A 55405-nucleotide genomic window follows, 5' to 3' on the forward strand; every position below is an offset into this window, starting at 1 on the left:
GGTCGAGAGGCCCTTATCGTGCATCATGTTCGTCGTTGGAGCGCCGACGCGGGACTTCTGGTCTTTCTCCTTGGCGTCGAAGGCACGCCACTCCGGACCGGGATCGATCTCGTCTTCCTCGACGACCAGGCCACACTCGCTACAGACCGTCTCGCCGCGTTCCTCGTCCGTCGAAAGTTTGCCGCCACACTCCGGGCATTGCTCGTGCTCGTCGTGCTCGACTTCCTCGACGCCTTCGGCACGCTCACGTTCATCTTTCGATGTCTCGCTCGTTCCTTCTCGGGTGTACAGGGGTGTCGTCGTTTCACTCATGATGGGGGGACATGGGCACCCGACGGAGAAAATATTAATACCGTCGAGTTACCCTTGCTGACGTATTGTAAGTGTCTCAAGTACTTAAACCTTCGCCCAACCCTTATGCTTTCACGGCTGTTATTTCATGAGTTAAATTCTCTAGCGTGGTATCGTCAGCGTGGCGATGTCCTGATCAGACGGTAAAGAGGTGACCGTCCTCGGGGACGGCAAAGAGGCCGATCCGGGCGCCGGCGTCCAGCCAGGCGTGACCGTAGGAGAAAGCGGCCAGCGCGTTGACGGGGTCCTCCTCGGCACGGAAGTGACGACCATCTTCGAGATAGGAACGGGCCATCTCCCTGCACTCTTCGGCTGCTTCCCCAAGCGGGGTTCCGTCGGGCGGTTTGACGGTCGAGACTTCGAGAGCCTCCTCGAGCAGTCGCTCGTAACGGTCGGTCTTCTCTTCGAGTTCGGCAGCCATGGCTCGAAGTTCTCGGCGTCGACCCTCAGTCTGTCGACTGTCCGTTCGGGGACTTCCGAGTGTAGTCCTCGAGGGGCACGGGGCCACCGGGGAACTCCTCGGCGAAGACCTGCGCGGAGAAGCGCTTGACTGTCATCTCCTCGTCCCGCCAGGCGTCCGGTGGTAGCCCGGCTTTCCGGACTGCGCCCCGGAGGAACTCCGCGGCCGTCCAGCCCCGATCGACGGCTACCTGCGGGAGCAAGAGACCGCTCCGTCGGCCTTTCGAGACGATCAATCCGTCGCGACCGACCTCGATCGCGTCAGGGTTGACGTCGGGGAGGGGTTCTGGCGGCGTCAACACGCTCACAGCGACAGTCACGTTGCCGATCTCGTCGAGCGAGAGGGGTGGAAAGCGGGGATCCGACGTCGCCGCGCCGGTCGCCGCCGCCTCGAGTGCCTCCGCAAGCGTCCCGTCGGGCTGAGGGCGCCCGATGCAGCCCCGCAACTCCCCGTCCTGTTTCAGGGTGACGAACACGCCGCGGTCCTCCGCCAGTACCGGTAACTCCGGCGGATCGGGTGGCGAGTCGTCGCGGGCGGCGGCCCCGACAATCGCCCGAGCGTGTTCGACCAGCCGTTCCCCCGTTTGGCGGTCGAGCCGTACGGTTTCCTCGCCGGTGGACATCGAGTACGGCTAGGGGCTCGACACCCGTACCCACCGACCCCCAACATCCTGGGCCTTTAGGCGGCGATCGACTGCTCCGGCCACGCCTAGCCCGACCACTCGGCGTCCGAGAGCGTCCGCTGGACTGCCCGCTCGCCGACGGCCCCCGCGAGCGTCCTGAACCCGGCGCGTTCTTCCCGATCGTCGGCGTCGGCGACCAGTCGCGAGACGATGAATTCCGGCGTCGAACGCCCGACCGTCCCGAACCGTGGCTGGTAGTCGACCTCGAGTTCGAGGTCGGTCGTCAGTCCCTCGGCGAAGATGCCGTCGGTCCGGGCTGTGGGGGGCAACGGCTCTAAGTCATCGGCGAGGTGAGTGACGAACACGCCCAGGGCAGTCCGGTCGACGGTCAGCGTCACGAGACCGTGGAGCAGGTCGGCCGCGCTGCCGGGTTCGGTGATCGCCTCGAACTCGTCGACGAGCATCAGCGTCCGACCCTCGTCGGTCAGCGGCGGGACGACCGATCGTAGCGTCGACTCCAGGACACCGGCGTTGAAACTCGCGTGGCGCCGATGGAAGACGACGGTGTCGACGACGCCGACCTCCGCTGCGGTCGCCGGGACGGGAAGCCCCATCTGTGCGAGCAACTGGATCTGACAGAGCGTCTCCAGCAGTGTCGTCTTCCCACCGCTGTTCGCGCCGGTCAGGACGGCCACGCGATCGCCAGCCGGCGGGGCGGTCGCCTCCGGCACTGACAGTGTGTGTTCGCCCACAGCGTAGGTGATCGGCTGGACATCCTCACTGACGGCCGCGAGCGCCAGGTTCCTGGCCCCTGCGACTGCCAGGACGTCCCGATCCGTGACGTAGGTCGGGGCCTCCAGGTCGTACTCGATCGCGAACCGGGCCAGTGAGACGTACAGTGCGATCTCGTCGACCGTTTCGACCGCACGGTCGATCTCCTCGCGGGTCGCCGAAAGCGTCGACTCGAACTGGTCACGGACCTCGATCTCGCGCTCGCGTTCGGTCTCGCGTCGATCGTCGGCGAGTTCGCGCAACGCCGCCGCGACGAAGTCCGTCGCGTCGGCCGCGTCGGTCGGTGTCGTTTCCCGAACGGCCTCGACGTCGACGTCAGCTTCCTCGACGACGTAACGGACGAACGTCTCCCGGAACGCGTCGCCGCCCAGGACGCCCTCGTCCCGGACGGCTGCGATCACGGATTCGGGATCGGCAGCCATGTCTTCGACGGCCCCGCGCTGGGCGCGCAATGCGTCGAGCCGTTCGTCGGCCCCTTCGGCGACGCCCTCGCCAGCCAGTGCCTCTAGGGCCTCTGCACCGACTTCGAGACGATCACTGTCGAGGTCCGCGAGCGGAGCGAACACCCCGTCGGTCACGTCCGCGTCTTTCAGTGCCAGCGCCGCTCGAACGCCTGCCAGGTCTCCTCCCTCGACGCTGTCGTACGCTTCGAAGGCGTCGAGGACCGTCTCGCGGGTGTCTCTATCGAGTCCTTCCCAGGCGGTCGTCGCGTCCACGACGGTTTCGAGGTGGTCTTCCATCTCCGACCGCGTGGCCTTCGGCGTGAGCAGTCTGATGCTGTCGGCGGCGTGTTGGGTGACGGCGAACGCACTTGCCAGGTCTAGCACCGACTTGTAGACGTCGCGTGCGTCCCGTGTCGCCAGCACGTCCATCGCGCCGCCCTGTGCTCGCCTGAGGATGCGGGTTGCCCGACCCCGGGACAGACCAGCGGCAGTCAGCGTCCGCAGATCGCCCGATTCGATCGCCGTCACGGCCGCCTCGACGCCCAGCGAGTCGGCCAGCAGGTCGCGGGTCTTCGGTCCGACGCCCCAGTAGTCCGAGAGATCCATGCCTGGACGTGTCCCGGGGGCCGTTAAGAGCTTATCCCTGCCGGGAGCGAGTCGAGCGGTCCTGTACGCACGGTCGTCCATGGCACTGGGGGACGACGCGCCCGCGGGCAAGCGTCAAATACCTCCGCCGAGAAGCGGGTCCGATGGCCGACGCGAACGACGTGACCTGTCCCGAGTGCGGGGCGCGCTTGGCGGGCGCCCGTGTCTGTCCGGAGTGCGGGCTCCGGATCCGGACGGGGGACGACGAGTTGACAGACGACGCTATCAGTGCGGTCGTCGACGACGCCCTGGCCGACGCTGACGGCGTTCGACCGCCGACCGGTCACGCCGTCCCGTATTCCCTCCGGCTGGGGATCGCACTGGCGATCTCGATCCCGTTCGCCCCGCTGTCGGCGTTCGTGCTGGCGAGCGTCGTGGCCGCCCACCCGATCGCCGTCGTGCTCGTCGCCGTCCTCGGCTGGATGGCGCCCGCCACGATCCTGGCACGGGCGACAGTCCCCTCGTTGATCGTCGGTCGCGGACTCCTCGTCCTCGGGATCGTCGTGGCCGCGTCACCGCTGGTGGTCGCCGGGGGACGCTGGCTGGCTGGCGAAGCGGCGGTCACCGAGCCACTCATCCACGGGTCAGGGACGCTGATCGGCTCGTTCCTGCTGTTCGGAGTGGTCGTCTTCACCCTGGGGATCGTCGTCACCCGGGTCGCGGTGCGGAAACGCGAGAACTGGCGCGAGACTGACGCCACGAGCGGACCGATCGATCGCCGGTGACGGGGCGATGTGGGCCGGCCCGGCAGTGTTACTCCCAGAACGAACGTGTTCGGGCGTACTCCCGTTCTCGTTCGAGGATGTCCCGGTAGAAGTCGGCCTCGTTTTCCCGGAGTTTGTTGATGATCCGGGCGGCGTTGGTCGGGCCGACGCCGCGGGCCGCCAGCGCGATCACCGCCTGCTTGCCGTGGCTCTGGACCAGGTCGGCCGCCTGATGGGCGCGCTCGGTCCGGCGCCGTTGCTCGTCGTCTTTCTCGGTCGCCCGGACCGCTTTGACTGTCTCCTCGTCCCACGGGTTCAGCGCGGCGATCCGCGTCGAGTCACACTCGGGACAGTGAGGCTGCTCGCGCACCCGTTTGACGGGTTTCGTTCGCTCGTAGGATTCACAGTGGACACAGAAGAGGATCACGCGGTCCTCCTGGATTCGATCCTTCAGCGTCTGGATCACGCTCGCGTCGGCGTTCTCAGGGGCGAGCAACTCCTTGCTGCCCGAGCGACCGCCGCGACCGATCGCCGTTCGGCCGCCGACGGTCTCGATCGTGACTTCGCCCGACTGGATCTCCCCGAGCAGGTCGGCCGTCACCCCGATCGCGAGTTTTTCGTGGAGTAACTCTCGAAGAGCCTCGTCGTAGATCGGCGTGCCTTCCAGGGCCTCCAGCAAGCGGTCACGGCCGAATCGTCGGCTTCCACGGCCCCGCCAGCGCTTGAGCGCCCCGAACTTCGTCGCAACCTGTGCGAGTCGGAACTTCAGGGCGTCTGCGTTCTTCAGGCTCAATTCGATGAGTCCCTCGACGTGGGCCGGCTCGGTCGTCTCCAGCACTTCGACGGCGTCGCCCGCGGTCACTGTCCGGGGGACCTCCAGGGAGATCCGATAGGGATCGACTTCGAGACCGACTGACGATCCCGTTCGCTGCCCCAAAAGCGACGACAGCAGTCGGCCGAGCGTCTCGTTGATCTTGTGGCCGAACGCGGCGTTGACGACCACGTCTCGGCCCTCGAACTCGACGACGATCCGGTCGGGGCCGGGAACCGGTCCCTCGTGGTACTCGATCTGTTCGAGTGCCGACTCGAGAGTCTCGCAGTCGGCGTCGTAGCGCCCGCCGAGATGACGGGCGACGGATTCGCGATCGCCCCCGGCGCGCATCTGTTCGGCGGCGACCTGGCGGATTTCCGCGACCTCCTGTGCGACGTCGAATGGGACCGGGATCTCCTGGCCGGTCCAGGAAGGTACCTCGCCGGCGGGGTCCTCGATTGGCGTCACGTGGACTGTCTCGTCGTCTTCGTCGATCTCGGTGATCCGCCACATGTCCCCGCGCTGGATGAACACCTCCCCCGGCGCGGCGAAGTTGACGACGAAGCGCTCGTCGAGTGTCCCGACCTGCCGGCCGCTGGCGCCGTCTTTCACATCATAAGTCGCCTCGTCAGGGATCATCGAGAGGTTGTGATAGAAGTACTGCCAGGTCCCCCGACGCTTCTCGATGGCGTCCTCGTCCTCCTCGAGCCAGATCACTCGGTTGTCGGTGAGTTCGTGGACGATATCCCGGAAAGCACTCTCCGAAATGTCTCCGAAGGGGTAGGCACGCGTGACGATCTCGTAGGCTCGACGGGCGTCGATCTCGCCGAAATCCATGACGATCCCCGCGATCTGGTTGGCGACGGTGTCGCGGCTGCCGTGGTGGATCTCGGCAGGTTCGACCTCACCTGCTTGTGCCTGGCGGGCGATCGAAAGCGCCTCGAACGTCTCGTCGGGGCTCGTGGTGACGATGGTCCCCCGGGAGGTCAGATCGCGACGGTGGCCCGCACGCCCGACGCGCTGGAGCAGTCGGGCGACCTGCCTGGGGCTGTTGTACTGGATCACGTGATCGACCCGTCCGACGTCGATCCCGAGTTCCATCGAGGAAGTACAGAGTAGCGCGTCCAGTTCGCCGGCCTTGAACGCGTCCTCGACGTCGACCCGCGAGTCGGCCGCGAGCGAGCCGTGGTGGATGCCCACGTCGGTCCCGTACTCCTTCAGTCGGGAGCCAAGTGCCTCGGCAGTTTGGCGAGTGTTGACGAACACCAGCGTCGACTCGTACTCGTCGATCAGTTCGTCGATCTTTCGGACGTGGCTGGCGACCGCAGCGTCGGTAACGAGCTGTCCGGCGATCTCCTCGTCTCCGTCCCGGATTGACGGGCGGACAACGTCGACCTCGAGGGAACTCCCGGCGTCGATCTCGACGATCGAACACCCGCGGTCGCCGGTGAGGAACTTCCCGACCTCACCGGGATCGCCGACGGTCGCCGAGAGCCCGATCCGCTGGAACGGACCCGCGACTTCCCTGAGGCGTTCGAGGCCGACGGTCAACTGGGCGCCCCGCTTGGCTGCGGCGAGTTCGTGTACTTCGTCGACGACGACGTGTTCGACGCTCTCGAGTGCTTTCCGGAGCTTCTCGCCGGTGAGGATCGCCTGTAGTGTCTCGGGTGTCGTGACGAGTACGTCCGGTGGATTCTCGGCCTGCTGCTGGCGACGATAATCGGAAGTGTCGCCGTGGCGGACGTCGACATCGAGATCCAGCGTCTCGCCCCACCACTCCAGACGGTCGCGCATATCTCGATTCAGGGCGCGCAGGGGCGTGACGTACAGCGCTCCGAACCCTTCGGGAGGAGCCGCTGTGAGTGCGTCGAACACTGGCAGCATGGCGGTCTCGGTCTTGCCGCTGCCCGTGGGAGCGATCACGAGGGCGTCCTCGCCGTCGGCGAGCGGTGGGATCGCACGGCGCTGTGGCTCCGTCGGCGTGGAAAAACCACGTTCGGATAGGGCCGCACGGACGGCCTTCCCGAGGTGAGTGAAGACGGCGTCGCCGTCGCGTCTCGCCTCGCTCATCGAAGACGAATACGGGACTCGGCCGATTAAACGCGTCGGGGGTCGTGTCCACGGATACCATGCCCGTCGGCGATGGTCCTCCACGAATGCCACGGTGGTCGACGAGGAAGTGATTCGTCCAGCGATGACGCACCTGATCGTCGGCGTGGAACACGTTCATAGGTGCGGCTCTCCCAGACGGATCCATGTACCTGCCAAACGAAGCCTGGCCCGACCTGCAGTCGTACTTCGAGGAGGAGTCGCTCGCGCTGGTTCCGCTCGGTTCGACCGAGCAACACGGTCCACACCTGCCGGAGGGAACCGACCATCTGATCGCGGAGGGTTTTGCTCGCGAAGTGGCCGAGCGGACGGGATATCTCTGTACGCCGACGATCACAATCGGTGTCTCCGACCACCACCTGCAGTTTCCCGGAACAGCGTCGGCCGATCCGGCCGCGTTCCGGGACTACGTCGAGAGTATCACCCGGAGTCTGACGACCCACGGGATCGATCGCGTAATCTACGTCAACGCCCACGGCGGGAACGTAACTCATCTTCGGGAGGTCGGTCGACGTCTCCGCAACGACGAGACCGCCTTCGCTGTCGAGTGGATGTGGGACGAGTCCATTCCGGAGCGGATCGACGAGACCTTCGAGCACAACGGCCCTCACGGCGGGCCCAAGGAAACGGCGCTCATCCAGCACCTTCATCCGGACCTCGTCCACGAGGATCGGCTCGAAGAGGCACGCGACGACGGGCTCGTGGAGGTCGACGAGGGGATCGGTCGAACGCACGGCTCACGGACGTTCTACGACTCGATCGACAACAGCGAGAACGGTGTCTTCGGCGACCAGACCGACGCCAGCGCCGAGATCGGGGCAGAGCTGTTCGGGGCCGCAAGCGACGAACTCGAGGCGCTGGCGATGTGGCTGGCCGACCAGGAGTTCAGCGACCTCATGCCGAAAGAACACGTTTGAACTCGTCGTCGGTGTACGTTTGAACGCCTGGATCGTCGGTTCGTCTATCGGACGACCGTGACCGAAACGGGCGACCGCCGAACCACTTTCTCGGCGACGCTCCCGAGCAGGATCCGGGAGACTCCCTCGCGGCCGTGACTGCCGATGAGTATCCGCTCGATGTCGTCGTGGTTCCCGGCGTATGCGACGATCTCCCTGGCCGGATTGCCGACGACTGTCTCGACCTCGTAGTTGCCGTCCGTCGCTTCGAGGGTCGCAAGGACCTCATCGGCGATATCCTCGGCCAGTTCCTCGGGGTCGTCGTCGAAACTCTCCTGGATGAGGCCCAGGCCCGCCCCGAGCGAACCGCCAGCGACTTCGATCACCCGCAGCAGGACGATCGTCTCGTCGCCGTATTCGGTGACCGCTTCTTCGAGTGCTTTTCGGGCCGGCCGCGAACCGTCGTATGGGACCAGTACTGCCATACGACCGCTCGGAGCGCAGCGGCAATAAAACTCGACCTCCAGAGCGGGAGATCCGCGTGGGATATCTTAACAAGTGTTCCCCGAGACGTCTAGACGATGGTCGATCCGACGACTGCCCCGCTGTTCGAGGTGTTCGTTCACCTCGCGCTCGCGTTCGGCCTCGGCGCACTGGTCGGACTGGAACGCGAACAGAGCGAGTCCGGCGGGACCTTCGCCGGGAGTCGGACGTTCCCGTTGATCGCACTCTATGGGGCGCTCGTCGAGGCATTTTTCCCCAGTGTACTTTTCCTCGCTATCGGTGCGCTCGTCGTTCCACTCACCGTCGCCTACGTCGGGAAAGTCGTCTTCGAGGGCGACATCGGGTTGACGACGCTGCTGGCCGCGCTGGTGACCGTCCTGTTGGGCGCGATGACGACGCACTCCGATCGAGGTGCGATCGTCGCGATCGTCGTCGGCGGTGCCGTCACGGTACTACTCTCGATCAAGGACCCGGTCCACGAGTTCGTCGACCGGATCGAAGAGGGCGAACGACGCGCGTCCGCGAAGTTCATCCTCGTCGCTCTCGTCGTGTTGCCGGCACTTCCGGACCGCTCTCTGGACGCTCTCTACGGACTCAATCCCCGGTTCGTCTGGCTGATGGTCGTCTTCGTCACCGGCCTCGGGTTCGTCGCTTACGTGCTCGGCCGGATCGTCGGGCTGGAGCGGGGAATCGCCCTCACGGGGATCGTCGGCGGGTTCGTCTCCTCGACGGCGACGACCGTCTCGATGGCGGAGAAGACGATCGCAAACGAAGAACTCTCTCACGTCTGTGGGTTCGCGGTCGTCACGGCCTCGATCGTCATGTTCCCGCGGGCACTCGTCGAGGTCGCTGTCGTCAACCCCGCCCTGGTCGGAAGCGTCGCGCTCCCGCTCGGCGGGATGACGGTCGTCGGGGCGGTCGCCGCCGCCGTTCTCTACTGGCGGACGACGGCCGAGGAGGCCGTCGAGCCCGACCGCCTCAGGAACCCCTTCCGTCTCAGACCCGCGTTGCTGTTCGGGGCCGTCTTCGCCGTCGTGTTGCTGGTCTCGGAGCACGCCACCGAGTGGTTCGGCTCCTCGGGCCTGTACGCGACGGCGTTCTTCTCGGGACTCGCCGACGTCGACGCGATGACGATCACGGTGAGTCAACTCGCCTCCCAGGGGGCGGTCTCGACGCCCGTCGCGACGACGGCGATCGTCATCGCGGCGATCGCGAACACATTGGTCAAGGTCGCCCTGGTGTGGATCCTCGGCACGCGTCACCTCGGCACCCTCGTCTCGACCGTTCTGGGCGTCGTTATCGCGAGCGGAATCGTCTTTCTCGCACTTTGAGTCAGTCTTTTCCCGTGGCCATTATCGTCCTTTGAGTCAGTCTTTTCCCGTCGCCCCCTTCAAACTCGGTCGTAGGGACCGAGGCGCGTCCCATCGAGGAGATAGGCACTCCCTTCTTCGAGGGTGTCAGGCAGAAACGGCGAGAGGAAGGTCTGTCCCTCGACGTTGACCCACGTCCCGCCGGAGAGGTCGTTGAACGCCGGACAGACGACCAGTTCGCCGTCGATCTCCGGACAGTCTTCGTAGTACTCCTCGAACGGCGCCGGATCGATCGATCCCCGCAGCCACACCCGCTCCTTGCGGCCGCCGCCTACTTCGTCCTCCAGTCGAACGACGGGATGCTCGTGGCCGACGCACACGGTTTTCGCGCCGAGGACGTCCCGAGAGGGCCAGGTGTGGCCGTGTGCCAGGCCGAGTTCGCCGAGTCGAGTCCCCTCGCCGCCGGTGATCGTCACCCGCTCGCGATCAGCCAGTAACGATTCGATCTCACCGTCGTGATTACCTTTCACTATCGTCAGCGGAACACGCTCGGTGACCGTCGCGACCAGCGTCTCCACCTCCTCACGCTCTTTGCGTCCTGGGCTCCCGATCGCGTGTCCGAGGTCGCCCAGGACGACCAGGCGATCGGCACCGCTTCTCGCGAGCAGGTTCAGGATCGCTTCGCGGCGCCGCTCGGCACCCGAAGCGAGTTCGACCCCCTCACGGCGGAGGCCGGCCTCGATGCCGGCGTGGACGTCAGCGAGCAACAGTCCGCGTCCGTCCGGGAGATCGACCAGTGCCGCAGGGGAATCGGGGACCGGTTCGACAGTCATCAGATCGGCTTTAGCGTCCCTTCACCCGGTTCGTAACACCGACCGTTCATCAGTGCTTCCTGAATGGCTTCCTCGACCTCGTCGGCCGTCACGCCGTGTTCGTCGCTCACGCGATCGAGCACTGCCGATCGATCGGCGCCGTCGCCCTCATCGAGGGCCGTCATGGCGTCCATCACTACGTCTTCGAGGTCGACAGTTGTTTCTTCGTCGTCTTTTCCCGTTTCATCCTGTTCGACGGAAGTCTCGGACCGCACGTCGGATTCGCCTGCCGTTTCCGCGTCGTCTTCGGCCCCGGACGTCTCCTCGTCGGCAGCCTCGGACTCCGGTTCGGGCGTGTCGATGCCGGCCTCTCCGGGCTCTTCGACCTCCGTCCCGGACGTGAACTCGGTACCGAACTCCGATTTGATCTCCTCGCGCTCCTCGTCGTCGAGTTCGAACTCGCCGTCGAACTCGCCGAGTTCGGCCGATCCGTCGTCAGCCTGTGTCCCTTCCGGCGCCCCTTCGTCCGCCGTCTCGACGGGGGCCGATTCGTCGGCTTCGCGGCCTGCTCTTGTCGACGCTTTGTCGGCACTGTCGTCGGATTCGGCAACGTCTCCATCACCGCTTCCGGCCGCTGTCGTGGGGCTGGCCTCCGTGGCAGTATCCGTTTCGGCTACCCCGGATTCACGCGTGCCTTCGGTTTTCGTTCCCGTCTCGGTCGTTCCGCTCTCCGCCTCCGACGCCGTCTCGGTCGTTCCGCTCTCCGCTTGCTGCGTCGACTCGGCGGTCCCACTTTCCGCTGCCGACGGAGCGTCCCCGTCTTCGCTTCCGACTTTCGCCCCGGTTTCGGTTCCCGTCGCAGACTCGACTTCCGTCGTTGCGTCCGACTCCACGGCGGTTCCGTCGGGTGTCGTCCCCGCCGCGTCGTCCGGCGCTGAGGCGGCCGCGGTAGGTTCCGGGGTCGCTTCGGTCGGCTTCCCGAGCGTGGCCGTCGCCGCCAGCGCGTTCAGATCGGCGTCACCACCCTGGTCGGGGGAAAGCGCCGGGGGCTCGACCGCCTCGCGCTCACCGGCGACGAGTTCGGCCGTCGACACCGCTAGTTCCCGCACTGCGGCGAGGTACCCGGGCGTCGTCCCGTAATGGTCCAGCGCGAGCGGGATTCCCGCCGCAAGCCCCTCGGGAACGCCACGATCACGCAGCGCCGCGGTCAACTCCTCGCCCGTCGCCCCGCCCTCCATCGCCGTCGCCATCGTCCCGACCCGTTCGAGCGTCTGTCGAGCGGCCCCGACCGCCCAGCGATCCCGGGTGCCTTCATCGACCTCGTTGAGGCTCTCCGGCCGGATCGAGGTGTAGACGACGTCACTGTCTTCCGGCTGGAAGGTCCGCGCTTTGCCGGTGACGGCGACGTAGGCCGGCGGCTCGGCGCGTTCGAGGAACGTCTGGGCGTCGGGCTGATACTGGCCCGCGTAGACGACGAACGTGCCCGTCGGATCGGCGATCCGTGCCCGGAGGACCTCCTCGCCAGCGGGCTGGACTTCGGTGAGGACACCCACCGCGAAGACGCGATTGACGCGGGCACCCGTCGGTGTGATGACGTAGTTCGGCGCCCGCTCCTCGTCGCTCTCGGAATAGGCGTAGTCGGCGTCGTCGAATTCGGCGGCGAACAGCCGATAGGCAACTTCGCGGCGGCCCGGAGTGCTCCCTTCGTCGTCTTCGGTCGCGCTCATCGGCCCACCTCCGCGAGCAACTCGTGGGCCCGATCCGCCGGATCGTCCTCGCATGCGTCGAAGGCGGTGGCATTCAGCGTCGCGCCGAAGTCGTCGACGCTCAGCGATCCCCGGACCCGGAACTCCCGGCCGACGATCGCCTCGCGGATCGCGTCGGTCACGACGTCACGGTCCATCGCGTCGCGGGCGTGTTCTCGGGCGTCTTCGAGACCGCCGCCGTAGACGTCGGCAGTCAGTGCTTCGTCGAGGACGGCCGTCACCGTGGCCGTGCCGTCGTCGACGATCACCTTCGTCCGGAGGTCGTCTTCGCCTTCGACGGCTCCGTGGCTGCGACACTGGCCGTTCTGGACGACCCGGCCACACTCCGGACAACGCTCGATGAGTCCCGACCTGTCACGGACGGCGATCGCCGACCCGACCACTTCGACGTCGAAGAGCCCGCCGCTCTCGACGGCATCGCGGATCGACATTCGCGGCGCCTCCTCGGTCACGTCGACTGCCCGATCCAGCGTCCGCACCGTCGAGAACTCCGAGACGTTTATCGATGGGGCGCCACGGAACTCCCGGACGAAGGCGTCCTCGATCCGGATTGAGGCACCTTCTTCGATCTCGTCGTGTGGTTCCCAGTCGGTGAACGGCAGCCGGGTGGACTCGTCGCCGAACACGCCACTGAGGATCTCGGTCTCGCCGTCACGGCCATCGATGATCTTGTGTTCCCGTTCGAGGACCCGGACTTCGACGTTGACCCCCCGGTCGCCCGGTGCGAGTTCGGTCAGCGGCCGGTCACCGCCGATCTCGTAGGGCACGTCGACGTCTTCGTCGACCGCGATCGTCGTCCGTTCGCCCAGATTGAGTTCCGGGTTACCTTCCCACTCGCGGACGCCGGCGTTTTCGATCCGGACGGCGTCGCCCGGTTCGATCCCGAAATCCTCCCAGGCAGTGTAGGAAATCTTGCCAGTCTCGTCGGCGAATTCGCCCTCGAAGATCACCTGTTCGGTACCCTGGTACTGGATCGACCGTTTGCCGACAGTCAGGACGACGCCGCTGACGGTGACGCCATCGTCCTCGGTCGTGATCTCGGTGACGTCCCGCTCGGGCGGTGCTGTCCCTCCGCCGTCGTCGCTATCGCCGTACTTGCGTCGCAGGCTCCCGACTGCCTCCTCCAGCGGAACGCTGTAGGAGACGAGATTCTCCAGATCGTCTTTGACCTCCTCTTTGTCGACGCCGAGGTCGGAGGCGAGTTCCTCGGCTCTGTCTTCGACGTTCATGCTCCTCGGTTCGTCCGGAGCGAATAAAAAGGCGGTCCCCGGTCGCCTCGTAGACAGGCGAAGACACTCGACTGGCGCCGAAAGTGGTTTTCGCCTTCCGTCCCGACATGCGGACGATGCACGTCGTCGTCAACGCCGCGATCAGCGCCGACGGGAAGCTCTCGACCCACGAGCGCGAGCAGATCGCCATCAGCGGACCGGGCGACTTCGACCGTGTCGACCAACTTCGAGCCGAGAACGACGCTGTGATGGTCGGCGTCGGGACGGTGCTGGCCGACGATCCGTCCCTGACGGTCGACGACGAGGAACGCGTCTCCGCCCGGCGGGACCGTGGCGACGCTCCACAGCCGGCCCGCGTCGTGGCCGACTCGCGGGGGCGTACCCCTGCTGGTGCCCGGGTGTTGAACGACGACGCCGAATCGTACGTCCTCGTGAGTGAGTCGGCCACCGAAGACGAACGCGAGCGACTGGCCAGCGACGCGACTGTGATCGTGGCCGGCGAGGAGCGGGTCGACCTAGAGCGGGCCCTGGACGCGCTCGAATCGAGCGGCGTCGATCGACTCATGGTCGAAGGCGGGGGCGAACTGATCTTCTCGCTGTTCGCGGCCGACCTCGTCGACGAACTGTCTGTCTTCGTCGGTCCGCTGGTCATCGGCGGCCGGGACGCTCCCACGCTGGCCAACGGCGAGGGGTTCCTCGATGACTTTCCTGAACTCGATCTGCAGGACGTCGAGCGCCTCGACGACGGCGTCCTGATGCGGTGGAGGGTTCGATGAGACGCCTGCCGGTGGGTAATTTCCGACCCCGGGCGGACGTTCGACGATGCTCCCTGGGTCTGGTTGTCTTGACTGTGTTCGGGATTCTCACCGTCGGTGCTTTGCCGATGGTGGGGGCTGGGCAGGTGGACAACGCCACTGCCCTGGCGGAACCCGACAGCGACGTACTCGGGTGGGAGAACGGCTACTGGCACAACGAATCTATCGACGTCGATGGGTCTGATGGCCTCTCGGCGGCCGAACGCGAGCGAGTTCTGGCCCGGACGATGGCACGCGTCGAATACCTTCGCGGATTGGAGTTCGAGGAGACGCCCCGGATCGAGTTCGTCTCCCGCGACGGCGTCGAAACCTACGTCGACCGCAACGTCACGCAATTGCCCGGGGGGAATCAAACATGGGAAGCGCTGTTCGTCTTCGGTGAAGACACTGATGCACGGGAAGCGATACGGGAGACGATCCTCGCCAGCGTCGGTGGCATGGCCGCCGAGGAAGGGGTCGATCACGTCGTCCTGGTGACCGAGGATCCCGAACGGCCACAGATCTCGGGGTACGTCCTCGCCCACGAACTCGTTCACGTTCTCCAGGACCAATACTTCGATCTCTCGGCCCCCCGGTACCGGCGCTCGACGCTCGATGGGGAACTCGGAAAGGACAGCATCGTCGAAGGGGAGGCCTCGCTCGTCGATGGTCGCTACCGGCGCCAGTGCGCGAGCGGCGCATGGTCGTGTCTCTCCGGCGGGATGGCCCCGCCATCGGGATCAGTCACTCCGGCAGTCGCCACCCTGATGAGTGTTCCCTATCGGGATGGGGCGATCTATGCCGCCACCCTCCGAGAGCGAGGTGGCTGGCAGGCCGTCTCCAGCGTTCAGGAGTCCCCGCCCGCGACCGTCGAACCGGTCTTGCACCCGGATCGTGTCGTCGAACCGCCGGAGCCGATCGAGTACGCGGATCGTTCCGGGCCGGACTGGTCCCGGACTGACGATATCCAGCGGATCGGCGAGGCAGGAGTCCGGACGCTGTTCGCCCGGCAGAACGGGAGTCGGAACGTAGCGTTGCCACGCCCGAACGGGACAGTCAGTCTTCGCCAGGCCGTCACAGCGCCGGCTGAGGGCTGGGGCAACGATACGCTATACACCTACACGAACGGCAGTCACGGTGGATACGTCTGGGTGACCGAATGGGACTCGCGGGCGGACGCCGCGGAGTTCGCGGACGCCTACAGGGCCGTCCTGCAGAGTTACGATCCGCTCGTGTTCGGCGAATCGACGTATGTCATCGACGACGGACCCTTCGCGGACGCGTTTCACGTCCGGCACAACGGGACGCGCGTGATGATCGCCAACGCTCCCGATCGATCGGCGCTGAACGCGCTGTCTGATCGGCTTGACGTCGCTTCTACGGAGTCGCGACATCACGAGGGCCGGACCGTTATCACATCGACGGCTGGCCCCGGATTCGGAGTCGCGTCGATACTCCTCGCGCTGGTCGTCATGGCAGTGATCCTTCTATTGATTGAGGGGGACCGTCATTACCGGTGACTGCTGGGCCTTGCGCCGTCAGTGACTGTGATCGAGCAAGTCCTCGAAGCTCGAATCGAACCGTTTCTGGAATTCGGCGTCCGTTGCCGCCTCGATGTCTTCGATGTCGGCGTCGAGGCCTGCGCTCGGGTCGCCATCGCTGTGGTGGACCGCCGTGTGGACCCGCTGGGCCAGCCCGAACATGGCGATGTCGGCGACGACAGTCGGGATCTCCTCGTCGCCTTCGGTCAGCAGGTCGATCAAAGCGACCGGGATTTCGAGCGTGTCGCTCGCGTTGTCCGTCTCAAGCGTCACCGTCGTCGTTTCGAGGTCGTCAGCTGACATACCTCCCCGTTTGGGAACCGGACGTATCCCTCTTTGGAAGGAGTGCGGTCCGGAAGTGCTTCCGGAGAGACGCGGTCGGTGAGCGAGCGGACGAACGCCAGCCAACGAATATTTCCCTGTGACGTGGATTTATGCACCTCCCCGTCCGAGAGACCCCTATCGTGCCTATCGATCCGGCGTTCGACGCGAACCGCGAGGTCGTCGACGAACACGACGATCACGACGTCTGGGGTCCCGTCGATGAACCCGAGACGCTCGGCATCCACGGGACTCACGTGGCCGTCGATTTCGATGTCTGTCTGGCCGACGGGGCATGTCTGCAGGACTGCCCGGTCGATGTCTTCGAGTGGGTCGAGACGCCGGATCATCCGGTAAGCGAGCGCAAAGCCGATCCGGCTAACGAATCCCAGTGTATCGACTGTATGCTCTGTGTCGATGTCTGTCCGGTCGACGCGATCGACGTCGATCCGACGCGTTCCCGGGAGTAGCTCAGATGTCGATCGTCGTGTCGCTCGCGTGAATCCGGAAATCTCGGGGGGTATTCGTCACTAAATAACGTGAAGAATGCGTGCATCGCATAGGGAGTACACCGACTATGTGTCGTACCTATCACATCCGCGTTGCGGCACTCGCCGAACGGGCTCGGCGTGCGCGAAGCAGTTTCCTTCCGCCCGAGGAATCGCCGGATCACGATCGGGCTCTGGAGTACCTTCGGGACGGCGTCGGCCCAGCCGTGGCGCTCTACCGCGAAGCCGCCATCGCGGGGGCCGAGGAGGCGCTCTCGCCCGCCGAATCGAGACGCCTCGATCGTGCACTTTCCGACTGGCTCGAACTTTACGCGGCGTGTTACGGGGTTCACCTCGACGTCGAGGCCTCCGCGGCGACGGCGGCGACACTGCTCGGGAACGGGCTGACGTTACGGGAGACGGCCAGGCGACTCACGGGCGTACCGTCCGGAACTGGTGACGGTGGACGGACGCGTTCGAACGATGGCATCGTAGCGAGGACCACCTCGGAACACAGCTGAGACGCCCTATCACGCCCAGGACTGCCCGTCGCTGCCCTCGTCGTCGAACGACAGACTCATCTCGAGTTCGGTCTCGCCGGACCCGACCGCCTCGAACCCGACGGAGCGATACAGCGAGATCGCGATCGCGTTGCTCGGTCTGACGCACAGCCAGACGTTCTCGGCGCCATCCCGACGACCGGCACCTAGCAGCGCCCGGATCAGTCGCGATCCGATCCCCGCTAGCTGATAGTCCTGATGGACGAAGATCATCAACTCGTGATCGTCCTCGCCTGCGAGTAACGCGGCGTGACCCACTGCCTGATCGTCGTGCCACGCTACCACGTGAATACCTTCCTCGATCGTCTCCAACCACTTCTCGATCCGCTCTCGACCCACTGGCGGAAGTCCCTGGGCCCGGTCTTCCGGAGCGAAGTCCTCGTACATCGTGACCAGTGCGTCCCGGTCCCCCTCGCTCCGTTCGATCCGTATCGTCCGACCTTCCTCGTCGACGAACGCCACCGGCGGTGGCTCCAGTGCGGGACGATCGCTCATCGAACCAGTTTGACGGTGACGTGGGAGTTAAAGAGGACGAATTGTGCGATGCTGTCAAGCTGGATCTTCCCCATCGGCGTTCGCGTCCCGTTCCCAATGATGAGCTGATCGAACCCGCCGTCCTCGGCGACCTGTACGAGCTGTGACCCAGGGTCGCCGTCGATCTCCTTCGTGGAGAGGTTGACGTCCGTTTCCGCGACGATCCGCTGTACGCGCTCGCGAACCTGCCCCCGACTCAGGCTCGCCGACGGGTCGTCGAAGATCACAACGGTCAGCTCGTCGTCGGCCTGTTCGGCCCGCTCTATCGCACCCTCGAGGGCTGCGAAGGACCGCTCCGTGCCGCCGACCCCCACCAGGACCTTCATAATCTATCGTCCGCATCGCTGGCTCAAAGGTTTTTGCCCCCACGGCATACGGAGTGGCCGGCTCGACTCGGGTCTGTAGGACCTCTCGTACCCAATCGTCGATGATCGCGGATCCGTCACGGTCGGCCGATATCGACCCACTCGTCGGCCCAGGACTCCAGTTCCGAAAAGACCGGACACAGTGCCTTTCCTTTCTCGGTCAGCGAGTAATACGTCGCGATCGGTCGATCCTCGACGCGACGGTCGACCAGTCCGACGTCTTCGAGGTCGTCGAGAACGCGCGAGAGCGTCCGCGAACTCGCGCCGGTCGAACGCTTGAGTTCGTTGAACCGGCGTTCGCCGTCGGTCAGGTCCTGGAGGACGATCAATCGCCACTCCGAGCCGATCTGTTCGACCGCCTCGACGACCGGACACGCCTCGGCGTTCCGTTCTTCGACGGTTTCCCCATCGGTAGTTGCTGCAGGTGACATGGGTGTTATCTGGTCACGATCTTATCGCCGAGAGCATAAGTAGGTTCGGAAACGAACCAACTAACGCAATGATACCAGAAATGCGACTCCTGCGGGTACTGGTTGCGATCGAGACGACGACACTGGAGGTGTTCGCCTGATGGCGATCACTGGCACCGAGGGGGCGATTCTCCTCGTCGGCCGCGTGCTGTTCGGGGCGGTCCTGGCGTTCATGGGCCTGAATCACTTCCAGCAGCGCGAGACGATGACTGGCTACGCCGAGCACAAGGGGCTGCCCGCACCCGGCTTCTCGGTAATCGCGTCCGGTGTCGTCCTCGTCGCGGGCGGGCTCAGTATCGTCACCGGGATCTATCCGGTCGTCGGTGCTGTGGCGCTCGCCGGGTTCCTGCTCGTCGCAGCGGTCACGATGCACGATTTCTGGGCGGTCCCCGAGGACCAGCACCAAGACGAGCTGACGCAGTTCCTGAAGAACGTCGTGATGGCCGGCGGGGCACTGATCGTCGCGGCAGTCGCCAGCCAGTCGTGGGCCTACAGCGTCGGTATCAGCGTCTTCTGAGTCGGATCGTGGCCGATTGGGACAGTTGCGATCAATCCGATAGCACAGAATAGACGATCCCGAGGACGATGCCATAGGCGGCGTGGCCGACGACGCTCTCGAGGGCTACGTTGGGAACGTTCGTCGTACCACCGCCGGACACCCAGATCGGCATCACGACGGCCGCCAGCACCACCCAGACGACGAGCCCGTAGACGAGTCCGGCCACGCCGTTCTCCAGGTTGGTCGATAGCGTGTCGTCCAGTCCACCGAGTTCGATCACGGTGACGAAGGCGACGCCGAGGATGGCGGCGTGACTCATGTGGAGAGTCCAGCCGATCACGCCGCTCTCCGAGAATCCGTACAACCCGGGGATCGTCGACTCGAGGACGCCTGGCATCTCGATCGATAGCAACACACCGAAGACGAGCCCGCCCAGTAGGCCGCCGATCTCGCCACCCTGCCACGGTTGTAGTCCTGCACGTAACGTGTCCGTTCTGTTCCCTTCGGTCGTACTCATACGACCCGATTTTCAGCCAAGGATGATAATAATTCACCCTGATAGTATGCTCGACGTACAAATACGCGGGCGCTATAGTGGATTCGGTCCCATACCCGTCCCAATCGGCGGTTCAGGGACGCTTCAACTGTCAGTTGACAGCGGCGGCAATCCGTCTTCGATCTCTTCTCGACGACCCTCCAGCCACTCGGGGAGGACCAGCCGTTCCCCGAGCGTTTCGAGATCCTCGTCGACTGTGTAACCCGGACCTTCAGTGGCATACTCGAAGAGGACGCCCCCCGGCGTCCGGGTGTAGACTGATTCAAACCACTTTCGGTCGATGATCTCTGTCGGACGCAATCCGAAGCGCTGGAGTTCCTCACGCCAGTCAGCTTGATCCTCGCTCGTGACGCGGAAGGCGACGTGATGGATCGTGCCTGCGCCCGGTCGCCCGTCGGCCACGTCAGGACCGTCGAGCAACTCGACAACGTATCCCAGGTCACCGTCGGCCTCGTAGCGGAGTCGAGTCCCTTCGGTTCCCGTCCGTTCGTAGCCCATCGTCTCCAGCAGGCGTTCGGTCGCGGCTGTGTCCCCAAGGGCGAGTGTCACGCCGTAGAAGCCGCGGATCGCATACTCTGGGGGTACCGGTCCGTCCGGCGGATCGCCCGCCGGGGCCTCGGCGACGCCGACCAGTTCCAGCGGGAGGCCGTCGGGATCCTCGAACGGGAGGACCGTCTCGCCGAAGCGCTCGCGCGGTTCGTCGGCGTCGACGCCCGCCTCGGCCAGGCGATCAATCCAGTAATCGACGGCGTCGGCAGGGATCAGGAACTGCGTCGTGCTGACCTGGCCGGTCCCAACTCGCCCCTGCCGTGCCCCGGGGTACGGGAAGAAGGTCATGCTGGTCCCGGGCGATCCCGAGCGGTCGCCATAGAAGAGGTGATAGACCGAGGCGTCGTCCTGGTTGACGCTGCGCTTGACCACCCGCAGGCCGAGTGTCTCTGTGTAGAACTGCAGGTTCTCGCCGGGATCGCTCCCGATAGCGGTCACGTGATGAATTCCGGGGATATCGCGCATGATTGTCTTTGGTCGGGTAACGGGATAGCCGTTCTGGCAGGGGAAATTTTCCGTCTGCGGGATCCCGTGTTGGTTCGAAACACTCTCGAATGTGACACCAGATCACGTCGAATTGCGCCCCACGTACAACCACAAAACACAGACCGGTCCCGACGGTAGTGATCGACGACGATGTCCGAGGAGACAACCACTCGCCGTCGGTTTCTCCACCTCGGGGGTATCGCTCTCTCAGCCGGACTCGCTGGCTGTGACACCGCCCTGTCAGCCCCGGATTCTAACGCCTCTCGAACGTCGTCCGCGTCAGATTCGAGTGCCGGGACGGGCAGATCGTCGTCGACAGATGCCCGGTCTCAGGCCGACGGGAGCGTCTACACGCGAGTGTATCGGGACACCATCCCGTCGGTGGTGCTGGTCCGAACGGATCGGGGTCAGGGAACCGGCTTTCTGTACGACGACACGCACGTCGTGACGAACGCCCACGTCGTCAGCGATACGTCGTCCGTGCAACTCCGCTTTCAGGAGGGTACGTGGCGCGAAGGCGCCGTAAGGGGCACGGACGTCCACGCCGACCTCGCGGTCGTCGTCGCCGACAGCGTTCCCGGGTCGGCCGAGCCACTCCCGCTCGTCCGGGAGGCCCCCGTCATCGGGCAGGAAGTCGTCGCCATCGGCAACCCGTACAACCTCGACGGGTCGCTCACTTCCGGAATCATCAGTGGCCTCGACCGCCTGATCCCGTCGCCATCGGGCTACCGGATCCCGGACGCCATCCAGACCGACGCTGCGGTGAACCCGGGCAACAGCGGCGGGCCGCTGATGTCGCTTTCCGGCCAGGTCGTCGGCGTCGTCAACTCCAAACAGGGCGACAACATCGCGTTCGGAATCTCGGCTGCCCTCGCCGAACGCGTCGTCCCGGAGTTGATCGAATCCGGGGAGTACGAACACGCGTACATGGGCGTCACACTGGAGAACGTGACGCCCGCGATCGCCAGGGCGAACGACATGAGCGACCCGCGCGGCCTTTTGATCGTCCGGGCTGTCCGTGGCGGGCCCGCCGATGGGGTCCTCCAGCCGAGTGACATCGAGTTCGTCAACGGTTCGCGTCTACCCGTCGGTGGCGACGTCATCCTCTCGGTCGACGGGGTCGAGATGACCTCCTTCGAGGACCTGGCGAGTTACCTCGCGCTGCAGACCCGGCCCGGCGACACGATCCAGGTACGGATCCTCCGGGACGGCTCGGAACAGACCGTCGAGATGAAACTGATCGCCCGGCCCGAACGCTCCCGATCGCCGCTGCAGTGACCGCTCGGGTGCCGTCGTTCACAGCCACTGGATCCGGGCGACGTCACCGCGGCAATAGAACTTTTGATACCCCTCTTCGAACGTCGTGACATGACCGACGACGTAGACGTCGAACTAGAGGTCGAACTGGAGGTCGAGGTGAACGGGGAGGAACTAGAGATTGAACTCATCCAGCCCGACGAGGCACGAGCGACGCTCGAAACCGGCGACCTCGACATCGAAGTGGAGATCGAAGCCGACGTGAGCATCGATCGCCGATCCGGCACCGAGTCAGACGACGGGACGGACGATTCAGAAGACGAGGGTGTAGACGAGAACGAGTCGGAAGACGAGGAGGCGGAAACAGGGCTCTCGGAGACGGACGAGACGGACTCGAATCTCTCCAGGACGGCGGCCACCGAATCGAAGGAAACGGAGACGGACGAGTCCGACGACGGGGCGTAGAGGGACGGGACGGAAGCGAGAGGCCGACGGTTTCGGGAGTCGCGCCGCGAAGAGTAGACGACGGACCGACGATGTCCGAGAGGCGGGTCAGGTCGAGGACTCCTCGTCCATCAGTCGCTCCATCTCGCGTTCGAACTCCGCGTCGCTCAACTCGCCGTCGACGTACTGTTCCTTGAGTCGCTGCTTCCGATCTTCGGTAGTCGGTTCGACCTTCTCGGAGACGTCGAACTGTCCCAACACGGGGTATTCGCGTTCGAGTCGCTCGACGAGTGCGACTAGTCGGTCGTCGCGGTGCAGCGACGTGTTCCGCAGGACCGAGACGACGGTCGCGACGAGGAACAGGCAGGCCAGGGTACCGAGAACTACCGCGGCGACGACCCACTCGGCGGCCGCCCCGAGCATGGCCAGCAGCACGAACTCCTCGCCGTAGACGACGGCGTCGGCCGAGAGAGCGGACAGCGCGTCGAGCACTCCTACGAGGACGACCGCGAGCAACGCCACTCCGGTCAGTACGAACCCCCCGAAGTACAGCCAGTGTCGGGATGCCATGTGCGGTGATGAGCAGGTCGATCAAAAAATAGACACGGAAATCGACCGTCCTCGCTGTCGGTACATCGCGAACGCTTTGTCTCCACTGTGAAACCCAGTCAGGGAATGTGGATGCCGTGTTCCAGTGTCCCGATCCCTTCGATCTCTATCTCGACGCGATCCCCGTCCGCGAGCGGACCGACGCCCTCGGGTGTCCCGGTCGCGATCACGTCGCCCGGTTCCAAGGTCATGTATGCAGTGATCTCCTCGATCAGTTCGGGCACGGAAAAGACCATGTCCTCGCGATTGCCCGACTGTCGCGTCTCGCCGTTGACGCGACATTCGATGGTCGCGTCCGTCGGAACCTCTTCGGGAGTAGCGAGGACGGGCCCCATCGGCGCGGCGTTGTCGAAGGCCTTCCCGCGGACCCAGTTGGTCTCGACGCGCTGGTCGTCGCGGTTGGAGATGTCGTTGAAGCAGGTGTAGCCTGCGATGACCTCCTCGGCGTCGTCGCCGTCGACGTTGTGACACGTTTCGCCGATTATCACTGCGAGTTCGGCCTCGTAGTCCAGCCGTTCTTTGTCCGGCAACAGCGAGACCGTCGAGCCGTGGCTGGCGACTGTGTTGGGCGGTTTGAGGAACAGTAGCGGGCGATCGGGAACGTCCGCGTCCTGTTCGTCGGCGTGATCGGCGTAGTTGCGGCCGATCGCGACGATCTTCGTCGGTTCGGCTGGTGGGAGTACGTCGACCGACTCTGCTGGATAGGTGTGTTCGTCCGTCGCGACCGTCTCCGGTTCCCCCAGTGCCGTCGTCACGTATTCCTGGCCGTCCTCGACGAGCCAGCGACCGCCACGGATCGTGCCCGTCGGGTCGCGAAAGCGGACGCGTTTCATGTCCCCCGCTATCGTGCCGGGCCTGTTAGCGTTTTCGACCCGGACCGACGCCGCTGGCCCTGGAGACGAACGGCTTTTGGCCAACCCAACGGTACGCTGGGATATGGACCTACTCGTCGTCGGTGCGGGGGAGATGGGACGGTGGTTCGCCCGCACGCTCGACGATCACCTTGAGGATCGGCTTGCCGTCGCCTTCACCGACGTGGATCCCGCTGTCGCCCGCGCCGCAGCCGAAGCATTCGACAGTCGAGCGGTCGCTCCCGACACCGACGAGAGCTTCGACCTCGTCTGTGTGGCCGTCCCGATCCCGGCGACCGCCGACATGATCGAGACCCACGCACCGAAAGCCAGGAAGGGGATCTGTGACCTCGCGGGCGTCATGGCCGATCCCGTCGCGGCGATGGCCGAGCACGCCCCCGACCGCGAGTGCGTGAGCTTCCATCCGCTCTTTGCGCCGGCGAACGCGCCCGGGAACGTTCCGCTGGTCGCCGACGAATCGGGGCCAGTCACCGACCGCGTCCGCGCGGCGCTTTCGGCGGCCGGCAACGACCTCTTCGAGACGACATCGGCCGAACACGACGCGGCGATGGAGACCGTCCAGGCCCGTGTTCACGCCGCGATCCTTGCGTTCGGACTGGCCGCCGAGCCGGTCCCCGAGCGATTCCAGACGCCGATCTCTGCCACTCTCTTCGACCTCCTGGAGAGCGTGACCGGCGGGGAGGCCCGCGTTTACGCCGACATCCAGGCCGCCTTCGAGGGTGCCGACGACGTGGCCGCGGCCGCCAAGCGACTGGCTGCAGCCGACGACGAGACGTTCGAGACACTGTACGAACAGGCCACGCGCCGGAGTCACCCCGACGATGAGTGACCAGCGACAGGCGATCGTGGATACGGCGAAGTACCTCCGGAACGTCCGGCCGGTCGATCCCGAGGAGATCCAGGAATACGTCGAGGGACAGCCCCACCCGGGCGTGATCAAGCGGACGTTACGGGAGGAAGCATTCGACCTGGGACTGCGCGAACGCGAGGACGGGACGTTCGTTCCCGCGCCGGAGGGCCCGCTCGATGCGTCGGTCGATCACGTCGAAGCGTTTCCCGAACGCTACGTTCGCGTTCTCGAGAACCTGCTCGTCGCCGAGTTCGGTGCCGGTTGGCCAGAGGGTGGGCCGGGCGATCGACTCCGCGCGCGGATCCGCGAGGTCAAGGCCGCCTACCTCGACGACGCGACCGTCGAGTACGACTGTCTCACCGCCCTGGCCTACGCCGTCTATCATCTACCGGACTACTACGCCGTCGGGCAGTACGCCCTCGCTCCCTTGCTGGAAGACGATCGGGTCCCGTCCCAGCTTCGTGTTCTGGACGTTGGCGCAGGGGTCGGTGGCCCCGCGCTCGGACTGCTCGATATCGTCACCGGTGCCGGCGGAATCGTGGAGTATCACGCCGTCGAGCCCGGCGACGGCGCCGCGACGATCTTCGAAGAGATGCTCGTGCAGACGGGACCGAACGCCCACACGACGATCCACAGAGATCGCGCCGAAACCTTCGAACCCGAGGGGGAGTTCGACCTGATCGTCTTCGCGAACGTCCTCGACGAACTGGATGACCCGGCGAGCGTCCTCAGCCGCTACGCGGACGCGCTTGCGGAGGACGGGTCGATCCTGGCTCTCTCTCCGGCGGATAGACGGACGGCGACCGGTCTCCGGGAAGTCGAACGCGCTGTCGAGGGCACCTACACGGTCTATGCACCGACAGTCCGCCTCTGGTCAGAGGAGACGCCGTCCGGCGAGTGCTGGTCGTTCACCCGCAAGACCGACTTCGGCGTCCCACCCTTCCAGGGGCGTCTCGACGAAGCTTGCGACGATCCCGATCACGAACCCGGCGAGTTCGTCAACGTCGACGTCCAGTACGCCTACTCGATCCTCCGGAAAGACGACGAGCAAGCGATAGAATACGTACCTGATCAGTCTCGCATCGCCAGGATGGCCGACGCGGAGGGATACGTCACAGACAGGATCAACGTCGTGGGGATCAAGCTCAGCCCGGACCTGCGCGACGATCCCGACGCCAATCCGGTCTTTCTCGTCGGCGACGGCAGCGAGCGGATCGACCACTTCGCCGTGTTAACCCGCGAGTCCGTTCTCAACGAGGATCTTGCGGCGAGCGAGTACGGCGACCTTCTGTCCTTCGAGAACGTCCTGGCACTGTGGAACGACGACGAGGGCGCTTACAACCTGGTCGTCGAGGCCGAGACGGTCGTCGAGCGGATTCCAGTGTGAGGCCGGCTCGGACGCTGTATGGTCACTCGGCTCACGATCGAGCGAGGACAGCCTTTTGCCCGCCAGGACCGGAGACCGTCCATGGACGAGGAGCCGACGATCCTACTGACCAACGACGACGGGATCGACAGCGTCGGCCTGGGCGCACTCTACGAGACACTTTCGACTATCGGCAACGTGACAGCTGTCGCGCCGGCCGACGACCGGAGTGCCGTCGGTCGATCGATCTCTTCGAACGTCGGGGTGAGCGAACACGAACTGGGCTACGCGATCGACGGGACGCCGGCAGACTGCGTCGTCGCCGGGCTGGAGGTTCTCGTTCCCGAAACGGACGTCGTCGTGGCCGGGTGCAACGACGGTGCCAACCTCGGCGCGTACGTCCTCGGTCGGTCTGGCACGGTTAGCGCGGCCGTCGAAGCCACGTTCTTCGACGTCCCTGCCGTCGCTGTCTCGATGTACGTCCCCGTGCGGGACGACGAGAAGTGGGAGCCACTGACCGAGGAGCCAGCCTCCTACGCCAACGCGACCCGTGTGGCCCGCTATCTGGTCGAGCGCGCACCTGAAGCCGGTGTCTTCGAGCAAGCCGACTACCTCAACGTCAACGCGCCGCTCGCCGAGAACGGCGAGGCGACTGCGCCCATGGAGATCACGGAACCGTCCCACGTCTACGAGATGGGTGCGACCAGGGACGACGGGGAGATCGAACTCCACGACCGGATCTGGGAGTGGATGGCCGACGGGACCATCCCCGATCCCGATGGGACCGATCGCCGAGCTGTCGTCGAGGGGCGAGTCAGCGTCTCGCCGCTGACTGCACCGCACACGACCGAACATCACGAAACGCTCGACTCGCTCGCGGACGGATACGAAACCGAGTAAAGAAAGAAGAGTCCTCCGAGTAGAGAACGGAGAGAGCTCTCGGCCGCGTCAGTCCTTCATGTCCTGGAGTTTGTCCAGGAGTTCATCCTGGGAAGCGTTGGCCTCGAAGCTGACCTCGCCGTCGTGGTCGGTCGCGTCGACGTCGACGCTCTCGCTGTCGTCGATGTCTGCCCCGCTGGCCTGGTTCTCCTGTTCGGATTCATCGTAGCTACCAAAGCCCATAACAATGGAATAGAGAACCCGGACGCCCTAAAACCGTCCGGTGTCCGATCCGGGAGCTGACCGCCTCACAACTCGATCCGCTCGACGATCCGATCCGCGTCCTCGCGGGTGTTTATCGCGACGATCCGGAGGAACTCTTCCAGTCCCGAATCCTGCAGTTTGGCCTTCAGGAGGTTGTCAACCTGATAGACGCCGGCTGCGTTGGTCATCTCGATCTCGACCAGGACGGGCGTTCCGTCGCCGGTCCGGAGGTTGACCGCTTCGATCGCCTGACTGGAAACGGTGTTGATCCCACGTCCGCCGTGTTCGTACGGGATACGCGAGCGGCCACTCTCCATGTCGAGGGCGTCGGCTACCCGAACGACACCGGCTTCGAGCGTCAGCGGCTCTTCCTCGGTGTGATGACAGAGGATCGCGTGGAGGACCTCGCTCTTGACGCGGACCGCCTCGGCCACGTCGTAGAAGGGCAACTCCGGGAGGATCCGATCGAGCAGATCCGCGGCCAGCGGGATCGAGTAATAGGGGTGGTCGTCACGGTGGACGACGTGTCCGATGTCGTGTAACGTCGCCGCTAACGCGACGATGACGGGTTCATCAACCTCATCGAGACCCTGTTCGCGTGCCCCGTTGAACGTGACGCCACCCTGTTTCAACAAGTCGTAGAGACATAGCGCCCGGTTGCGGACGATCTCGACGTGTTTCTCGCCGTGGTCGTTGTACTGTTTGCGCGCTACTGGGTTGACGTTCTGGGCGGCCAGATATGCCTGGATCTCGCGATCTTCGGTCACGTACTTCAGGACCTCGTTGAGTCGCTCGTCCGGGAACGTGTGTTCGGCTTCGGGGTCGTAGATCCGCCCCTCGGACTCGCCGTCCTCACCCGTGCCCGTGTCTGTCGCGTCGCTCATACGGGTGAAAGCGGCCGGATCGAGAAAAGTCGGTCGGGTTCCGCGCCGATCAGGCTGCGTCGGCTGCGGCCTCAAGTACCTCGTCGTAGTCCGGTTCGACGCCCGGATCGTCGCTGACCCACGCGTAGGTGATCTCGCCGTCCCCGTCGACGATGAACACCGAGCGCTTGGCGACGTCGTAGACGCCGAGTTCGTCGAAGTCCATTGTGAGGTCGTAGTCCTCGACGATCTCCTTCTCGGCGTCGCTGATCAGGTCGAAGGGCAGTTCGAGTTTGTCGCGGAACTCGTTGAGTGCGAACGGCGAGTCGACGCTGATGCCGTACAGCGTCGCGCCGGCATCCTCGACCTCCTCGATACGGTCGCGGAACGCGGCCATCTCGTGGCTGCAGACGCTGGTGAACGCGCCCGGGAAGAACGCCAGGACGAGTGGGGCGTCGTCGAGATTCTCCGAGAGCGTGAACGAGTCGACATCGCCGTTCGCGAGCGGTGCGGTGAAGTCGGGGGCTGTGTCGCCTTCGGTAACCATTGCACCCCCGAGTAGGAGTGACGACCCAAAAGATGTACCGCTCGCGACAATAGGTGTAACGGCCGTCCCGAACCGTCGGTGGACTCCGTTGGGGTTAAGCGGAGCAAAAAGACTATAATAGACAGTAGGTAAGTCCCAGGTAGCGATGATCGATGGATTGATCTTACAACTCGGTGGCATCCCGGGCGGGCCCGAAGTACTGTTGATCCTGCTGTTGGCAGTGCTCCTGTTCGGCGCGAACAAGATCCCCAAACTCGCCCGGTCGACGGGTCAGGCCATGGGCGAGTTCCAGAAGGGCCGCCAGCAGGTCGAGGAGGAACTCGAAGAGATGAAAGAGGGAGAAGGTCCCACGGCGGAGTCCAGCCCTGCGAGCGAGGGGACGCCGAGTACGGAGACGGCCAGGACGAGTACGGAGACGGCGGACGCCGGTACCGACGCCACTGAAACGGACACGACCTCCAAATAGGTCCCCGCGTTTTGAGGGCGGATCACAACGGTTTTTCTCCAGCCAGGTGTACCACGCGACAGGACGCGTGGCCTAGGGGACAGGGCGAGGGGTTCCTAACCCCTCGATCGCGGGTTCGAATCCCGCCGCGTCCGTAGCGACGACCGCAGGGAGGAGCGGAGGACCAAGAGATTCGAAACACGCGAGACGAGCGGGGCGAGACGGGACTGGAAGGAGCGTCTCGTAAGGCGAGCGGTGAAGCCGCGAGCGCAGCGAGTCTCGCCATCGGGTTCGAATCCCGCCGCGTCCGTAGCGACGACCGCAGGGAGGAGCGAAGCGGCCGCGGCGTAGATCGCAAACGCTTCGCGTTTGCTCACTCCCGCCGCGTCCGTCGCGGTTCCTCGCGTCCGCTCGTCACACACGACGAACGCGGCGACCTTCCCGAACGCTCCGCGTTCGCTCAGTCCCGATAGACTCGCTTCGCTCGTCTATCGACGTTCGCCTCGCGATGTTTGACGAACTCCCGCCGCGTCCGTTCTCCGGCGAACGACAGTGGGTCCGGGCTGACCCGACCGAAACATGCCTTTACACACCATCAGTACGAACAGAGCGTCCATGCTCTTCAGGAGGTCGGCCCTGTGACCGTCTGGGTGCTTGGCGATCAACTCACCCGCGAACACGGCCCCGTTGCCAAACGGCCGGACGAACCGGTCTTGCTGATCGAGGCCTACGCCTTCGCTGAACGCCTCCCCTACCATCCCCACAAGCTCACGCTCGTGTTCAGCGCGATGCGACACTTCCGGGACGAACTCCGGGACGAAGGTCGAGATGTCCACTACTATCAGGTCGAGACGTTCGGCGACGGTCTTGAGGCACATTTCGTTGATTATTCCGAAGACGACCTAACCATAATGCGCCCGGCAGGTGGCAGGACCGACCGGCTCCGGGAACTCGTCGAGAAGCGTGGTGGGTCGCTGGATGTCGTAGCGAATCCGCTGTTTTGCTGTTCGTCCGAGCAGTTCGACGACTGGGTAGACGGCCGGAACGTCGACACCTACCGCCACGAAGATTTTTACCGGCACATGCGCCGGGAAACTGGCATTCTGATGGACGACGGCGACCCGGTCGGCGGCGAGTGGAACTACGACGAGGACAACCGCGAGACGCCGCCCGACGACTGGGAGCCACCCGACCCGCCCGCGTTCGAACCGGACGAGACAACTCGGGAGGTGGACGAATGGGTGGCCGACCGGTTCGACGGCGACTACGACGAACCACCCTATGGCGGATCATGGGCCGACCCGGATCCGTTTCGATGGCCGGTGACGCGTGAGCAGGCACTCGAAGTGCTCGCGGACTTCTGTCGGAATCGCTTCACGGCGTTCGGGCCGTACCAGGACGCCATGCGGCGAGAGTCGTGGGCGATGAGCCACTCGTTGCTTTCGACCAGCCTGAACCTCGGACTACTTCACCCCGCAGAGGTGATCGATCGGGCGATCGACACCTACGAGAACGGTAATGCGCCGCTCAACAGCGTCGAGGGATTCGTCCGGCAAGTGCTGGGTTGGCGGGAGTTCATGCGTCACGTCTACCGTCGTGAGCGCGACACGTTCGCCGAGGCGAACCAACTGGCGGCGACCGAACCGCTCCCCGAATTCTTCTGGACGGGCGAGACGGACATGGCCTGCCTCGGCGACGTCATCGACGGCGTCCGTCGTCGAGGATATGCCCACCACATCGAGCGCCTGATGGTGCTTTCGAACTTCGCGACGACGTTCGGCGTCGATCCACGTGCGCTCAACCAGTGGTTTCACGTCGCCTTCATCGATGCCTACCACTGGGTGACGACGCCCAACGTCGTCGGGATGGGCACGTTCGCCAGCGACGTGCTCTCGACGAAACCCTACGTGGCATCCAGCAATTACGTCGATCGAATGAGCGACTACTGTGGCAGTTGTCCCTATCACAAAACCAAGACGATCGGTGAGAACGCCTGCCCGTTCAACGCGCTGTATTGGGACTTTCTGGGCCGAAACGAGGCGCACCTCCGGTCGAATCATCGGATGGGGCTGATCTACAGTCACTGGGACGACAAAGACGAGACGGAGCGGGAGGCAATCGATGAGCGAGCGGCGGCCATCCGGAAGGCCGCCCGTCGCGGCGACCTTTGAGGGGGTGGTCCCTCAATCCGCCGGGGAGACGTCAGCCGTTCTCGTGTCTTCTCGGATTGCTTTCAGGGCGCTGTAGATGACGGCACTCCCGACAGCGAGGGCCGAGAGCATAATCAGGGCAAAGCTGACGAGCTTGAGTTCGCCGATTCCATACGCGTTACCGAGTTGCCGAAGTGCGACTGCCACTGATCCCCCGAGCAACATCAGTCCGAAGTAGATCTTGATTTCGCTTTCCTCGACCAGGCTCGTGGCTGTCGAACCGATCCGGGCACCGAGGGCGCTCCCGGCGAGTAAGGGCACGACGATCGAGAGATCAACGGCACCTTCCAGTCCGTAGAGGAACGAGCCGAGCCCGCCGGAGAAAACGATCTCGAAGAGGTCGGTCCCGACGGCGATCGGAACGGGCACGCCGATCAGGTAGAACATCGCCGGCATGCGGATGAATCCGCCGCCGACCCCGAGAAACCCGGAGAGCAATCCCGTCGCGAAGGCGACGCCGAGCACCATCCACAGTGAGACCTTGATGCCGCCCCCGATCGTCATCATCGGCGGAATGGTGTAGGACTGGATTGTCTTCGCGATGTCCGGGATCGCGTCCGGATCGATCTCCCCATTGGGGTCGTGTTGCTCTTCGATCGATTCTTCCTCGTCGTTACGGAGAGCGTTACGCGTAACGAACAGGCCGACGCCACCCAGCAGAACCACGTACGTGACGCCGACTATCAGTCCTGCCAGTCCCCGGTCCTGCAGGAAGTAGAGCCCGATCCGTCCGACTTCGATACCCGCTGTCGTCCCGACGATCATCAGCCCGCCGAGTTTGTAATCGACCTGGCCGAGGTCGCGATGCTTGAGGGTCGCGATGACGGCCGTCCCGAAGACGAAGGCCATCCCGCTGCCGACGGCCGTGGTCGTCTCGAAGCCCATGATCATCAACGCGGGCGTCACGAGGAACGACCCGCCCATCCCGAAGAACCCAAAGAGCACGCCGACCATGAAACCGAAGCCGACGAACAGTGCGATCATGCTCGCGGCGAGTCCGAACAGTTCCATGGGTTAGAGAGTGCGAATGCGTTCGACGAGTGGTTTCGCGACGATACTCGATAATGCGCCGTACCCCAGATAGAGGACGCCCGCCTCGAGCAACACTGCGCCCACGAGCGTGGCTGCCTCCAACATCTGGGCTCCCGATCCAAGTCCGATCATGCGTTTCCCCTCGTCAGTGACAGCAGTTGTGTGCGAATCATGGTTGGCTCTTCAATACTCCTTATTCCACGGGTGCGTAAAACGCTTTTGAACATATTGCACAATATTACAAACACGTATCCGCCACGTAACCGACGAGAATATTCTCTTAAGTTATCTGGATATAGTTATCGGGGGGTCGGGACCGTCCGATAGTGTCTATCAGAAAACGGCGATAAGAGATATTTGCCGGCTATTTGGCCCGATCCACAATTCGTCAGTCGGTATGTCATCAGTATTCACGCCGAAGTGTGCGCACTGGCTCCCGATAGTAGGCCCGTCTGATGTACGAAGTAGTATTGAACAATCGAAGCAATATTATAGGGTCGGGGCCAAGTACGCCATATGAAGGCCGTCTACGCGACAGATCTCTCAGAAGCGAGCGAAGCCACGGTCGCCAACGAGACGTGTCTGGAGTGTTTAGACCGGATCGGTGTCGAGGAGTTTCACCTCGTGACGGTCGTCCCCTCGAACGTCCACTCCGGGATGCCAGGGATGAACTTCGAGAAGCGTCGCCGGGCGGCGTTAGACCGCTATCGGGAGAGTTTCGAAGATGCGGGATTCGCGGTCGAGACGCACGTCGTACGCGGGACGCCCCATCGCCGTATCAACGGGATCGCGGAGTCCGTCGGCGCGACCCTCACGATCGTCGGGTCGCGGGGTTCGAGTCCCTTGGAGAACCGCTTTATCGGCTCGACGGTCCGGAACCTCGCACGGACGTCAGTGACACCCCTGCTCGTCAACCGGATCCAGCGAGCGACCGACGATCCCGACGTGCTCGAGGAACATCTCTTCCAGCGAATGCTATACGCGACTGACTTTTCAGAAAACGCACGAGAAGCCTTCGAGGCGTTTTCGTACCTCCGGCACGCGACCCAGGAAGCGACGCTGGTCCACGTCCAGACGCCCGCCGATCCTGATCCGGAGGACGACCCTCGGGATCGGCTCGACGAACTAGCCGGCCAACTTCAGGAGTGGGACATCGACACGCGTCTGGACGTCCGGCAGGGTGATCCCGTCGAGGAGATCCTCGCCGCCGAAGACGAGGACGATCCGAGTACGACGCTGGTCGGCTCGCGGGGCCACAGCCGGTTACGGCGACTGTTACTCGGTAGCGTCTCTGAGGATGTCGTTGCGAAAGCGGACGGCAACGTGATGCTGATTCCGCCCAAACGCGTCGCGTGATACTACCGCGACGCGATGTATCTGTACAGCACAAATGTAGACGGATCCCGTCCCGTCACAGAATGGTCTCCGTTGACTGTCGAGTGGTAAGCGACCAACGCGGAAGGCATTCTTCTGGACACTGCCATGGCCATCCTGCATACAGCGATTACGTTCAGCAAACGAGCGACCGGTTCAGGTGGCCGCTATCTTCCAAGCCGGGCTCTCCTCACGGGCAAGGGCCGATGAGGGATCGAATCCAATCACTGGAGTCTCAGAACCGCTGGTAGCAGTGCTTGAAAACGAACCTCGATCGATCCAAGAGACAGCTGTTGAGACAGGGTCCCGGGCGCGGCGTCCGTGCCAGCGATCGCAATCACTGCGCTCCCGACCCGTATCTCGGCGGTCTGTCCAGTCTCGGAGAGCAGCCGCAAGAGCCCCGGTAGCCGCTCCTGTTCACTCCGTAGCAGACGGAATCCGGCCCACACCGAGGGAACCTGGACGCGAATACGATCTCCTACGGTACCGATTGCGAGGTCAATGTCATTGACGGTGACCGAAAGATTGGCCGTGACATCGAGATCAGGACGACGACGAGCGAGATCCCCAACAGTTGTGAGTGGATCATCGCTCGCTACCACGCTCAGTCACTCTCGTTGGTCGTCACGCGAACCGTTCCGTCAACCTGCCAGTGAGCGTGATCAGCGTCCTCGCCAACCTTGCTTGGAACTGCCACATTCATATCTTCAAACTCGTACACGATTTCGGCACCCCGACCGGTCAGTCTATCGTAGAGGCCGACCGCGAGCTCGGGCCAGCTGGTCGTTTCCTCGATACGCTTTTCGGATTCTGTTTCAGTTTCACTCATGATTTACCAGTAGGGTTAGTTGCACTTATAGCTATGCCACAAATCGAAAAGACAAACTGCCAATCGTCCCCCGTTGCACTATCGAGAATCGGACGGAGACAGATCGATCATCAGTCAGTCCGGTATTCAGGGCTTCGTTTCCTGCTGGGTTGGCACTGACGACAGACTCGGTAGACGGCACTGTCTCCACCGCCGAATTCATCTCTGTCAATACTGGCGAGACCGATACAGAGGGTGAATACAGTGCTCGGCCACCGTTTCCCTCACGTTGTTCCCAAGAACCAACTGCTCAGTGGGGATATCCCCACTGAATGGAGCATCACACGGTACACGAACGTCTTCTCTGAAGTGGTTCGGTGGGATCACCCGGAATAGCCGACGGTATCACGCGATTCCAAACACGAGTACTGTCCCATAGCCCAGTCCCAACGATAGCGTGAGCGAACCGATCCACGCGAGGACGGTCACCCCCAGCTTTCGGCGGCTAACGTCGGCCCCGCCGACGGCCAGGCCGCTGCCGACGATGCCGCTGACGATGATTTCGTTGAACGAGACCGGTACACCCAGGAGGACAGCGAGCTGGGCGATCAGAAACGAGGGAACCAGTGTCGCGATCGAGCGGCGCGGCCCCAGCGAGGCGTACTCCTGGGAGAGGGCGGTGATCATCCGCGGCGCCCCGGTCCAGGAACCGACGAGCATGCCGAGCCCGCCACCCAGCAGGATGGCGAACGTGGGCACGATCGACTGGCCGTCGAAGAGTGGGAGCAACGGGCCGACGGCCAGGCCGACCTGACTCGCGCCCGCGGAGAACGCCACGAGCGAGCCGAGCGCCAGGAGAAAGCGCCGGAGCCCACCGTTCAAGTCACGGCGCAGGTCCCAGCGGACGACGAACGCGCTCGCGACCCCTGCCAGCGCCGTGACCAGCGGGACGGCAAGCGCATCGGGGACAGGCAACAGGCGCCCCCCGGCAGCGGCGACGGTCCCACCTATACTTCCGAGGAACGCGAACTCCAAGTTCACGACCACGGCACTGACGAGCGCGGCGAGAATGGGGACGCTCAGGTCTTCGGGAACGTCCGGACGTGGGAGCGTCCGTGCGATGGCAAATGCGACAGCACCGCCACCGATCGGCGTCAGGACCCACAGCGCGCCGACTTCGCGGTACTTCGCCCAGGCCGGGTCGCCGCCCAGCGCCAGCCCGACGCCGATCACCGCGCCAGTCACGGTGAACGCGGTCGCGATCGGATAGCCCGTCTTGATCCCGATCGTCATCAGTCCCGCACCGATCAACAGGACGGCGATGACGCCCGTCGGCGGAAGCGTGACGCCATCGACGAGTCCGCTCCCGACGGCTTCCGAGACGTTTCCGCCCTGGGTCACCGCGCCGAGAAATCCGAGGATGCCGACGACCAGTGCCGCCCGGAGCGTCGAGATGGCGTTGGCACCCACGGCGGGGGCAAAGGGAGTCGCGCCGCTGGAGCCAGCGCCGATGACCCACGCCATGAACAGGCTCGCGAGGCTCGCGACGGCGAACAGTCCGATCGTGGCTGGATCCATACGTGAGAGAGAATCGGAACGCGATCAGTTCGTTCGTGATCGCCAGACGCCCTGGAGATACGCGCCGACGAACATCCCGCCGATGGCGATCAGGATCGGCCAGTTGCCGATCCCGAGGCTGGCGTACCCGGAGCCCGGACAGACACCGGAGATTCCCCAGCCCAGGCCGAAGATAACCCCCCCGACCAGGACGTTCCGGTCGAAGGACTTCAGTCGACGGCCGTAGATGTCGCCGGTCAGCGGCGCACGCTCGCGGAGTTGCGGAACGAGAGCGAACGCGAGCCCCGAGACGATCGCCGCGCCGAACATCACGAACAGCAGACCCAGATCGACCAGTTGCAGGAAGTCCAGAACCACCTCAGGGCGAGCCATGTGACTCGCGGCAAGCCCGAACCCGAACAACAGGCCGCCGAGGAGGATCACCGGCATGAACAGCGGATGCCGGCCACTTTGCTGAGGGTCCTGCCGTGGCGTTTCGTCACTCATCAGGGCCGCACCCCCAGGGCCATGACGACCTGGGCCGTCGCGATCGCGACAGCCAGGAAGGTGATCACGCCGACCAGTGACGTCTTCGAGCGCGAGCCGATCCCGCAGACGCCGTGCCCGGAGGTACAGCCCTTGCCGATCCGCGTCCCGACGCCGACGAGGACCCCCCCGGCCAGCAGTCGCCACCACTGGACGTCGGTCGTCCAGACCTCGCCCTGCCAGATGACGGCGTAGACGGCCGCCCCGAGGACGATCCCGACGGTGAAGACGAGCCGCCAGTCACGCGAGGCGCGGTACTGCTGAAAGCGCGAGCGATCCGAGACGTAGGTCAGCGTCGATTCGAGGAAGGAACTCGCGCCGGGAGCGATGGCCGTGGCGGCGTAGATGACGGCCGTCCCGAGGCCGACGAACAGCCCGCCAACGGCGTAGCGGGTAATTCCTTCGGGGAACAGCGTCTCGAACAGCGAGAGGACGATCAGGTCCGGGAACGGCGATAGAGCGGTCGGGTCGAGGAACATGCGCGTCGATCAGTCTCCGGCGAGTGAATCCTGGCTGGCCGCGCAGTTGTTCGGGCCGAGTTCGAGGCGAAAGGCCTCCTCGTCGTCGATCTGATTCTGCCCCAGATTCGTCGCGATGATGTCCTCGTAGTTTGCCGGGCGGGGCGGCATGTCCGCGAGGATCAACTCGACGAAGTCCTCGACGTCCATCGAGAGGGCGTCCATCTCGTCCCGGAGGTCGCCAAGCGGCGCGGTGTAGGTACCGTCGGCGGCGGGTTCGGCGGCGTCGCTGGTGTGGCCGCCGGCGATCAGCACGTCGTCGGAAAGCGTCAGGATGCGCTCCTGGAGCGTCTCGTAGAGCTGCCGGGCGGCGTCTTCGGCCCCTTCGTCACCGGCTTCCAGGTCCGGGCGGGCGACACTTTCGACGAACAGCCCGTCGCCGGTCGCGAGGAGGCTGTCACCCACGAGGTAGGAGGTCATTCCGGTCGTATGACCGGGAGTGTGGATCGCCTCGATCTCGACGTCACCGACGGTGAAGACGTCGCCGTCTTCGGCGGCGGTCAAAACGTCTGTGTCTTCGACGCCCCGGTCGATCGCCGCGGCTGGTAGGACGGCTTCGACGCCCTCTGCAGCGAGTGGGCGGATGCCAGAGACGTGGTCGGCGTGGACGTGCGTGTCCAGCGCGTAGACGAGGTCGGCGTCGTGTTCCGCGGCGTCTTCGAGATATCGGTCGGTGAACGCCCGAAGGGGGTCGATCACTGCGGCCTCACCGTCGTCGACAGCGAGGTATCCCAGACAGCCACTGGAGGGCCGTTGATACTGGAAGACGGTCCCCTGGCCATCGTAGTTCGTGACTTCAACGGCCTCGTAGATCTCCGCCCAGCCGTTCATGCCCTCGGCAACGTTGACTGCGTCGTAGCCTTCTCCCTTCAACAGACCCGCGATGTAATCGCTGGCCTCTCCCTTCGCACAGACGACGACGATCTCCTCGTCGTCCGGGAGCGATTCGAAGATGTCCTCGCCGATGTCGTCGTCGAGGAATTCGTAATACGGGACGTTGATCGCCTCGACCGACTCGCCCTCGATGTGCCACTCCTCGTACTCGCTGCCCATCCGAACGTCGAGGATCGTGATCGCTTCCCCCTCTTCGATCCGAGACCTGAGCGTCGTCGGTTCGATCGCCGTTGCCGTTTCCTCCGGTGTCGGGAAATCCACGTCAGCCATGGTGTCGCTCGTTCGTACCGTCCGCTCGCACATAAGCGTTCTCATAGTCTTGGAAAAAGCACACAATATTCTCCGGGACTGCCCACCGGCATAAATCGTCGGAGGTCTCCGACAGAGGCGACCGTTATTTGAACAACCCCCTATATTCGGGACCTTGAAGTGATTGCCATAGCGCAACGGTATTCAGTTAGTGATTAGTAGTTCGAATAACGCACAATACTGCTGGGATCGATAGGATCGACGCGAACGACTGTCGCGGTCGGGGTGTGCGTAACTCGTGACTCGTCGTTCAGTCCTCGACGCCCGCGGCCAGTTCCTCGTAGCGGTCGACGAACTTCGACTGACAGGATTGACAGCAGAAGTGATAGACGTCGCCGTCCAGTGTCGCGGTCTCTCCCTCGGTCGTCACGGTGTTCCCGCACTCCGCACACTCCGGTGCGAGTTCGCCCGTCCCGAGCTGTGGCGTCCACTCGCTGTCGGCCAGCAATCGAACGTCGATCTCTTCGATTGTCGCCAGGTCGGCATGCTCGGCCAAGAACTCCCTCACGTTACGCTGATCGACGTGGGCGATCACGAGGACGGTGCCCTCGGCCGTCCGGAAGACGTGTTCGACTGCTTCCGCCTCGTCGATCCCGTCCGCGACGGCTCCCGTGTCGGGTCGCGTCCGGAGTTCGATCAGTACTGGGACGCCCTCTCTGAGCATCGACCGATCGAGGTCGAGCGTGAACCCTTCGATCAACCCGATCTCTCCGAGTCGTTCGACCCGATCCGAGACCGCCGGGGCCGAGAGGTCGACCGCGTCGGCGATGTCACTGTAGGGCCGCCGGGCGTCTTCGAGTAACAGGCGAAGAATGTCCCGATCCGTGTCGTCGAGTCCGCGCATATTTCGACCCTCGATGGCCTGGTGTTTACCTCTTTGGTCGATCTGGGCCCGTTCCGGAGCGATCGGGACATCCCGGCGTTCTGCCGGCTGGCCAACCGTTAACCGGATTGACAGCCAGGGACGTGATATGCGTTCCCGACTGACGCGACGCGAGCTCCTCGCATCGGGAGCCACGGCGCTCGGCGTGGGGATAGCGGGATGTACTGATCGCTCGGAGACGACCACCGATCGGACGACAGCGACGATCACGGCGGACGGATCGGGGACGATCCCGCCGGGTGACGGGACGGGACTGCCCGACAGCGTCGGGGTCGAACTCGTCGCTTCGGGGTTCACCGCCCCGATTGCCCTCGCGTTTCTAGACGAGGAGACGCTTCTGGTCGCCGATCAGGCGGGAGTCGTTCGCGTCGTCACCGACGGCCGACTCCGCGAGCAACCGCTTCTCGACGTTCGCGACGGCATGGTGTCGCTGTCGGGGTACGAGGAACGTGGGTTGCTCGGGATCGCTCTCCATCCGGATTACCCGGACGACCCGAGACTGTTCGTCCGTTACAGTGCATCGCCCCGCGACGGGACACCCGATTCTTATTCGCACACGTTCGTTCTCTCGTCGGTCGAAATCGATCCCGACGCCCTCGTGGCCGACCCCGACAGCGAGCGGTCGATCCTCGAAATTCCCGAACCTCAAGGTAATCACAATGCCGGTGCGATCGCTTTCGGTCCCGACGATCACCTTTACGTCGGCGTCGGCGACGGCGGCGGTGCCGACGACACGGGCAACGGACACGTCGATGACTGGTACGACGACAACGCGGGGGGAAACGGTCAAGACGTGACCGAGAACTTGCTGGGGAGTATCCTGCGGATCGACGTCACGGATACCGGCGACGAAGCGTACGCTGTCCCCGATGACAATCCGCTCGTCGGCAGCGAGGGATTGGACGAACACTTCGCCTGGGGCTTTCGCAACCCCTGGGGGATGTCCTTCCACGAGGGCGAACTCTACGTGGCGGACGTCGGTCAGAACCGCTTCGAGGAGATCGATCACGTCCGGGCGGGCGGCAACTACGGGTGGAACGTCCGGGAGGGTGACCACTGCTTCAGCACTGACTCGCCGAGTTCTCCGCCCGAGTCGTGCCCGACCGAGACCGCCGACGGTGACCCGCTGATCGAGCCCGTCATCGCGTATCCCCACAGCGGCCAGCCGATCAGCGGGGTCGCGGTCATTGGCGGGTACGTCTACGCCGGAGAGGCGATCCCCGGGCTGGCAGGCCGGTACGTCTTCGCCGACTGGCAGGCCGACGGGAATCTCTTCGTGGGGACCCCTACCGACGAGAAGCCCTGGCAGATCGACGTGCTCCCGGTGGACGGCGAGTTCGGATCGTTCGTGCTTGGATTCGGCCGCGACCCGGTGGGAGAGAACTACGTCTGTACGACCGAACAGGCCCAGGTGGCCGGATCGACCGGGGCAGTGTATCGGCTTACGACGGCTTGAGGAGGGGGACTCCGCGCTACCGCATCAGTTGAAAACCCGGCCGGGGAACCCCCGTCCTCGCTCATACGGATTATTGTCGTGATGTACCGGTATCCGTCGACCCCCGGGTCGGCGTCATCCGGGAATAATCGACAATAATCCGTATCAGTCGTCCGCCGCCGCGACCGCGCCGTGTTCGATGTCCGTCCCCAGCAGATCGAGGAACTCCGCGAGCCACTCGGGATGATCGGGCCAGGCCTGGCCGGTCACTAAGTTGCGATCGCGGGTGACTCCGTCGACCCACGAACAGCCGGCGGCCTCGACCTCCGCCTGTACCGCGGGGTAGGCGGTCATCTCGTACCCATCGAGGACACCGGCCGCAGCGAGGATCTGCGGTCCGTGACAGATCGACGCCACCGGCTTTTCGGCCTCGAAGAAATGCTGTACTGCGTCGATGACCTCGTCGTACCCCCGGAGATACTCCGGCGCACGCCCGCCCGGGACGACGAGGCCGTCGTAGTCGGCTGGATCGACCTCGCTCATCGTCGCCGTCAACTCGAAGTTGTGTCCACGCTCCTCCAGATAGGTCTGGTCGCCACGGAAGTCGTGGATCGCGGTCTTGATCGTCTCCCCTGCCTCCTTCTCGGGACAGACCGCATCCACCTCGTGGCCGGCCATCTGTAGGGCCTGGAACGGTACCATGATCTCGTAGTCCTCGCCGAAGTCGCCGACGATCATCAGGAGTCGTTTCCCATCCATTGTAAATCACGCGCTGGTGCGCAACTTCTATAATGGTCGTTCGTTAGATAAATGTTCGCCGTGAGCGACCTCTTCCAGGCCGGGACGCTCCGGAGTCTCCGACACCGCAATCCCATCGTTCCGTGTGGCCCCATTCGGTGCCAGTGATTTGGGTCGTAGCTACTGGGTATTGAGTTATATTCTCCCCTCGCGAAGTGATTGTCGAGAGAATCCGATGATACCCACACAGTTCCTTCTGGCGGCATCTTCCCGATCGATCCGACTGTCCGTCTTCCTCTATCCACTGGGCGTCTGGGTACTCATGGCCGTGCTCGCAGTACTGAACGGCGGCATCCGTGAGGTCGTATTGATCCCGCGCATCGGCGAGTACGCCGGCCACGTCCTCAGCACGGTCTTGCTTGTCGGTGCGATCCTCGTCGTCTCCTTCGGGTACTTCCGCTGGACGACGATCGAGTACGCCTGGATCGAATTGCTACTCGTGGGCGTCCTCTGGACGGTTCTCACCGTCGGCTTCGAGTTCCTGGTCGGCTACGCGGAAGGGACACCCGCCTCGGTCACGCTTGGACAGTACAACGTCCTGGCGGGCCAGGTCTGGATCGCCGTTCCGTTGACGCTGTTGGCGGCGCCGCTGTTGTTCGGCTGGTATCTCTCCTGATCTACCCGGAGAGCCGTTGCTGATTACACTGACTCACCGCCGTCGTCGCTCCCACCGCGGCCCTGCCCGCTCCAGAAGCACGATGCCGGCGAGCGCGGCGATCGTGGCAATCCCGACCGCGAGAACGGGTGCGATCGTGGTGTATCGCCCCGCCACGAGCGCGAGAACGACCAGGGGCACTGCCACGAGTGTGATCGCCGCCCCGAAGACGGCAAAGCGGGCCACGTCGAACAGCAGCGCGGTCGGCGAGAGGCCGGCCACCGTCGCCGAGATGCCGAAGACGTAGATCGCGACTGCCGGGAAGATCGCGACGCCGATCAGCAACGAAGCCGGCGAAAACCAGACGGCAGCGACCGCGAGAACGAGGAGGCCGCCAGGGATCGCGAGCGCGAGAAAGGCGAGCAACTTTCCGCGGAACAGTCGGCGCGGGGCGAGTGGGTATCGATCGAACTCCGCCGGATCGTCGAACTGCGTCACCCAGGCGTAAGTCGTGAACGTCCCGAGTCCGAGGAGTGTCCCGAACGCGATCCCGGCCGCGAGTTCCAGGCCCGCAGCGTCGGCGACTGCCACGAGCAGCCACCCCGTGATCGCGCCGAACAGCGACAGCGAGAAAAGCACCTTCCAGACTGACCCGCTCGACCGTGCCACCTCCCGCAGTGTCCGCCCGGCGACGCCGAAGCCGACCGGCAGCGGCGGCACGCGAGAGGCTCCCTCCTCCGTCTCGATCGGCTCGAAGAGGACCAGTGCGATCGCCCCGCTGACGACGATCGGGCCGGCGACTCTCAGCACGCTCACGATGGACGGATCCCCGTAGAGGCCCGCCGGCGTGAACGCGATCGGATCGACGTTTCCGGCGACGACGAGCGCGGCGAGCGCGGCCACGATGGCCGGGAGAGCGATCGCGGATCGCGTGGCGACCGCGATCATGGCCAGACTCACGGTCACGCCCATCGCGAACGCGAAGACGAGCGTCACCCATAACAGACCAACATCGAGGAGGCTTTCCCCCCGAAAGAGCGCCCGGGCGGCGTCGGCCAGCGCCAGCGGCCCGAGGATCAGTCCGGCGTAGTACAGCAGGTCTTTGAGGAGGAACGTTGCGAGCACCCGCCGCCAGGAGACAGGCAACGATCGGGAACTTCCGACGAGCAGCGACACGTCCCCAAGTACGTTTCGCATCGCGTCACGGCCGACCAGTCCGATCGTGCCGACTTGCAGGCCCAGAAACGCGACGACGGCATGCAACCCGCCGACGACAGTCCCGCGAGCGACGCCAAGTTCGGCGAGCAGTGTCAGGCCAGCGGCCCCGATGGCGAAGACGACCGCCGGGAAGGCCGCGAACCGTCGCCCGCCGAACAACTGGGCGTGCAGCCGCCACTCCTCACGGAGCATCGCGCCGAGCAGGTTCACGGATCAGGTGCCCCCTCGCCGGCATCGGTCGTCTCGCTGACCCCTGTCTGGAGTGAGTCGGATCGCCGGTCCGTGGTCGCGACGTCACCGCCCTCGACAGTCTCCATGAAGTACGACAGCAGATCGTCGGCCCCGAACCCGTCCGTCTCCCGGGTCCCTCGCAAGTGCCCGCCGTCGAGGATCCCGACACGATCACAGAGGTCGGCGGCCACGTCGACGAAGTGCGTCGAGAGGAACAGCGTGTTCCCGGCGTCGCAGTACGCTCGAAGTTCCTGTTTGACCCGTTCCTGAAGGATGGGGTCGAGGTTCACCAGCGGTTCGTCGATGAACACGAGGTCGGGATCGTGGACGAACGCCTGTCCGAGCATCACGCGCTGGCGTTGCCCCTCCGAGAGGTCCGCGCTGACGGTGTCCAGCGTCTCGGCGAACTCCAGGCGATCGGCCCACCGTTCGATCCGCTCGTCGACGTCGTCGAGTTCCCGCACTTCGCCGACGAATCGGAGGTACTCACGCGGCGTGAGGAAACTCGGAGGGTCCTCCCGTTCCGGCAGGATACCCACCGCTGAACGTACTTCGCGTGGGTTCGCGACGGGATCGATGTCGAGGACGCTGGCGGTGCCGGCGTCGGGCCGGCGCTGACCCGTCAAGACCGAGATGGTCGTGGTCTTGCCCGACCCGTTCGGTCCGAGCAGCCCGAAGAGGGTACCCGATTCGACGGAAAGCGAAAGGTCCGCCAGCGCGGTGAGATCGTCGTACCGTTTTGTGAGTCCGTCAGTCTCGACCGCCGGCACAGTCACCGTGCCCCCTGTGACGCGTTCCAGGTGCAGTCACTCGCGGTAGCGATCCGGTCCCCGGCGACAGGTTCGCGCATACCGACCGTGGGACTGCGAACTCCCTTAGCTGTTTGGCCGAGAAGGGTAGAACCGAACCGTTTTCCCACTCCCCGGTGCAGATACGGATATGAGTCGTCGACGGCGTGCATACTATTATCTCGCAGCCTTTGCCGCCGTGACGATCCTCTACACGATGGCCTACGCGGTCGGGATGGCGATATTCGAGGACGCCTCCCGAACGGTAACTGAATCCCTGTTGGTCGTAGTCCAGTCGTTCACGACGACGGGATACGGCGAGGACGCCGCCGCATGGACGACCCCACAGATGCGGCTGTTGGCGATCGGGATGCAGGCGACTGGCGTCTTCTTCGTGTTCATGGCCCTCCCGCTGTTTGTTGCGCCCTGGATCGAGGATCGGCTGACCACGACCGTTCCTTCCTCGATCGAGGATGCCGACGATCACGTCGTCATCTGTGGGTACACCCCTCGGACGGAGATGCTGATCGACGAGTTACGGATGCTCGAAGAATCCTACGTCGTGATCGAACCGGACAGGGACGCGGCAACCGACTACTACGAGGATGGCGTAGCAGTCGTCCACGGCGACCCGGAATCGACCGAGATGCTTTCCGATGCCGGGATCGAGAACGCGCGGGCGCTCGTCGCCGACGTCGACGACGAGGGCAACGCCTCCATCGCGCTCGCGGTCGAACAGCTCGCCCCCGAAGTCGACGTATTCACGTTCGTCGAGGATGCGACACTCGCCGATTACCACCGATACGCGGGGGCCGATCAGGTCTTCACGCCACGGCACCTGATCGGCGAGAGTCTGGCTCAGAAAGCGACGACGACTGTCACCGAGGACGTCTCTGACGCCGTCGAGATCGGCGACGAACTGGAGATCGTCGAGATTCCGATCGAAGCTGGCAGTGACCTCGTCGGGACGACTATCGGCGAGAGCAATATTCGCGAGCGGACGGGTGCGAACGTCATCGGCGCGTGGTTCCGTGGCACGTTCGTGAGTTCGCCCTCGCCCGACGATCGCATCGACGCCCGGACTGTTCTGCTGGTGGCCGGTCGCGAGTCTCAGCTCCAGCGCTTCCAGGAACTCGCCAGAGCGGAGGCCCGCCGGCAGCGTCGCGGTCCAGTCCTCGTCTGTGGCTACGGTGAAGTTGGTTCGACGGTCAAACAGCGGGTCGTCCAAGCCGGACTGTCGGTGACCGTCGTCGACCTCGTCGAGAAGCCGGGCGTCGACATCGTCGGCGATGCGACCGATCCCGAGACGTTACAGCAGGCGAACATCGACGAGGCGAGTTCAGTCGTCCTGGCGCTGCCCGACGACACCACGGCGGTGTTCGCCTCGCTGGTCGTCCGCCATCTCCAGCCAGACGTCGAGGTAATTGTCCGGGCCAACGAGACCGGAAACGTCCAGAAACTCTACCGCGCCGGTGCCGATTACGTCCTCGCGCTGGCGACCGTCAGCGGCCGGATGCTCGCCTCGACGATCTTCGGAGAGGACGTCATCACGTTCGATCAAGGTGTCGAAGTGGTCCGGCTGCCGGTCGGGACTCTCGCCGGCCAGTCGCTCGCGGCGGCAGACGTCAGGGCAAAGACCGGCTGTACGGTGATCGCGATCCAGCGCAACGGCGAGTTGATCGCCGACTTCGATCCGACCTTTACCTTCCGGGACGAAGACGAAGTGATCGTGACCGGTCCGGACGAACGCGTCAACGCGTTCAGCGCAGTATTCCAGTGAGGCCGGTCAGGTGGTCACACTGCGTTCCGTTCCCGCCGAATTTCGCTGTCCGATCGCTTCCTGGAGGCGGTCTGCGACGATTTCCCGTAGCCAATCCGCCTGGTCGGCGTCGATGTCTGCCGCGACGGCGTCGTCACCCATCAGACTGCTCGAACCTGCCGTGTCGATGACGACCGAAGCCAGCCGACGACGACGTTGGAATATCGTCCGGGAGGAGAAGACGGTCTGGACGCGGTAGGTGGGAACGATCGTGATTCGGCGCGACCAGAAGCCGTTTCGCGTGATGACGTAGTCCTCACCGAGGAAGTATCCCCGATTTCGCCACTTGAGGTGGGCTGCGATCGGTACGATCAGCAGGATCAGCGCCGTCAGGTACCACGGTCCCGAGACGTCCGGGACGAGCGTCATCGCGTAGGCGCCGGCGATCACCACCAGGGCGACCAGCAGGTACCTGACGGCATAGCGTTCTCTCGCCCGCTTTGGCGGGCGTTCGAAGGTCACGTCGCCGAACGGTTCGATCGACCTGGCGAGTGCGGTCACACGGTCGCGTTCGGCGATCGGGATAGCCGACTGTGAGCGCGCCCCGGATCCCTGCCCGGGCGAGTATCCCGCTGTCTCGATCGACAGGCTGGCGTATCCCAACCAGCGGGCCAGCACGTTCTCCCGGATCGAGACGGTCTGGACCTTCTCGACGGGGATCGACCCGCTATACCGCTGGAGGAGTCCGCGCTCGTAGCGGTACTCCTCTCCCAGGGCGTGCAACTGGAAGTCGTAGTATTGCAGCATGGAGATGGCGCCGCTGACGAGTGCCAGGACGACGATCGTTCCCAGGCCCACGAGCGGGCCGATCAGGAACAGTTGATCGACTTCCGGGAGAACGTTGGCGACGGCCGCCGGGCCGAACACCGACAGTGCGACCAACACGAGCGGCACGAGTCGCAGATCCATCGAGACAATCCCGAGGATGCCCAACTCCCGGGGCGTGATGGCGAAGAGTGTCGTCGATTCCTGTTCGTCAGTGGTCTCCTGATCGCGTTCCTCCGCGCGCTTCCGTCGGCCGATCTCACCCTGGAGGCGCTCGGCCTCCTTCCGGGAGACGTATTCGAGTTTGGCCTCCGTCTGGCCGCCGCCGGCGGTCTCTAATCTGACTTCGGCGATGCCGAGCAGTCGCTGGATCACGTTCTGTCGGACATCGACGTTCTGGATGCGGTAGTAGGGGATCTCCCGATCACGACGCGAGAAGACCCCTGACTGGATGTCGAACGTATCGTCGGTGAGTTCGTAGCTGAACCGCCGATGGTAGGCGACGTTCCAGCCGGCGACGAGAGCAACGCCGAAGAGGGCGATCCCGGCGAAGATGGCGATCCCCCCGAGGAAGTCGCCGCCGCTGGCGCCGGCGATCGCGCCGAAGACGATCGCCCCCGCGATCTGGGTGGTGTTCTCCGCGATCCGGTAGGGGATCGAGAGTGGATCGAGTCGCATGGTCAGACGGCGTCGTCTCCGGTCGATTCCTTCGCGAGCAGCTTCAGCCGCTCCTGGAGATCCTCGGCGTCCTCGGGTGTCAACCCGGGGATCGTCACGTCCGCCCCTCGGGACCCGGCTGTGTAGACCACCAGCGACGAGAGGCCGAGGAGTCTGTCGATCGGGCCACGACTCGTGTCGATGTGCTGGACGCGGACGAACGGAACGACCGTTTTGACGTGGGTAATCACGCCACGTTCGAGAGAGAGGGCGTCCTTGCGCACCTCGTACTGCCAGGAGCGATACAGCAACAGGACGTGTCCGACGCCCAGAATCGCGACGAGTGCGACCGCGCCGACACCCGGCAGCGGTCCCCATTCGAGGACGATCACGCTGATCGCTCCGACGACGATCCCGGCGACGGCCGCCACGAACAGCGCGCCGAGACCCCACTTCCAGCGGATCGACCCTTCTATCCTGCGGGATCCAGTCAGGAGTTCTTCCTTCGGTATGTTCCGTTCGCCGTCCGATAGCCCGCCCCTTTCTCCGTTCTCGTCTGTCTCCGTCATCACTTCCTCTCTGACTTCCGTCGACCCCTCGTCCACATCGCCACCCGTTTTACGCGTCTCGGACGCACGCTCACCGGGCGGCCGATCGTCTTCGGTCATGCTCACACGTTCCGATTTCGAGTGGCTTAACGGTGCTGCCGGACTGCGGACCGCGAAGTCGCCGTATCGTTTTTGTCGGGGCGGCCGTGGGTGCAATCAGCGATGAAGTTCAGTGTCTCCAGGGCGACATCGTCGCACAGACCGCCGACGTTATAGTCAATGGCGCCGATACGCCCCTTCGGACGAGAGCTGACGTGTCGGTGCGCTATGCCGGGACGGTGGCGATGAGAGAAACGAGGTTCCCGTCGAGAAAGGACCAGCCGTCAAGCGGTACGCCCTCCTCGACGATCCCGCTAGACTTCCTCCAGATCGACCTTGATACTTCGAAGTTCGAACGCGTCTAGACTCAGATCGATCGAATCGTCCGTCACGTCGAGCGATTCGCGTGTGTCTTCGACGATGGAGACTGATTCGGCATCGGTGATGGACACGTCGAACGATAGCGTCGCGTCAGTTCGCCTCCCGTATGCCTCGTACAGTCGGACCACCAGTGCATCCCGGTCGTCTTCGGCACGTTTGACAGACTCGACGACGACCCCGGACGTATCCAGGGACGCGAGTGAAGCGTCGATCGAGTTCCGGACCGGAACGGTGTCGGGCAACGCGTTCAGTTCGTATCCGGCTTCGACCACATCGCCGCCGATCGGACCGTCTGCGTGTGGGTAGACGGCATAGGTAAACTCGTGTTCGTGACGATCCGCTTGCGGATCGGGTGACGCCGGTGCGCGCAACAGCGAGAGGCCGATGTCGGTCCCGTCGACGTCGACGCCGTACTTGCAGTCGTTCAGGACCGCGACGCCGTATCCTTCTTCGGAGACATCGACCCACTGTTGATGGGGGACTTCGAACCGAGCACTGTCCCAGGAAGTGTTCTCGTGGGTCGCCCGTTCGACGTGCCCGAACTGCACGTCGAACGTCGCCTCGCGGGCCCGGACGTCGACGGGGAACCGGGTTTTCAACAACTGTTCGTCTTCGTGCCAGTCGACGACGGTTCGATGGTCGATGCGGGCCGACCCACGCGTCAACGAGACGTCCTGGACGAGCGTCGAGTCGCCGAACTCGAACCGTTGTCGGACGGTAGCCCGCAACGGTCCGGATTCGAGGACCGAAACGTCGTCCGGTGGGGGGAGTTGTTCGGAAACCGCAGCAAAATCCCCCTCCACGTCCCAGGCATCGAAGTCATCCGGCTGGTCACGATACCTGACGAGTCTGTTGGCGGTCCCTTCGAAGGGCTCGCGGTCCGCCCGGAGGTCCGTCACTGTGTACGTGCCGTCGTCGTCGAACTCGACCCTGAGTCGGTCGTTCTCCAGATGGGACGACGAAGCTGTGAGTGAGGAGTCCACTGTCCGGGCTTTTCCCTCTTCGACGGTGAACGTCTTTGCGCCGAGTGGCGGGAGATCGGTCGCCTCGAACAGGAACGCTCGATCCTCGCTTCGACCATCGAGTTGTGTCGGAACGGGAGTTCCACTCGCGTCTACAATCCGCGGTGGGCGATCCTTCTCGACGGACAGCGTCTCGGCATCGACATCGACGATCGGGCTATATGACCACGACAGTGGGTTCGAAACTGCGACCGTCCTCGCGGTTTTCGGCTCGCCCCCGAGCGCCCTGAGTGCCCGGTCACGCTCGGTTTCGGCGGTCTCGAAGACGGTTTCGTAGTCTCGATCGGCGTCCGCGTACACCTCGGTGACCGACGAGCCCGGCAGGATATCGTGAAACTGATTGAACAGCAATACTTTCCAGGCTGACTCCAGATCCGAGTGTGGGTATTCGAACGCGTCGACCCGTGCGTGGGCGAGCAACGAGACCAGTTCCGCGTCCCGTAAGGCGTTTTCCCCCTTGCGATTGTTGCGTTTCGTTCGTGCCTGCGTGGTCAGCGTGCCCCGGTGTTTCTCCAGATACATCTCGCCGTCCCAGGTCGGGAGCTGCTCGGTATAGTCCGCGAGACCGTCGAAGAACTCCCGCAGTGATCCGTGAGATACGTCCGGCATCGATCCGATCTCGTCGATCACTTCTCTCCGTTCTATCATCTCACGGGTCGGCCCGCCACCGCCGTCCCCCCAGCCGTAGAGGTAGAGTCCGCGTTCGGTGACGGCGCTCTCGTCGTCGTTGGTCACCGCTTCTCGCACTTGTTCGACACTCATGTCGCCGTTGTACGTGTCGGCCGGTGGGAAGTGAGCGAGGACCGAAGAGCCGTCGAGACCGCTCCACGTGAACGACGTGTAGGGAAACTCGTTGGTTTCGTTCCAGCTCATCTTCTGAGTCAGGAAGTACGGACAGTCGGCGGCACGGGCGATCGTCGGGAGCGTCGCGGTGTACCCGAAGACGTCGGGGAGGAACGTCGTCTGTGGGTCCTCGCCGAACGCGTCCCGGAAGTGCCGCTTCCCGTAGAGGAACTGCCGAGCGAGTGCCTCCGGACCGGAGATGTTCACGTCGGCTTCCACCCACAGGGCGCCGACTGGATCCCAGCCTCCTTTCTCGATCTGCTCGGTAATCCGTTCGTAGACGGCCGGATAACGATCACGTACGAGTTCGTAGAGATGGGGCTGGGACTGTAGAAACCTGAACGACGGGTACGTATCGAGCAATCCCAGCACGGTCGAGAAACTCCGGGCACCCTTTCGAACCGTCTCCGACCAGGGCCAGAGCCAGGCAAGGTCGATGTGAGCGTGTCCGACAGCCGTCAACTCGTGACCGGTCAGTTCGGAGGTCACGTCCGTTTTCAGTTCGTCGAGTGTTTCCAGCGCGGAGTCCGCACTGGTTCGGTAGGTCCGTTCGTCCGCGGCCTGGTAATCGAACGTGTGACTCGCGTTCTGGATCGCGCGCAGGATCTTCTCCCGGTTGATCGAATCGTCCGGCAGTTCCGCTTGCAGGTCGTTCAGAACGGCCACGTTCCGGTGGAGGTCCCGGACGCGCTCCCGTGTCGCGAGGAGTTCCGCCGTCTCCAGAACGAAACGATCCACGTCGAGTTGCCCCCAGAGAGTCGTCGTTCCGGCCTCGACCAGTACGTCGAATGACTCCCCACCACTCGCCGACTCGGTCAGGCGAATCTCGGCGTGTCCGTCGTCGAAGGCGCCACATGGTTCGCCGTTGCGATAACACAGACACTCGACGCGGGGCGTCCCGAGTCCCTCGTCGGGACCGTTCACTGGGGCGGCGACGAACCGCAGATCGACCGGGTGTCCCGCCATCGAATCGGGGATCGACCCTCGCAGTCGAAACCAGACGTTCTGTCCGACGGCGAGTTCGGTCGGGAGCTTGCTTACCGAGAGCGGATCGATGTCGGCCTCCCGTCGATCCGCGGGTGTCGTTTCGCGGTCGCGTTCCCAGACGAACCCGACGTCACAGGGCTCGAATTCGTCGAGTTGTAACTCCTCGGGCGTCGCGAACGCTGTCGTTTCGAACCGACTGATGTCTTCGATCGCCGCCGTCTCGTACGTCGACAGTGAGTCCAGACGCCGTTCGGCGGCGTTCGCACGCCGTTCGAGAACCGTCTCGGTCATGGCGCCCTCTTGTATGGCACGGACATGAAGATTTGGGTCCTCCCGCTGTTGCTGTTCGTCCCGCCCACTGGATTTATAACGTCAAACAATGATGGAAACGCATGACCCGTCCGAACGTTCTCGTCGTCTGTGCGGACGATCTCGGCTACGGTGACCTGGGATGTTATGGTTCGGACATTCCGACCCCGAACCTGGATCGACTCGCGACCGAGAGCGTTCGCCTCACGGACTGGCACGCGAACGGGCCGATCTGCTCGCCGACGCGTGCCTCGCTGTTGACGGGGAAATACCCACAGCGGGCCGGAATGCCGGGTAACGGTCCCGAAGGCCATCCAGCTACGGATCCCGACGACGGGTTGCCGACGGATCAATCGATGCTTGCCACCCTTCTGGGCGACGCGGGCTATCGAACGGGCGCCTTCGGCAAGTGGCACCTCGGGATGACCGACGACGACGACCCGCTCGCAGCCGGGTTCGAGGAGTTCTTCGGGATCCGCTCCGGGTGTGTCGATTATTACTCCCATCTACAAGTCTGGCTCCAGAGCCACGGTATCCCCCCGTATCACGATCTGTGGGACGACCGGACGGAGATCCGGCGGAACGGGGCCTACCTTCCCCACCTGATCACGGAGCGTGCGAGGGAGTTCATCGACGGCGAGACACCCTTTTTCGCGTACGTCGCGTACAACACTCCCCATTACCCGCTTCACTTCCCCCCGAGATACGCCGATCGCGTCTCCCATCTGGAGGGCGAGCGCGCCCGTCACGGCGCGATGGTGTCCGTCCTCGACGAGGGGATCGGTCGTCTTCTCGATGGACTGGAGGACGCGAACGTCGACGAAGAGACGATCGTCGTCTTCACCAGCGATCACGGCCCCTCTCGCGAGATCCGGAATCATCTGGACGGGAGTACCCGTCCGTATCGCGGTGGGTCAGCGGGACAGTATCGCGGTCACAAGTTCAGTCTCTTCGAAGGCGGAATCCGGATCCCGGGAATCGTCAGGTACCCCTCCGAGATCGACGGGGGATGGACTTCCGGAGAACTGGGTACCACGATGGATCTGCTACCGACGGTGGCGGATTACTGCGGGATCGACCTCCCCGAGGACTGCGACGGTCACAGCCTCCGGCCGGTACTCTCCGCGGGAGCGACGACACCCCACGATCGAGTCTACTGGGAGTTTCGGGATCAGGCCGCTGTCAGGGACGGGGATTGGAAACTCGTCGTCGACGGGATCGAAATTCCCCCGGACGCCGACACGGACGTCTTCGAGAGTGTCGACGGTCCCCATCTCACGAACCTCTCGGAAGATCCCGGAGAGCGTACCGATCTCACGGACGAGCACCCGAGACGTGCGACTGATCTCGCTTCGGATCTTCGTGAGTGGCAAACGAGCGTCGGGTGATCAGGCCCGTCTGACGCGGATCCCGTCGGCAGCGACGTCCTCGATCGTCGCCTTCCATCCCCCGATAGTTATCGTTTCCTCGCCGGTGTCGATCGTCAGTCCGGCGGTGGTGGGGATGACCGCGTCGAAGTTCGCGGAAATCGGTCCTCCCATCTCGTACTCGACAATCTGGCCGGTCCAGGTGTCCGGACGGCGAGAGTGCGTTTCTCTGCCTTCGACTTCCGCGATCAGCGGTGTCCCGTCGTCGAGTTCTCCCTCGAGATCGACGATGAGCCGCCACGGGTCGAGATATTTCCGTGGCAGGCCATCGTCGGGTTCGATCTCCTCCGACCCGGTCCAGATCTGCTCGGCGTAGTGCTGGAAGAGCAACACCAGATTGTGTTCCTGGGTGATGATGTACGGCTGTGATTCAGCCTGGGGATGCTTGCTGTTGAAGATGCCGTACGATCGGTCGGCGAAGGCGAACGTATCGATACTCGGTCGGTGACGAACGGCCAGTCCGTCGGGGAACGTCGGTCCGATCACTCCTGGTCTCGGGTCGGCCTCACGGGCCTCCTCACCGTCCACGATCAGCCTGACACTCACGCCTCGCCGCACGGCGTCGGCCACCTCATCGATGACCTCGTCGTAGAGGTCGACCGGCAGTGCCATCGTCAGCCACCACTCGGCGTCCTCGATGGCCCGGCGGATGTGCCGGAGCGCCGACTCCCGGAGGTTGACGATGGTGATGAATTCGCCCGAGGATCGTTGGTGTTTGTGAAACTGGTCGAGTGACGAGGCGATCGAGTGAACCCGGGTACTGAAGGACTCGATGCGGCGTTCTTTGAATCGTTCGAGGACCGCTTCGGGGGGTGGAGCCTGGACTACCTTGCCGGTGCTCTGCTCTTGAACCTCGATCAAACCCATCTCCTGGAGCTCGTCGATGACGTCGTAGATGCGGGGCTGGGGCACGTCCGAGGCGTCACACAGTTCGTTCGGCGTCGCCGTGCCGAGACTCACTGCGGCGATGTAGGCCAGCGACTGGTACTTCGTCAGCCCCACTTCCTGGAGTTCGTCCACCAACTGGTTCTCGTCCATGGCTCCCGCGTTATCCATGCTGATCGCCCGCGTTCACGGTCTGTCCTGTCTCGGGGTCGACGCGTTGCCGGCGGAGTTCGAAACTCCCGTCCTCTCTGGCCACCTCGGCGAACATCTCCCACCCGTCCTCGGACGAAAGTATATCCACGTATCGACAGGTTTCGAAAGTGTCGACACCGATCCGGGCGTCGCCAGCGGATGCCTGGTATACAGGACCATCCGGTGTCGTATCGACGAATTCCTCCAGATCAGACGAGACGGCGAGTCCTGTCCGGAGGTTCCACGTGCGCCCTTCGTCGGTCAGCCCGCTTCCGTCGTAGAAGACGAGCCAGACCGGCGCGTCGGGGGCGGGGATGACACACGAGACACGCGTGTGATGGTCGTGCCAGTACCCACGTTCGAGGATCGGATTGTTCGGACTCCGTTGCCACGTCTCGCCGTCGACGCTCGTCGCCAGATGACCCTGCTCGGATCGGGTGTCATTGCCGGAGTAGAACATGTAGTAGCGACCCCCGACCGTGAGAACGTACGGATCCTTGACGGTGGCACGGTCGCTCCCCCCGGCCTTCGGGCGGAGAACGTCGTGTGCCGTCGACGGATCGAACGCCTCCGGGGAGGGGACGTCACCGAGCTTCTGTATCGTCCACTGGTTGGCACCGTGATCGACTGGCAAGTACAGCTTGAGACGACCCGTGTCGGGATCGGTCACCAGTGCAGGCCGCTCGATACTCACCACGTCTAGATCCTCGGCGGTGATCGAAGTGACCGGCTCGTACTCGGCCCGCCCCGTTCGACGATATATGGTCACTTTTCGTCCCCGTGCGTCCGGCACCCGATCGCGCACTCCCAGGTACGTCTCCCCGCCGTGTCTGTGTACACACGGTGCCCCTGCCCAATTCCCCTCTCCAGTCTCCCCGGGTTCGAGTACCGTTTCCGCACTCGATGGGTCGAACCCGGGTGGTGTTGCATATCCCGTCATCACTTGCCGTAACGGCCCGGGGCCCCGTATAGTTTTCCAACAACTCTCAGTAGTTGTTCTCCCCAAACCTTAAGTATTATACAGGCAAGAAACAGTCATGCCGCGAGACAACAAACGGCATGAATTTCCGGAAATCGAACGGCGCGAGTTGCTTCGCAACCTCGGTTTCGGTGCGACTGCCGTGGTAACGGCCGGGCTTGCGGGGTGTGGGAGTGGAGACACGACGGAGTCACAGCCAGCCGACGACGAGGGTGGGGGAACAGGGACAACTGATGGGGAAAGTCAGGGCACCACTGCACAGCAAGGGGGAACATTCCTCGAC

The 55405-nt window shown here is 64.2% G+C and carries 57 protein-coding genes and 1 tRNA gene (1 of these 58 cut by a window edge); 22 read left to right on the forward strand and 36 right to left on the reverse strand.

Going from position 1 to position 55405, the window contains the following annotated elements; all coding sequences use genetic code 11:
- The 4 genes from E3374_RS04280 to E3374_RS04295 all read right to left on the reverse strand — a co-directional run.
- Window positions 1–312: TFIIB-type zinc ribbon-containing protein (locus tag E3374_RS04280; protein WP_282568430.1), on the reverse strand; the 312-nt coding region annotated here is incomplete at its 3' end.
- Window positions 313–487: 175 nt separating this feature from the next.
- Window positions 488–772, reverse strand: a complete 285-nt coding sequence (locus E3374_RS04285) for a DUF357 domain-containing protein (protein WP_136687792.1) — start codon at window positions 770–772, stop codon at window positions 488–490.
- A gap of 25 nt (window positions 773–797) precedes the next feature.
- Entirely contained in the window at window positions 798–1433 is a 636-nt protein-coding gene (amrA, locus tag E3374_RS04290) for an AmmeMemoRadiSam system protein A (protein ID WP_136687793.1), read from the reverse strand.
- 86 nt (window positions 1434–1519) lie between these two features.
- Complete coding sequence (locus tag E3374_RS04295) at window positions 1520–3274, reverse strand: MutS-related protein (RefSeq protein WP_136687794.1); 1755 nt, start codon at window positions 3272–3274, stop codon at window positions 1520–1522.
- A gap of 143 nt (window positions 3275–3417) precedes the next feature.
- Between E3374_RS04295 and E3374_RS04300 the strand changes: the two genes are divergently transcribed.
- Window positions 3418–4038 carry a zinc ribbon domain-containing protein gene (locus tag E3374_RS04300; RefSeq protein ID WP_136687795.1) on the forward strand — a complete coding sequence of 207 codons (621 nt, stop codon included), beginning with the start codon at window positions 3418–3420 and terminating at the stop codon, window positions 4036–4038.
- Between the two features lie 28 nt (window positions 4039–4066).
- Here the strand turns inward: E3374_RS04300 and E3374_RS04305 are convergent, their stop codons facing one another.
- On the reverse strand, window positions 4067–6898 hold the full coding sequence (locus E3374_RS04305; RefSeq protein ID WP_136687796.1) for a DEAD/DEAH box helicase: 2832 nt from the start codon (window positions 6896–6898) through the stop codon (window positions 4067–4069).
- A gap of 185 nt (window positions 6899–7083) precedes the next feature.
- Here E3374_RS04305 and E3374_RS04310 point away from each other — a divergent pair, with 185 nt between their 5' ends.
- On the forward strand, window positions 7084–7854 hold the full coding sequence (locus E3374_RS04310) for a creatininase family protein (protein ID WP_136687797.1): 771 nt from the start codon (window positions 7084–7086) through the stop codon (window positions 7852–7854).
- A gap of 44 nt (window positions 7855–7898) precedes the next feature.
- Here E3374_RS04310 and E3374_RS04315 read toward each other — a convergent pair whose 3' ends face one another.
- Complete coding sequence (locus tag E3374_RS04315) at window positions 7899–8318, reverse strand: universal stress protein (RefSeq protein WP_136687798.1); 420 nt, start codon at window positions 8316–8318, stop codon at window positions 7899–7901.
- Between the two features lie 96 nt (window positions 8319–8414).
- Here E3374_RS04315 and E3374_RS04320 point away from each other — a divergent pair, with 96 nt between their 5' ends.
- Window positions 8415–9668, forward strand: a complete 1254-nt coding sequence (locus E3374_RS04320) for an MgtC/SapB family protein (protein WP_136687799.1) — start codon at window positions 8415–8417, stop codon at window positions 9666–9668.
- Window positions 9669–9727: 59 nt separating this feature from the next.
- Here the strand turns inward: E3374_RS04320 and E3374_RS04325 are convergent, their stop codons facing one another.
- From E3374_RS04325 to E3374_RS04335, 3 genes are read right to left on the reverse strand one after another with little or no spacing between them, the layout of a single operon-like run.
- Window positions 9728–10480 carry a metallophosphoesterase gene (locus E3374_RS04325; protein WP_136687800.1) on the reverse strand — a complete coding sequence of 251 codons (753 nt, stop codon included), beginning with the start codon at window positions 10478–10480 and terminating at the stop codon, window positions 9728–9730.
- Complete coding sequence (locus tag E3374_RS04330) at window positions 10480–12186, reverse strand: hypothetical protein (RefSeq protein WP_136687801.1); 1707 nt, start codon at window positions 12184–12186, stop codon at window positions 10480–10482. Before E3374_RS04330 ends, E3374_RS04325 begins: the two co-directional genes overlap by 1 nt.
- Window positions 12183–13454 (reverse strand): Single-stranded DNA binding protein, encoded by a 1272-nt coding sequence (locus E3374_RS04335; protein WP_136687802.1) that lies wholly within the window; start codon window positions 13452–13454, stop codon window positions 12183–12185. Before E3374_RS04335 ends, E3374_RS04330 begins: the two co-directional genes overlap by 4 nt.
- 116 nt (window positions 13455–13570) lie before the next feature.
- On the opposite strand from E3374_RS04335, the gene E3374_RS04340 reads away from it, so the two are divergent.
- Together E3374_RS04340 and E3374_RS04345 are read left to right on the forward strand one after the other, a co-directional pair.
- On the forward strand, window positions 13571–14230 hold the full coding sequence (locus tag E3374_RS04340; RefSeq protein WP_136687803.1) for a 2,5-diamino-6-(ribosylamino)-4(3H)-pyrimidinone 5'-phosphate reductase: 660 nt from the start codon (window positions 13571–13573) through the stop codon (window positions 14228–14230).
- Window positions 14231–14337: 107 nt separating this feature from the next.
- Window positions 14338–15768, forward strand: coding sequence for an Hvo_1808 family surface protein (locus E3374_RS04345; RefSeq protein ID WP_136687804.1), 1431 nt, complete (start codon window positions 14338–14340; stop codon window positions 15766–15768).
- Window positions 15769–15786: 18 nt separating this feature from the next.
- On the opposite strand, the gene E3374_RS04350 is transcribed toward E3374_RS04345, so the two are convergent.
- The gene (locus tag E3374_RS04350) at window positions 15787–16092 is read right to left on the reverse strand and encodes a DUF7545 family protein (protein WP_136687805.1); all 306 of its coding nucleotides are present in this window, start codon (window positions 16090–16092) and stop codon (window positions 15787–15789) included.
- A gap of 161 nt (window positions 16093–16253) precedes the next feature.
- Here E3374_RS04350 and E3374_RS04355 point away from each other — a divergent pair, with 161 nt between their 5' ends.
- A complete protein-coding gene (locus E3374_RS04355) occupies window positions 16254–16580 on the forward strand; it encodes a 4Fe-4S dicluster domain-containing protein (protein ID WP_136687806.1) in 327 nt (108 codons plus the stop codon).
- Window positions 16581–16687: 107 nt separating this feature from the next.
- Window positions 16688–17119 carry a hypothetical protein gene (locus E3374_RS04360; RefSeq protein WP_136687807.1) on the forward strand — a complete coding sequence of 144 codons (432 nt, stop codon included), beginning with the start codon at window positions 16688–16690 and terminating at the stop codon, window positions 17117–17119.
- Between the two features lie 9 nt (window positions 17120–17128).
- Here E3374_RS04360 and E3374_RS04365 read toward each other — a convergent pair whose 3' ends face one another.
- The 3 genes from E3374_RS04365 to E3374_RS04375 all read right to left on the reverse strand — a co-directional run bounded on the left by E3374_RS04365 (window position 17129) and on the right by E3374_RS04375 (window position 18488).
- Window positions 17129–17653 carry a GNAT family N-acetyltransferase gene (locus E3374_RS04365; protein ID WP_136687808.1) on the reverse strand — a complete coding sequence of 175 codons (525 nt, stop codon included), beginning with the start codon at window positions 17651–17653 and terminating at the stop codon, window positions 17129–17131.
- Complete coding sequence (locus E3374_RS04370; RefSeq protein ID WP_136687809.1) at window positions 17650–18018, reverse strand: universal stress protein; 369 nt, start codon at window positions 18016–18018, stop codon at window positions 17650–17652. The genes E3374_RS04365 and E3374_RS04370 overlap by 4 nt, the downstream gene beginning before the upstream one ends.
- Before the next feature lie 116 nt (window positions 18019–18134).
- Entirely contained in the window at window positions 18135–18488 is a 354-nt protein-coding gene (locus E3374_RS04375; protein ID WP_136687810.1) for a winged helix-turn-helix transcriptional regulator, read from the reverse strand.
- Between the two features lie 139 nt (window positions 18489–18627).
- Between E3374_RS04375 and E3374_RS04380 the strand changes: the two genes are divergently transcribed.
- Entirely contained in the window at window positions 18628–19044 is a 417-nt protein-coding gene (locus E3374_RS04380; protein WP_136687811.1) for a DoxX family protein, read from the forward strand.
- Between the two features lie 31 nt (window positions 19045–19075).
- Here the strand turns inward: E3374_RS04380 and E3374_RS04385 are convergent, their stop codons facing one another.
- Window positions 19076–19543 (reverse strand): histidine kinase, encoded by a 468-nt coding sequence (locus E3374_RS04385; protein WP_136687812.1) that lies wholly within the window; start codon window positions 19541–19543, stop codon window positions 19076–19078.
- A 123-nt stretch (window positions 19544–19666) separates the two neighbouring features.
- The gene (locus tag E3374_RS04390) at window positions 19667–20599 is read right to left on the reverse strand and encodes a VOC family protein (RefSeq protein ID WP_136687813.1); all 933 of its coding nucleotides are present in this window, start codon (window positions 20597–20599) and stop codon (window positions 19667–19669) included.
- Between the two features lie 168 nt (window positions 20600–20767).
- Between E3374_RS04390 and E3374_RS04395 the strand changes: the two genes are divergently transcribed.
- Window positions 20768–21895 carry a S1C family serine protease gene (locus E3374_RS04395; RefSeq protein WP_136687814.1) on the forward strand — a complete coding sequence of 376 codons (1128 nt, stop codon included), beginning with the start codon at window positions 20768–20770 and terminating at the stop codon, window positions 21893–21895.
- Between the two features lie 90 nt (window positions 21896–21985).
- A complete protein-coding gene (locus E3374_RS04400) occupies window positions 21986–22339 on the forward strand; it encodes a hypothetical protein (RefSeq protein ID WP_136687815.1) in 354 nt (117 codons plus the stop codon).
- 87 nt (window positions 22340–22426) lie between these two features.
- Here the strand turns inward: E3374_RS04400 and E3374_RS04405 are convergent, their stop codons facing one another.
- The gene (locus tag E3374_RS04405) at window positions 22427–22888 is read right to left on the reverse strand and encodes an SHOCT domain-containing protein (RefSeq protein WP_136687816.1); all 462 of its coding nucleotides are present in this window, start codon (window positions 22886–22888) and stop codon (window positions 22427–22429) included.
- A 98-nt stretch (window positions 22889–22986) separates the two neighbouring features.
- Window positions 22987–23760 carry a fumarylacetoacetate hydrolase family protein gene (locus tag E3374_RS04410; RefSeq protein WP_136687817.1) on the reverse strand — a complete coding sequence of 258 codons (774 nt, stop codon included), beginning with the start codon at window positions 23758–23760 and terminating at the stop codon, window positions 22987–22989.
- Window positions 23761–23863: 103 nt separating this feature from the next.
- On the opposite strand from E3374_RS04410, the gene E3374_RS04415 reads away from it, so the two are divergent.
- The 3 genes from E3374_RS04415 to surE all read left to right on the forward strand — a co-directional run bounded on the left by E3374_RS04415 (window position 23864) and on the right by surE (window position 26915).
- The gene (locus E3374_RS04415) at window positions 23864–24628 is read left to right on the forward strand and encodes a prephenate dehydrogenase/arogenate dehydrogenase family protein (RefSeq protein WP_136687818.1); all 765 of its coding nucleotides are present in this window, start codon (window positions 23864–23866) and stop codon (window positions 24626–24628) included.
- Window positions 24621–26036 carry a methyltransferase domain-containing protein gene (locus tag E3374_RS04420; protein ID WP_136687819.1) on the forward strand — a complete coding sequence of 472 codons (1416 nt, stop codon included), beginning with the start codon at window positions 24621–24623 and terminating at the stop codon, window positions 26034–26036. The genes E3374_RS04415 and E3374_RS04420 overlap by 8 nt, the downstream gene beginning before the upstream one ends.
- A gap of 81 nt (window positions 26037–26117) precedes the next feature.
- Entirely contained in the window at window positions 26118–26915 is a 798-nt protein-coding gene (gene surE, locus E3374_RS04425; protein ID WP_136687820.1) for a 5'/3'-nucleotidase SurE, read from the forward strand.
- A gap of 48 nt (window positions 26916–26963) precedes the next feature.
- Here the strand turns inward: surE and E3374_RS04430 are convergent, their stop codons facing one another.
- The 3 genes from E3374_RS04430 to E3374_RS04440 form a co-directional block, all read right to left on the reverse strand.
- Window positions 26964–27137, reverse strand: coding sequence for a DUF5786 family protein (locus E3374_RS04430; protein ID WP_136687821.1), 174 nt, complete (start codon window positions 27135–27137; stop codon window positions 26964–26966).
- Window positions 27138–27202: 65 nt separating this feature from the next.
- Window positions 27203–28042, reverse strand: coding sequence for an HD domain-containing protein (locus E3374_RS04435; protein WP_136687822.1), 840 nt, complete (start codon window positions 28040–28042; stop codon window positions 27203–27205).
- Between the two features lie 49 nt (window positions 28043–28091).
- Window positions 28092–28568: a redoxin domain-containing protein gene (locus E3374_RS04440; protein WP_136687823.1), complete on the reverse strand. Its 477-nt coding sequence runs from the start codon at window positions 28566–28568 to the stop codon at window positions 28092–28094.
- Between the two features lie 145 nt (window positions 28569–28713).
- Between E3374_RS04440 and tatA the strand changes: the two genes are divergently transcribed.
- The 3 genes from tatA to E3374_RS04455 all read left to right on the forward strand — a co-directional run bounded on the left by tatA (window position 28714) and on the right by E3374_RS04455 (window position 31184).
- Window positions 28714–29034, forward strand: a complete 321-nt coding sequence (tatA, locus tag E3374_RS04445) for a twin-arginine translocase TatA/TatE family subunit (RefSeq protein ID WP_136687824.1) — start codon at window positions 28714–28716, stop codon at window positions 29032–29034.
- 61 nt (window positions 29035–29095) lie between these two features.
- Window positions 29096–29168 (forward strand) — tRNA-Arg (locus tag E3374_RS04450).
- A gap of 483 nt (window positions 29169–29651) precedes the next feature.
- Complete coding sequence (locus tag E3374_RS04455) at window positions 29652–31184, forward strand: cryptochrome/photolyase family protein (RefSeq protein ID WP_136687825.1); 1533 nt, start codon at window positions 29652–29654, stop codon at window positions 31182–31184.
- A 12-nt stretch (window positions 31185–31196) separates the two neighbouring features.
- Here E3374_RS04455 and E3374_RS04460 read toward each other — a convergent pair whose 3' ends face one another.
- Both E3374_RS04460 and E3374_RS17045 read right to left on the reverse strand, forming a co-directional pair.
- Complete coding sequence (locus E3374_RS04460) at window positions 31197–32234, reverse strand: sulfite exporter TauE/SafE family protein (protein WP_136687826.1); 1038 nt, start codon at window positions 32232–32234, stop codon at window positions 31197–31199.
- Between the two features lie 3 nt (window positions 32235–32237).
- Window positions 32238–32387, reverse strand: a complete 150-nt coding sequence (locus E3374_RS17045) for a DUF7512 family protein (protein ID WP_169051771.1) — start codon at window positions 32385–32387, stop codon at window positions 32238–32240.
- A gap of 384 nt (window positions 32388–32771) precedes the next feature.
- Between E3374_RS17045 and E3374_RS04465 the strand changes: the two genes are divergently transcribed.
- Window positions 32772–33611: a universal stress protein gene (locus E3374_RS04465; protein ID WP_136687827.1), complete on the forward strand. Its 840-nt coding sequence runs from the start codon at window positions 32772–32774 to the stop codon at window positions 33609–33611.
- 622 nt (window positions 33612–34233) lie between these two features.
- Here the strand turns inward: E3374_RS04465 and E3374_RS04470 are convergent.
- The 6 genes from E3374_RS04470 to E3374_RS04495 form a co-directional block, all read right to left on the reverse strand.
- Window positions 34234–34458 (reverse strand): hypothetical protein, encoded by a 225-nt coding sequence (locus E3374_RS04470; protein WP_136687828.1) that lies wholly within the window; start codon window positions 34456–34458, stop codon window positions 34234–34236.
- Between the two features lie 384 nt (window positions 34459–34842).
- Entirely contained in the window at window positions 34843–36015 is a 1173-nt protein-coding gene (locus tag E3374_RS04475; protein WP_136687829.1) for an inorganic phosphate transporter, read from the reverse strand.
- Between the two features lie 24 nt (window positions 36016–36039).
- Window positions 36040–36501, reverse strand: coding sequence for a YeeE/YedE family protein (locus E3374_RS04480; RefSeq protein WP_136687830.1), 462 nt, complete (start codon window positions 36499–36501; stop codon window positions 36040–36042).
- On the reverse strand, window positions 36501–37019 hold the full coding sequence (locus E3374_RS04485) for a YeeE/YedE family protein (protein ID WP_136687831.1): 519 nt from the start codon (window positions 37017–37019) through the stop codon (window positions 36501–36503). Before E3374_RS04485 ends, E3374_RS04480 begins: the two co-directional genes overlap by 1 nt.
- A gap of 9 nt (window positions 37020–37028) precedes the next feature.
- Window positions 37029–38222, reverse strand: a complete 1194-nt coding sequence (locus tag E3374_RS04490; RefSeq protein ID WP_136687832.1) for an MBL fold metallo-hydrolase — start codon at window positions 38220–38222, stop codon at window positions 37029–37031.
- Window positions 38223–38511: 289 nt separating this feature from the next.
- The gene (locus E3374_RS04495; protein ID WP_136687833.1) at window positions 38512–39105 is read right to left on the reverse strand and encodes an AsnC family transcriptional regulator; all 594 of its coding nucleotides are present in this window, start codon (window positions 39103–39105) and stop codon (window positions 38512–38514) included.
- A gap of 127 nt (window positions 39106–39232) precedes the next feature.
- On the opposite strand from E3374_RS04495, the gene E3374_RS04500 reads away from it, so the two are divergent.
- On the forward strand, window positions 39233–40600 hold the full coding sequence (locus E3374_RS04500; protein ID WP_136687834.1) for a PQQ-dependent sugar dehydrogenase: 1368 nt from the start codon (window positions 39233–39235) through the stop codon (window positions 40598–40600).
- Window positions 40601–40744: 144 nt separating this feature from the next.
- Here E3374_RS04500 and E3374_RS04505 read toward each other — a convergent pair whose 3' ends face one another.
- The gene (locus E3374_RS04505; RefSeq protein ID WP_136687835.1) at window positions 40745–41338 is read right to left on the reverse strand and encodes a DJ-1/PfpI family protein; all 594 of its coding nucleotides are present in this window, start codon (window positions 41336–41338) and stop codon (window positions 40745–40747) included.
- A 214-nt stretch (window positions 41339–41552) separates the two neighbouring features.
- On the opposite strand from E3374_RS04505, the gene E3374_RS04510 reads away from it, so the two are divergent.
- Window positions 41553–41993: a hypothetical protein gene (locus E3374_RS04510; protein WP_136687836.1), complete on the forward strand. Its 441-nt coding sequence runs from the start codon at window positions 41553–41555 to the stop codon at window positions 41991–41993.
- 33 nt (window positions 41994–42026) lie between these two features.
- Here E3374_RS04510 and E3374_RS04515 read toward each other — a convergent pair whose 3' ends face one another.
- Both E3374_RS04515 and E3374_RS04520 read right to left on the reverse strand, forming a co-directional pair.
- Window positions 42027–43400: a hypothetical protein gene (locus E3374_RS04515; RefSeq protein WP_248299383.1), complete on the reverse strand. Its 1374-nt coding sequence runs from the start codon at window positions 43398–43400 to the stop codon at window positions 42027–42029.
- Window positions 43397–44191 (reverse strand): ABC transporter ATP-binding protein, encoded by a 795-nt coding sequence (locus tag E3374_RS04520; RefSeq protein ID WP_136687881.1) that lies wholly within the window; start codon window positions 44189–44191, stop codon window positions 43397–43399. Before E3374_RS04520 ends, E3374_RS04515 begins: the two co-directional genes overlap by 4 nt.
- 169 nt (window positions 44192–44360) lie before the next feature.
- Between E3374_RS04520 and E3374_RS04525 the strand changes: the two genes are divergently transcribed.
- Window positions 44361–45989 carry a potassium channel family protein gene (locus E3374_RS04525; RefSeq protein WP_136687837.1) on the forward strand — a complete coding sequence of 543 codons (1629 nt, stop codon included), beginning with the start codon at window positions 44361–44363 and terminating at the stop codon, window positions 45987–45989.
- Between the two features lie 6 nt (window positions 45990–45995).
- Here the strand turns inward: E3374_RS04525 and E3374_RS04530 are convergent, their stop codons facing one another.
- The 3 genes from E3374_RS04530 to E3374_RS04540 form a co-directional block, all read right to left on the reverse strand.
- A complete protein-coding gene (locus E3374_RS04530; RefSeq protein ID WP_136687838.1) occupies window positions 45996–47471 on the reverse strand; it encodes a PH domain-containing protein in 1476 nt (491 codons plus the stop codon).
- Between the two features lie 2 nt (window positions 47472–47473).
- Window positions 47474–48019: a PH domain-containing protein gene (locus E3374_RS17955; RefSeq protein WP_211194912.1), complete on the reverse strand. Its 546-nt coding sequence runs from the start codon at window positions 48017–48019 to the stop codon at window positions 47474–47476.
- Between the two features lie 392 nt (window positions 48020–48411).
- Window positions 48412–51621, reverse strand: a complete 3210-nt coding sequence (locus E3374_RS04540) for an alpha-mannosidase (RefSeq protein WP_136687839.1) — start codon at window positions 51619–51621, stop codon at window positions 48412–48414.
- Between the two features lie 101 nt (window positions 51622–51722).
- On the opposite strand from E3374_RS04540, the gene E3374_RS04545 reads away from it, so the two are divergent.
- Window positions 51723–53027, forward strand: coding sequence for a sulfatase-like hydrolase/transferase (locus E3374_RS04545; protein WP_136687840.1), 1305 nt, complete (start codon window positions 51723–51725; stop codon window positions 53025–53027).
- On the opposite strand, the gene E3374_RS04550 is transcribed toward E3374_RS04545, so the two are convergent.
- Together E3374_RS04550 and E3374_RS04555 are read right to left on the reverse strand one after the other, a co-directional pair.
- Window positions 53028–54122, reverse strand: coding sequence for a TrmB family transcriptional regulator (locus E3374_RS04550; protein WP_136687841.1), 1095 nt, complete (start codon window positions 54120–54122; stop codon window positions 53028–53030). It lies immediately after the preceding gene.
- Complete coding sequence (locus E3374_RS04555) at window positions 54115–55083, reverse strand: glycoside hydrolase family protein (protein ID WP_136687842.1); 969 nt, start codon at window positions 55081–55083, stop codon at window positions 54115–54117. Before E3374_RS04555 ends, E3374_RS04550 begins: the two co-directional genes overlap by 8 nt.
- A gap of 97 nt (window positions 55084–55180) precedes the next feature.
- On the opposite strand from E3374_RS04555, the gene E3374_RS04560 reads away from it, so the two are divergent.
- Window positions 55181–55405: the 5' portion of an ABC transporter substrate-binding protein gene (locus E3374_RS04560; RefSeq protein ID WP_136687843.1), read on the forward strand. It continues 1632 nt past the right edge of the window; 225 of the gene's 1857 nt are visible here — the first part of the coding sequence; the start codon lies at window positions 55181–55183; the stop codon falls past the right edge of the window.

Origin of the sequence: Halorhabdus amylolytica (assembly GCF_004944975.1) — an archaeon.
Lineage (GTDB): Archaea > Halobacteriota > Halobacteria > Halobacteriales > Haloarculaceae > Halorhabdus > Halorhabdus amylolytica.

Excerpts from the sequence above, each read along its gene's own strand:
- E3374_RS04380 (WP_136687811.1), top strand. The coding sequence starts at position 18,628 with ATGGCGATCACTGGCACCGAGGGGGCGATTCTCCTCGTCGGCCGCGTG.
- E3374_RS04375 (WP_136687810.1), bottom strand. The coding sequence starts at position 18,488 with ATGTCACCTGCAGCAACTACCGATGGGGAAACCGTCGAAGAACGGAAC.
- E3374_RS04340 (WP_136687803.1), top strand. The coding sequence starts at position 13,571 with ATGCACGTCGTCGTCAACGCCGCGATCAGCGCCGACGGGAAGCTCTCG.
- E3374_RS04435 (WP_136687822.1), bottom strand. The coding sequence starts at position 28,042 with ATGAGCGACGCGACAGACACGGGCACGGGTGAGGACGGCGAGTCCGAG.
- E3374_RS04510 (WP_136687836.1), top strand. The coding sequence starts at position 41,553 with ATGATACCCACACAGTTCCTTCTGGCGGCATCTTCCCGATCGATCCGA.
- E3374_RS04485 (WP_136687831.1), bottom strand. The coding sequence starts at position 37,019 with ATGTTCCTCGACCCGACCGCTCTATCGCCGTTCCCGGACCTGATCGTC.
- E3374_RS04480 (WP_136687830.1), bottom strand. The coding sequence starts at position 36,501 with ATGAGTGACGAAACGCCACGGCAGGACCCTCAGCAAAGTGGCCGGCAT.
- E3374_RS04420 (WP_136687819.1), top strand. The coding sequence starts at position 24,621 with ATGAGTGACCAGCGACAGGCGATCGTGGATACGGCGAAGTACCTCCGG.
- E3374_RS17955 (WP_211194912.1), bottom strand. The coding sequence starts at position 48,019 with ATGACGGAGACAGACGAGAACGGAGAAAGGGGCGGGCTATCGGACGGC.
- E3374_RS04470 (WP_136687828.1), bottom strand. The coding sequence starts at position 34,458 with ATGAGTGAAACTGAAACAGAATCCGAAAAGCGTATCGAGGAAACGACC.
- E3374_RS04345 (WP_136687804.1), top strand. The coding sequence starts at position 14,338 with ATGGTGGGGGCTGGGCAGGTGGACAACGCCACTGCCCTGGCGGAACCC.
- E3374_RS04365 (WP_136687808.1), bottom strand. The coding sequence starts at position 17,653 with ATGAGCGATCGTCCCGCACTGGAGCCACCGCCGGTGGCGTTCGTCGAC.
- E3374_RS04310 (WP_136687797.1), top strand. The coding sequence starts at position 7,084 with ATGTACCTGCCAAACGAAGCCTGGCCCGACCTGCAGTCGTACTTCGAG.
- E3374_RS04360 (WP_136687807.1), top strand. The coding sequence starts at position 16,688 with ATGTGTCGTACCTATCACATCCGCGTTGCGGCACTCGCCGAACGGGCT.
- E3374_RS04465 (WP_136687827.1), top strand. The coding sequence starts at position 32,772 with ATGAAGGCCGTCTACGCGACAGATCTCTCAGAAGCGAGCGAAGCCACG.
- E3374_RS04500 (WP_136687834.1), top strand. The coding sequence starts at position 39,233 with ATGCGTTCCCGACTGACGCGACGCGAGCTCCTCGCATCGGGAGCCACG.
- E3374_RS04335 (WP_136687802.1), bottom strand. The coding sequence starts at position 13,454 with ATGAACGTCGAAGACAGAGCCGAGGAACTCGCCTCCGACCTCGGCGTC.
- E3374_RS04475 (WP_136687829.1), bottom strand. The coding sequence starts at position 36,015 with ATGGATCCAGCCACGATCGGACTGTTCGCCGTCGCGAGCCTCGCGAGC.
- E3374_RS04385 (WP_136687812.1), bottom strand. The coding sequence starts at position 19,543 with ATGAGTACGACCGAAGGGAACAGAACGGACACGTTACGTGCAGGACTA.
- E3374_RS04490 (WP_136687832.1), bottom strand. The coding sequence starts at position 38,222 with ATGGCTGACGTGGATTTCCCGACACCGGAGGAAACGGCAACGGCGATC.
- surE (WP_136687820.1), top strand. The coding sequence starts at position 26,118 with ATGGACGAGGAGCCGACGATCCTACTGACCAACGACGACGGGATCGAC.
- E3374_RS04410 (WP_136687817.1), bottom strand. The coding sequence starts at position 23,760 with ATGAAACGCGTCCGCTTTCGCGACCCGACGGGCACGATCCGTGGCGGT.
- E3374_RS04370 (WP_136687809.1), bottom strand. The coding sequence starts at position 18,018 with ATGAAGGTCCTGGTGGGGGTCGGCGGCACGGAGCGGTCCTTCGCAGCC.
- E3374_RS04555 (WP_136687842.1), bottom strand. The coding sequence starts at position 55,083 with ATGACGGGATATGCAACACCACCCGGGTTCGACCCATCGAGTGCGGAA.
- E3374_RS04430 (WP_136687821.1), bottom strand. The coding sequence starts at position 27,137 with ATGGGCTTTGGTAGCTACGATGAATCCGAACAGGAGAACCAGGCCAGC.
- E3374_RS04305 (WP_136687796.1), bottom strand. The coding sequence starts at position 6,898 with ATGAGCGAGGCGAGACGCGACGGCGACGCCGTCTTCACTCACCTCGGG.
- tatA (WP_136687824.1), top strand. The coding sequence starts at position 28,714 with ATGATCGATGGATTGATCTTACAACTCGGTGGCATCCCGGGCGGGCCC.
- E3374_RS04395 (WP_136687814.1), top strand. The coding sequence starts at position 20,768 with ATGTCCGAGGAGACAACCACTCGCCGTCGGTTTCTCCACCTCGGGGGT.
- E3374_RS04315 (WP_136687798.1), bottom strand. The coding sequence starts at position 8,318 with ATGGCAGTACTGGTCCCATACGACGGTTCGCGGCCGGCCCGAAAAGCA.
- E3374_RS04460 (WP_136687826.1), bottom strand. The coding sequence starts at position 32,234 with ATGGAACTGTTCGGACTCGCCGCGAGCATGATCGCACTGTTCGTCGGC.
- E3374_RS04350 (WP_136687805.1), bottom strand. The coding sequence starts at position 16,092 with ATGTCAGCTGACGACCTCGAAACGACGACGGTGACGCTTGAGACGGAC.
- E3374_RS04440 (WP_136687823.1), bottom strand. The coding sequence starts at position 28,568 with ATGGTTACCGAAGGCGACACAGCCCCCGACTTCACCGCACCGCTCGCG.
- E3374_RS04325 (WP_136687800.1), bottom strand. The coding sequence starts at position 10,480 with ATGACTGTCGAACCGGTCCCCGATTCCCCTGCGGCACTGGTCGATCTC.
- E3374_RS04505 (WP_136687835.1), bottom strand. The coding sequence starts at position 41,338 with ATGGATGGGAAACGACTCCTGATGATCGTCGGCGACTTCGGCGAGGAC.
- E3374_RS04285 (WP_136687792.1), bottom strand. The coding sequence starts at position 772 with ATGGCTGCCGAACTCGAAGAGAAGACCGACCGTTACGAGCGACTGCTC.
- E3374_RS04405 (WP_136687816.1), bottom strand. The coding sequence starts at position 22,888 with ATGGCATCCCGACACTGGCTGTACTTCGGGGGGTTCGTACTGACCGGA.
- amrA (WP_136687793.1), bottom strand. The coding sequence starts at position 1,433 with ATGTCCACCGGCGAGGAAACCGTACGGCTCGACCGCCAAACGGGGGAA.
- E3374_RS17045 (WP_169051771.1), bottom strand. The coding sequence starts at position 32,387 with ATGATCGGACTTGGATCGGGAGCCCAGATGTTGGAGGCAGCCACGCTC.
- E3374_RS04495 (WP_136687833.1), bottom strand. The coding sequence starts at position 39,105 with ATGCGCGGACTCGACGACACGGATCGGGACATTCTTCGCCTGTTACTC.
- E3374_RS04540 (WP_136687839.1), bottom strand. The coding sequence starts at position 51,621 with ATGACCGAGACGGTTCTCGAACGGCGTGCGAACGCCGCCGAACGGCGT.
- E3374_RS04545 (WP_136687840.1), top strand. The coding sequence starts at position 51,723 with ATGACCCGTCCGAACGTTCTCGTCGTCTGTGCGGACGATCTCGGCTAC.
- E3374_RS04320 (WP_136687799.1), top strand. The coding sequence starts at position 8,415 with ATGGTCGATCCGACGACTGCCCCGCTGTTCGAGGTGTTCGTTCACCTC.
- E3374_RS04295 (WP_136687794.1), bottom strand. The coding sequence starts at position 3,274 with ATGGATCTCTCGGACTACTGGGGCGTCGGACCGAAGACCCGCGACCTG.
- E3374_RS04415 (WP_136687818.1), top strand. The coding sequence starts at position 23,864 with ATGGACCTACTCGTCGTCGGTGCGGGGGAGATGGGACGGTGGTTCGCC.
- E3374_RS04530 (WP_136687838.1), bottom strand. The coding sequence starts at position 47,471 with ATGCGACTCGATCCACTCTCGATCCCCTACCGGATCGCGGAGAACACC.
- E3374_RS04550 (WP_136687841.1), bottom strand. The coding sequence starts at position 54,122 with ATGGATAACGCGGGAGCCATGGACGAGAACCAGTTGGTGGACGAACTC.
- E3374_RS04525 (WP_136687837.1), top strand. The coding sequence starts at position 44,361 with ATGAGTCGTCGACGGCGTGCATACTATTATCTCGCAGCCTTTGCCGCC.
- E3374_RS04300 (WP_136687795.1), top strand. The coding sequence starts at position 3,418 with ATGGCCGACGCGAACGACGTGACCTGTCCCGAGTGCGGGGCGCGCTTG.
- E3374_RS04400 (WP_136687815.1), top strand. The coding sequence starts at position 21,986 with ATGACCGACGACGTAGACGTCGAACTAGAGGTCGAACTGGAGGTCGAG.
- E3374_RS04330 (WP_136687801.1), bottom strand. The coding sequence starts at position 12,186 with ATGAGCGCGACCGAAGACGACGAAGGGAGCACTCCGGGCCGCCGCGAA.